Source organism: Pseudomonas sp. NPDC088368 (assembly GCF_044753445.1).
GTDB lineage: Bacteria > Pseudomonadota > Gammaproteobacteria > Pseudomonadales > Pseudomonadaceae > Aquipseudomonas > Aquipseudomonas bambusae.
The window spans coordinates 30,459-86,678 of sequence record NZ_JBIVNG010000008.1 but is presented as its reverse complement, the minus strand read 5'-3'; the positions used below and the strand labels follow the sequence as shown (position 1 = coordinate 86,678).

At 62.3% G+C, this 56,220-nt stretch carries 52 protein-coding genes and 1 pseudogene; 23 read left to right on the top strand and 30 right to left on the bottom strand.

Annotation, left to right across the window (positions count from 1 at the left end):
- The first annotated feature begins 72 nt into the window (after positions 1 to 72).
- Entirely contained in the window at positions 73 to 1,059 is a 987-nt protein-coding gene (gene tauA / locus ACIQAL_RS18510; protein WP_401148042.1) for a taurine ABC transporter substrate-binding protein, read from the top strand.
- Between the two features lie 156 nt (positions 1,060 to 1,215).
- On the opposite strand, the gene ACIQAL_RS18505 is transcribed toward tauA, so the two are convergent.
- The 15 genes from ACIQAL_RS18505 to ACIQAL_RS18435 all read right to left on the bottom strand — a co-directional run bounded on the left by ACIQAL_RS18505 (position 1,216) and on the right by ACIQAL_RS18435 (position 15,425).
- Complete coding sequence (locus ACIQAL_RS18505; RefSeq protein ID WP_401148039.1) at positions 1,216 to 1,521, bottom strand: DUF1883 domain-containing protein; 306 nt, start codon at positions 1,519 to 1,521, stop codon at positions 1,216 to 1,218.
- Positions 1,522 to 1,584: 63 nt separating this feature from the next.
- Complete coding sequence (locus ACIQAL_RS18500) at positions 1,585 to 2,355, bottom strand: ABC transporter ATP-binding protein (protein WP_401148036.1); 771 nt, start codon at positions 2,353 to 2,355, stop codon at positions 1,585 to 1,587.
- Positions 2,352 to 3,134 (bottom strand): ABC transporter ATP-binding protein, encoded by a 783-nt coding sequence (locus ACIQAL_RS18495; RefSeq protein ID WP_166594365.1) that lies wholly within the window; start codon positions 3,132 to 3,134, stop codon positions 2,352 to 2,354. Before ACIQAL_RS18495 ends, ACIQAL_RS18500 begins: the two co-directional genes overlap by 4 nt.
- Positions 3,131 to 5,077, bottom strand: a complete 1,947-nt coding sequence (locus ACIQAL_RS18490; protein WP_401148033.1) for an ABC transporter permease — start codon at positions 5,075 to 5,077, stop codon at positions 3,131 to 3,133. Before ACIQAL_RS18490 ends, ACIQAL_RS18495 begins: the two co-directional genes overlap by 4 nt.
- A 144-nt stretch (positions 5,078 to 5,221) precedes the next feature.
- Entirely contained in the window at positions 5,222 to 6,442 is a 1,221-nt protein-coding gene (locus ACIQAL_RS18485; RefSeq protein ID WP_401148030.1) for an ABC transporter substrate-binding protein, read from the bottom strand.
- A 126-nt stretch (positions 6,443 to 6,568) separates the two neighbouring features.
- A complete protein-coding gene (locus ACIQAL_RS18480; RefSeq protein WP_401148028.1) occupies positions 6,569 to 7,192 on the bottom strand; it encodes an isochorismatase family protein in 624 nt (207 codons plus the stop codon).
- Positions 7,192 to 8,235 carry a 2,5-dihydroxypyridine 5,6-dioxygenase gene (locus tag ACIQAL_RS18475; protein ID WP_401148026.1) on the bottom strand — a complete coding sequence of 348 codons (1,044 nt, stop codon included), beginning with the start codon at positions 8,233 to 8,235 and terminating at the stop codon, positions 7,192 to 7,194. Before ACIQAL_RS18475 ends, ACIQAL_RS18480 begins: the two co-directional genes overlap by 1 nt.
- A complete protein-coding gene (locus ACIQAL_RS18470; RefSeq protein ID WP_401148023.1) occupies positions 8,222 to 9,073 on the bottom strand; it encodes an alpha/beta fold hydrolase in 852 nt (283 codons plus the stop codon). The genes ACIQAL_RS18475 and ACIQAL_RS18470 overlap by 14 nt, the downstream gene beginning before the upstream one ends.
- Positions 9,074 to 9,133: 60 nt before the next feature.
- Positions 9,134 to 10,369: an FAD-dependent monooxygenase gene (locus ACIQAL_RS18465; RefSeq protein ID WP_401148020.1), complete on the bottom strand. Its 1,236-nt coding sequence runs from the start codon at positions 10,367 to 10,369 to the stop codon at positions 9,134 to 9,136.
- 101 nt (positions 10,370 to 10,470) lie between these two features.
- Positions 10,471 to 11,430, bottom strand: coding sequence for a PDR/VanB family oxidoreductase (locus ACIQAL_RS18460; RefSeq protein ID WP_401148018.1), 960 nt, complete (start codon positions 11,428 to 11,430; stop codon positions 10,471 to 10,473).
- A complete protein-coding gene (locus ACIQAL_RS18455) occupies positions 11,417 to 12,475 on the bottom strand; it encodes a Rieske 2Fe-2S domain-containing protein (protein ID WP_401148016.1) in 1,059 nt (352 codons plus the stop codon). Before ACIQAL_RS18455 ends, ACIQAL_RS18460 begins: the two co-directional genes overlap by 14 nt.
- A 225-nt stretch (positions 12,476 to 12,700) precedes the next feature.
- Positions 12,701 to 13,402, bottom strand: coding sequence for a TetR/AcrR family transcriptional regulator (locus ACIQAL_RS18450; RefSeq protein WP_341957699.1), 702 nt, complete (start codon positions 13,400 to 13,402; stop codon positions 12,701 to 12,703).
- A 128-nt stretch (positions 13,403 to 13,530) separates the two neighbouring features.
- Positions 13,531 to 14,223, bottom strand: coding sequence for an RES family NAD+ phosphorylase (locus ACIQAL_RS18445; RefSeq protein ID WP_401148013.1), 693 nt, complete (start codon positions 14,221 to 14,223; stop codon positions 13,531 to 13,533).
- Entirely contained in the window at positions 14,217 to 14,621 is a 405-nt protein-coding gene (locus tag ACIQAL_RS18440; protein WP_401148011.1) for an antitoxin Xre-like helix-turn-helix domain-containing protein, read from the bottom strand. The genes ACIQAL_RS18445 and ACIQAL_RS18440 overlap by 7 nt, the downstream gene beginning before the upstream one ends.
- Positions 14,622 to 14,723: 102 nt before the next feature.
- A complete protein-coding gene (locus ACIQAL_RS18435) occupies positions 14,724 to 15,425 on the bottom strand; it encodes a CerR family C-terminal domain-containing protein (RefSeq protein ID WP_401148008.1) in 702 nt (233 codons plus the stop codon).
- 98 nt (positions 15,426 to 15,523) lie between these two features.
- Between ACIQAL_RS18435 and ACIQAL_RS18430 the strand changes: the two genes are divergently transcribed.
- Genes ACIQAL_RS18430 through ACIQAL_RS18420 form a run of 3 tightly spaced genes read left to right on the top strand, consistent with a single transcriptional unit; the run spans position 15,524 to position 19,630 of the window.
- Entirely contained in the window at positions 15,524 to 16,633 is a 1,110-nt protein-coding gene (locus ACIQAL_RS18430; protein ID WP_401148006.1) for an HlyD family secretion protein, read from the top strand.
- Positions 16,626 to 18,203, top strand: a complete 1,578-nt coding sequence (locus ACIQAL_RS18425; protein ID WP_401148004.1) for an MDR family MFS transporter — start codon at positions 16,626 to 16,628, stop codon at positions 18,201 to 18,203. Before ACIQAL_RS18430 ends, ACIQAL_RS18425 begins: the two co-directional genes overlap by 8 nt.
- Entirely contained in the window at positions 18,203 to 19,630 is a 1,428-nt protein-coding gene (locus ACIQAL_RS18420; RefSeq protein WP_401148001.1) for an efflux transporter outer membrane subunit, read from the top strand. The genes ACIQAL_RS18425 and ACIQAL_RS18420 overlap by 1 nt, the downstream gene beginning before the upstream one ends.
- 16 nt (positions 19,631 to 19,646) lie before the next feature.
- On the opposite strand, the gene ACIQAL_RS18415 is transcribed toward ACIQAL_RS18420, so the two are convergent.
- Positions 19,647 to 19,973 carry a hypothetical protein gene (locus ACIQAL_RS18415; protein WP_166594349.1) on the bottom strand — a complete coding sequence of 109 codons (327 nt, stop codon included), beginning with the start codon at positions 19,971 to 19,973 and terminating at the stop codon, positions 19,647 to 19,649.
- Positions 19,974 to 20,147: 174 nt separating this feature from the next.
- The gene (locus tag ACIQAL_RS18410; RefSeq protein ID WP_401147999.1) at positions 20,148 to 21,497 is read right to left on the bottom strand and encodes a 2-hydroxycarboxylate transporter family protein; all 1,350 of its coding nucleotides are present in this window, start codon (positions 21,495 to 21,497) and stop codon (positions 20,148 to 20,150) included.
- 351 nt (positions 21,498 to 21,848) lie between these two features.
- Between ACIQAL_RS18410 and ACIQAL_RS18405 the strand changes: the two genes are divergently transcribed.
- Positions 21,849 to 23,078, top strand: coding sequence for an MFS transporter (locus ACIQAL_RS18405; RefSeq protein ID WP_401148583.1), 1,230 nt, complete (start codon positions 21,849 to 21,851; stop codon positions 23,076 to 23,078).
- A 97-nt stretch (positions 23,079 to 23,175) separates the two neighbouring features.
- Here the strand turns inward: ACIQAL_RS18405 and ACIQAL_RS18400 are convergent, their stop codons facing one another.
- Together ACIQAL_RS18400 and ACIQAL_RS18395 are read right to left on the bottom strand one after the other, a co-directional pair.
- Positions 23,176 to 24,102, bottom strand: coding sequence for a carbon-nitrogen hydrolase family protein (locus tag ACIQAL_RS18400; RefSeq protein WP_401147996.1), 927 nt, complete (start codon positions 24,100 to 24,102; stop codon positions 23,176 to 23,178).
- Between the two features lie 9 nt (positions 24,103 to 24,111).
- Complete coding sequence (locus ACIQAL_RS18395; RefSeq protein WP_401147994.1) at positions 24,112 to 25,434, bottom strand: MFS transporter; 1,323 nt, start codon at positions 25,432 to 25,434, stop codon at positions 24,112 to 24,114.
- 93 nt (positions 25,435 to 25,527) lie between these two features.
- On the opposite strand from ACIQAL_RS18395, the gene ACIQAL_RS18390 reads away from it, so the two are divergent.
- The 3 genes from ACIQAL_RS18390 (at position 25,528) to ACIQAL_RS18380 (ending at position 28,598) form a co-directional block, all read left to right on the top strand.
- A complete protein-coding gene (locus tag ACIQAL_RS18390; RefSeq protein ID WP_166594346.1) occupies positions 25,528 to 26,451 on the top strand; it encodes a LysR family transcriptional regulator in 924 nt (307 codons plus the stop codon).
- A gap of 139 nt (positions 26,452 to 26,590) precedes the next feature.
- Complete coding sequence (locus ACIQAL_RS18385) at positions 26,591 to 27,652, top strand: NAD(P)H-dependent flavin oxidoreductase (RefSeq protein WP_401147991.1); 1,062 nt, start codon at positions 26,591 to 26,593, stop codon at positions 27,650 to 27,652.
- Between the two features lie 31 nt (positions 27,653 to 27,683).
- Positions 27,684 to 28,598, top strand: coding sequence for a LysR family transcriptional regulator (locus ACIQAL_RS18380; protein ID WP_401147988.1), 915 nt, complete (start codon positions 27,684 to 27,686; stop codon positions 28,596 to 28,598).
- Between the two features lie 212 nt (positions 28,599 to 28,810).
- On the opposite strand, the gene ACIQAL_RS18375 is transcribed toward ACIQAL_RS18380, so the two are convergent.
- From ACIQAL_RS18375 to ACIQAL_RS18365, 3 genes are all read right to left on the bottom strand, one after another.
- A complete protein-coding gene (locus tag ACIQAL_RS18375) occupies positions 28,811 to 29,797 on the bottom strand; it encodes an alpha/beta fold hydrolase (protein WP_401147985.1) in 987 nt (328 codons plus the stop codon).
- 256 nt (positions 29,798 to 30,053) lie between these two features.
- The gene (locus tag ACIQAL_RS18370) at positions 30,054 to 30,287 is read right to left on the bottom strand and encodes a 4-oxalocrotonate tautomerase family protein (protein WP_341957677.1); all 234 of its coding nucleotides are present in this window, start codon (positions 30,285 to 30,287) and stop codon (positions 30,054 to 30,056) included.
- A gap of 24 nt (positions 30,288 to 30,311) precedes the next feature.
- Positions 30,312 to 30,728, bottom strand: a complete 417-nt coding sequence (locus ACIQAL_RS18365) for a VOC family protein (RefSeq protein WP_401147982.1) — start codon at positions 30,726 to 30,728, stop codon at positions 30,312 to 30,314.
- 254 nt (positions 30,729 to 30,982) lie between these two features.
- On the opposite strand from ACIQAL_RS18365, the gene ACIQAL_RS18360 reads away from it, so the two are divergent.
- Together ACIQAL_RS18360 and ACIQAL_RS18355 are read left to right on the top strand one after the other, a co-directional pair.
- Entirely contained in the window at positions 30,983 to 31,894 is a 912-nt protein-coding gene (locus ACIQAL_RS18360) for a LysR family transcriptional regulator (protein WP_401147979.1), read from the top strand.
- 105 nt (positions 31,895 to 31,999) lie between these two features.
- On the top strand, positions 32,000 to 32,626 hold the full coding sequence (locus ACIQAL_RS18355) for a CGNR zinc finger domain-containing protein (RefSeq protein ID WP_401147976.1): 627 nt from the start codon (positions 32,000 to 32,002) through the stop codon (positions 32,624 to 32,626).
- A 324-nt stretch (positions 32,627 to 32,950) separates the two neighbouring features.
- Here ACIQAL_RS18355 and ACIQAL_RS18350 read toward each other — a convergent pair whose 3' ends face one another.
- A complete protein-coding gene (locus ACIQAL_RS18350; RefSeq protein ID WP_341957669.1) occupies positions 32,951 to 34,342 on the bottom strand; it encodes an aldehyde dehydrogenase family protein in 1,392 nt (463 codons plus the stop codon).
- A gap of 160 nt (positions 34,343 to 34,502) precedes the next feature.
- Here ACIQAL_RS18350 and ACIQAL_RS18345 point away from each other — a divergent pair, with 160 nt between their 5' ends.
- On the top strand, positions 34,503 to 35,393 hold the full coding sequence (locus ACIQAL_RS18345) for a LysR substrate-binding domain-containing protein (RefSeq protein WP_401147973.1): 891 nt from the start codon (positions 34,503 to 34,505) through the stop codon (positions 35,391 to 35,393).
- A gap of 5 nt (positions 35,394 to 35,398) precedes the next feature.
- On the opposite strand, the gene ACIQAL_RS18340 is transcribed toward ACIQAL_RS18345, so the two are convergent.
- From ACIQAL_RS18340 to ACIQAL_RS18310, 7 genes and pseudogenes are all read right to left on the bottom strand, one after another.
- Positions 35,399 to 36,085, bottom strand: a complete 687-nt coding sequence (locus ACIQAL_RS18340; RefSeq protein ID WP_401147971.1) for a RibD family protein — start codon at positions 36,083 to 36,085, stop codon at positions 35,399 to 35,401.
- A 103-nt stretch (positions 36,086 to 36,188) separates the two neighbouring features.
- Positions 36,189 to 36,587: a RidA family protein gene (locus ACIQAL_RS18335; protein ID WP_401147968.1), complete on the bottom strand. Its 399-nt coding sequence runs from the start codon at positions 36,585 to 36,587 to the stop codon at positions 36,189 to 36,191.
- A 312-nt stretch (positions 36,588 to 36,899) separates the two neighbouring features.
- Positions 36,900 to 37,268: pseudogene (locus ACIQAL_RS18330) on the bottom strand (phage infection protein); the annotation flags it as partial.
- A gap of 1,153 nt (positions 37,269 to 38,421) precedes the next feature.
- Entirely contained in the window at positions 38,422 to 39,897 is a 1,476-nt protein-coding gene (locus ACIQAL_RS18325) for a type III effector (RefSeq protein WP_401147967.1), read from the bottom strand.
- Between the two features lie 85 nt (positions 39,898 to 39,982).
- Complete coding sequence (locus tag ACIQAL_RS18320; RefSeq protein ID WP_401148581.1) at positions 39,983 to 40,822, bottom strand: transglycosylase SLT domain-containing protein; 840 nt, start codon at positions 40,820 to 40,822, stop codon at positions 39,983 to 39,985.
- 173 nt (positions 40,823 to 40,995) lie between these two features.
- Positions 40,996 to 43,350, bottom strand: coding sequence for a type III effector HrpK domain-containing protein (locus tag ACIQAL_RS18315; RefSeq protein ID WP_401147964.1), 2,355 nt, complete (start codon positions 43,348 to 43,350; stop codon positions 40,996 to 40,998).
- Positions 43,351 to 44,049: 699 nt separating this feature from the next.
- Positions 44,050 to 44,604 (bottom strand): RNA polymerase sigma factor, encoded by a 555-nt coding sequence (locus tag ACIQAL_RS18310; RefSeq protein ID WP_401147962.1) that lies wholly within the window; start codon positions 44,602 to 44,604, stop codon positions 44,050 to 44,052.
- 244 nt (positions 44,605 to 44,848) lie between these two features.
- Between ACIQAL_RS18310 and sctW the strand changes: the two genes are divergently transcribed.
- The 12 genes from sctW (at position 44,849) to sctU (ending at position 55,794) form a co-directional block, all read left to right on the top strand.
- Positions 44,849 to 45,961, top strand: coding sequence for a type III secretion system gatekeeper subunit SctW (sctW, locus tag ACIQAL_RS18305; RefSeq protein WP_401147959.1), 1,113 nt, complete (start codon positions 44,849 to 44,851; stop codon positions 45,959 to 45,961).
- Positions 45,961 to 48,054 (top strand): type III secretion system export apparatus subunit SctV, encoded by a 2,094-nt coding sequence (gene sctV / locus ACIQAL_RS18300; RefSeq protein WP_401147957.1) that lies wholly within the window; start codon positions 45,961 to 45,963, stop codon positions 48,052 to 48,054. Before sctW ends, sctV begins: the two co-directional genes overlap by 1 nt.
- Before the next feature lie 18 nt (positions 48,055 to 48,072).
- A complete protein-coding gene (gene sctD, locus ACIQAL_RS18295) occupies positions 48,073 to 49,083 on the top strand; it encodes a type III secretion system inner membrane ring subunit SctD (protein WP_401147954.1) in 1,011 nt (336 codons plus the stop codon).
- On the top strand, positions 49,080 to 50,429 hold the full coding sequence (locus tag ACIQAL_RS18290; protein WP_401147952.1) for a FliI/YscN family ATPase: 1,350 nt from the start codon (positions 49,080 to 49,082) through the stop codon (positions 50,427 to 50,429). The genes sctD and ACIQAL_RS18290 overlap by 4 nt, the downstream gene beginning before the upstream one ends.
- A gap of 374 nt (positions 50,430 to 50,803) precedes the next feature.
- Entirely contained in the window at positions 50,804 to 51,250 is a 447-nt protein-coding gene (locus ACIQAL_RS18285; RefSeq protein ID WP_401147950.1) for a type III secretion protein, read from the top strand.
- A 24-nt stretch (positions 51,251 to 51,274) separates the two neighbouring features.
- A complete protein-coding gene (locus ACIQAL_RS18280) occupies positions 51,275 to 51,823 on the top strand; it encodes a type III secretion system HrpP C-terminal domain-containing protein (protein WP_401147947.1) in 549 nt (182 codons plus the stop codon).
- Positions 51,820 to 52,542, top strand: a complete 723-nt coding sequence (locus tag ACIQAL_RS18275) for a type III secretion system protein (RefSeq protein ID WP_401147944.1) — start codon at positions 51,820 to 51,822, stop codon at positions 52,540 to 52,542. The genes ACIQAL_RS18280 and ACIQAL_RS18275 overlap by 4 nt, the downstream gene beginning before the upstream one ends.
- Entirely contained in the window at positions 52,532 to 52,969 is a 438-nt protein-coding gene (locus tag ACIQAL_RS18270) for a FliM/FliN family flagellar motor switch protein (protein WP_401147942.1), read from the top strand. The genes ACIQAL_RS18275 and ACIQAL_RS18270 overlap by 11 nt, the downstream gene beginning before the upstream one ends.
- Positions 52,966 to 53,619 carry a type III secretion system export apparatus subunit SctR gene (gene sctR / locus ACIQAL_RS18265; RefSeq protein ID WP_401147940.1) on the top strand — a complete coding sequence of 218 codons (654 nt, stop codon included), beginning with the start codon at positions 52,966 to 52,968 and terminating at the stop codon, positions 53,617 to 53,619. Before ACIQAL_RS18270 ends, sctR begins: the two co-directional genes overlap by 4 nt.
- An 8-nt stretch (positions 53,620 to 53,627) precedes the next feature.
- Entirely contained in the window at positions 53,628 to 53,894 is a 267-nt protein-coding gene (sctS, locus tag ACIQAL_RS18260; RefSeq protein ID WP_166594323.1) for a type III secretion system export apparatus subunit SctS, read from the top strand.
- A complete protein-coding gene (gene sctT / locus ACIQAL_RS18255) occupies positions 53,895 to 54,689 on the top strand; it encodes a type III secretion system export apparatus subunit SctT (RefSeq protein WP_166594322.1) in 795 nt (264 codons plus the stop codon). It begins immediately after the preceding gene.
- A 28-nt stretch (positions 54,690 to 54,717) separates the two neighbouring features.
- Entirely contained in the window at positions 54,718 to 55,794 is a 1,077-nt protein-coding gene (sctU, locus tag ACIQAL_RS18250) for a type III secretion system export apparatus subunit SctU (RefSeq protein ID WP_401147936.1), read from the top strand.
- Positions 55,795 to 56,220: the final 426 nt, after the last annotated feature.

Genomic DNA, 56,220 nt, shown 5'->3' with positions numbered 1-56,220 from the left:
GAACCTTATGCTCCATGCCTGACCGCCGTTCGCTGTGACCGGCGCCGACTTTCAACCAAGGCATCGACCCCCATGATCAAGACACATTGGACGGCCCCTCTCTCTTTGGCATTGAGCGTGTTTGCGTTCTCAATGGCCGCCCAGGCCGCTGACCTCACGTTCGGCTACATCACCGGCATCGACCCGGTGAAGCGCGCCATCGCCGACGGTGAGTACGAAAAAGCCATCGGCCAGAAAATCGACTGGCGCCAGTTCGACGCGGGCCCTGCGGTGATCGCGGCGATGGCCTCGGGTGACGTGCAAATCGGCAATTTGGGGTCGAGTCCGCTGGCAGCGGCGGCGTCAAGGAAAGTGCCGCTGGTGGCGTTCATCGTCACCTCGCAGATTCAGAGTTCCGAAGCGCTGGTGGTGCGTAATGGCAGCGGCATCGACAAACCGGAAGACCTGATCGGCAAGAAAATCGCCGTGCCGTTCGTGTCCACCTCGCACTACAGCCTCCTTGGCGCATTGAAGCACTGGAACATCGATCCGAAGAAAGTCACCATCCTCAACCTGACCCCGTTGCAGATCACGGCAGCGTGGAAACGTGGCGACATTGATGGCGCGTTCACGTGGTCGCCTGCGTTGGGCGAAATCCGCAAGTCCGGCAAGATTCTGACCGACGCCGGGCAGGTGTCGCAGTGGGGTTCACCGACGTTTGAAGTCTGGGTGGCACGCAAGGATTTTGCCGAGAAACACCCGGACGTCGTCGCCAGTTTTGCCAAGGTCAGTCTGGCCGCCATTGCGGATTACACAGCCCATCGTAGCGAGTGGACGGCCGACTCCACGCCGGTCAAGACCATTGCGCGGTTCACCGGTGCCAATGCAGCGGACGTTCCGGAGTTGCTGGACGGCTCGCACTTCCCCACGGCGGCAGAACAGAAATCGCCTGAATTGTTGGGTGGCGGAACCGTGACGGCGATTGCCAAGACGGCGGAGTTTTTGAAGGATCAGGGGAAGATTGAAAGCGTACTGCCGGATTATTCGGCGTATGTGAGTGAGCAGTTCATTGCCAAATAGGTGACCGCTTCCACAATCGAGGAATGCCGGCGACGGTGATTCCTGGAGGAGCGAATTTATTCGCGAGAGGCCCGTTTGGTCGATGGATCGGCATTGCCTGACCCACCTTCGCGAATGAATTCGCTCCCACAGCTCTGTTGTAGGGCGCCCACAAGGTTATCGAGGCATTCCACCCGAGGACCGCCTGACGATCTTGATCGAATGCTTGATGTTGGGCTTGCGCGTCACGCTGATGGCCCGTTTGGTCACGGTGTCCAGCGTGATGTTCCAGAACCCGCTGCTCGGCACGACGATTTTCGCGGGGAACCGGTCGAACGCGCCGCCGTGGTAGGTGTGCCGGCCGCCGTTCTTGAAGCTGCGAAAGTTGGCGTCGCTCATGAGCCGGATGTTGCACACGCCCGACGACTCGATGACCACGATGTCACCTTCATTGAGGTGCTCGCGCTGATGGATGTATTTCATGGGGAACCACAGACAGGACAGACAAGCCGCGAGAATATCACGGCGGCCTGCCCCGCTCCCCGGCTACATCGTCAGGTACGCCTTGCGCACCGCCTCGTTCGCCGCCAGTTCCGCCATGCTGCCCTCATAGCGCACCAGCCCCTTCTCCAGCACGTAGGCCCGGTCCGACACCAGCCCGGCAAAGTGCAAATTTTGCTCGGACAGCAGAATGCTCGCGCCCTTGGCTTTCAACGCCAGGATCATGTGCGCCATCTGCTCGACGATCACTGGCGCGACCCCTTCTGACGGCTCATCCAGCAGGATCAGAAACGGATTGCCCATCAGCGTGCGCGCCACGGTCAGCATCTGCTGCTCGCCGCCACTCATCTGCCCGCCCGGCCGGTCCTGCATGGCGCCGAGGTTGGGAAAGAACTCGAACAGTTGTTGCGGCGTCCAGTTCAGTGCCTCGGTGCCGTCCGGCCAATGCCGGTTGGCCTGACGCCCCACTTCCAGGTTCTCGGTCACGGTCAGGTGAGTGAACACGCGCCGGTCTTCAGGGACGAACCCCAGCCCCAGCCGCGCCCGCTCAAAGGGCGCCAGCGCCGAGATGTCCTGCCCCATGAAGTGAATGCCACCCTGACGCCGCGCCAGCATGCCCATCAACGCCTTGAACGTGGTGGACTTGCCCGCGCCGTTGCGCCCCATCAAGGCCACGACTTCGCCGCGTTTCACGTTGAGATTCAGGTCGTACAGCACCTGGGCCGCGCCGTACCAAGCGTTGAGGCCGGTGACTTCCAGGAGCGATTCACCGACTGAAGCGGCCTCCGGGCGTTGCGTGGACAGCACTGCGTTCATACCTGCACCTGCGACTGAGCGATTTCGTTTTCGAACGTCTTGCCGGTACCGAAATACACTTCCTGCACCTTCGGGTGATTGCGGATGTACTGCGCGTCGCCCTCGGCAATCAAACGCCCACGGGCCAGGACGATCATCCGGTCGGCGTAGGCAAAGACCACGTCCATGCTGTGCTCAGTGAAGAGCACGGCCATCTTGCGCTCCACCACCAGCCGCTTGGTCAGTGCCATCAGGTCGTTGCGTTCTTCCGGCCCCATCCCCGCCGTGGGTTCGTCCATCAGCAGCAGTTTCGGGTCGTTGGCCAGGCCCATTGCCAGTTCCACCCGCTTGACGTCGCCGTACGCGAGTTCGCTGCACGGACGTTCGGCGTGCCGCTGCATGCCGACTTGGGCGAGCAAGTCCATGGCCTCTTCGCGGTACTGTTTGCGCGCCGAGGTGAACAACGAAAAGCCTTTGCCGTGATGGGAAAGCAACGCCATCTGCACGTTTTCCACCACGGTCAGCGAGGCGAAGGTTTCGGCGATCTGGAAGGTGCGGCCCACCTGCATGCGACAGATGTCTCGCGGGCGTTTGCCCACCAGTTCCTGACCCAGCAGACGGATCGAACCGCCCGAGGCCTTGAGCTGCCCGCCGACCATGTTGAAGGTGGTCGACTTGCCTGCGCCGTTGGGGCCGATCAAGGCCAATAGCTCGCCTTCGTGCAGGTCGAAGTTGATGCCGTCAACGGCCCGGACGCCGCCGAAGGACTTGTTCAAGTCACGTACTTGCAGAAGCGTCATGCCTGTTTCTCCATCACCGTTGCGGCGCTCGACTCATGCGTCGGCGACCGGGATCGCCACGCGTGCCACCACCCGCCCACTTGTTGAAAGAACCCGGCGATGCCCTGCGGAAAGACCAGTACCAGCAGCAGGATCACGCCGCCAAACACCGCCCGCCAATAGTCGGTGGCGCGCATGATCGAGTCCTGCAAGACGCTGAAAACACTGGCGCCGACCACCGGACCCAGCAGGTTCTGAATGCCGCCGAGCAGGACCATCACCAGCCCGTCCACCGACTTGCCGACCGCCATGGCGTCCGGCGAGATGCTGCCCTTGGAGAAGATGTACAGAGTGCCCGCCAGTCCGGCGAACACCCCGGCGATGACGAACGCCAGCCATTGCACGCGTTTGACGTCGATGCCGATGGCGTCGGCGCGCAAGGCTGAATCCCGCGCCGCCCGCAGGCTGTAGCCAAACGGCGCGAACAGGATGCGTCTGACCAGAAAAATACTCACCGCCACTAAAATCAGCGTCAGGTAGTAATAGCGCGTGCCGTCGAGCCAGGCCGACGGCCAGATGCCGGTGATGCCGTTGGAGCCGCCGGTGACGTCCTCCCACTGGAATACCACCGACCAGACGATCTGCGAGAACGCCAGCGTCAGCATTGCCAGGTACACCCCCGACAAGCGCACGCAGAACCAGCCGAAGACGAACGCGCCCAACCCCGCCACCAGCGGCGCGAAAGCAAAGGCCATCGGCATGGGCATCGTCAGCACCTTGAACAGAATCGCTGCGCCGTACGCTCCCAGCCCAAAGTACGCGGCATGGCCGAACGAGTGCATGCCACCGGGGCCCATGATGAAGTGCAGGCTCACCGCGAACAGCACGGTCACCAACACGTCTTGAGTCAGCACGCTGGCATAGGGCAGCCAGGTCGAGAGCAGTGGCAGCACGGCCAATACCAGCAACACCACACCGACCAGCCATTTGAACGAGGTCGAACCCGGTCGCATCGGGGCTTCTACCGGCGCCGAGTTGCGGCTGGTGGCTTGCGGTTTGCCCATCAGGCCCCACGGCCGGATCACCAGCACCACGGCCATGACCAGGAACTCGATCACCAGCGTGAGTTTGGAGAACGACACGCTGATGCCGAACAGGGTGACCGACCCCAAGCCGATGCACAGCGCCTTGATTTCGGCGATCAGCAGGGCCGCGACATAAGCCCCCGGCAACGAACCCATGCCGCCCACCACCACGATGACGAAGGCCTCGCCGATGGTGCGCAAATCGAGGGAAAGGCTGGCCGGTTCGCGGGGCAACTGCACCGCGCCCCCGAGCCCCGCCAGCATCGCGCCCAACGCGAAGACGCTGGTGAACAACCACGCCTGATTGACGCCGAGGGCGCCGAGCATTTCCCGGTCCTGAGTCGCCGCGCGGACCAGCACGCCCCAGCGGGTGCGCACCAGCAACAGCCACACCAGACCGAGCACGAGCGGCCCGATGGCAATCAGGAAAAAGTTATAGGTGGGGAACTGACGCCCCAGAATATCGATGGAGCCGGACAACCCCGGTGCACGACGACCGAGCAGTTCTTCCGCGCCCCAATAGCCGAGCACCGCGTCGTTGATGACCAGCACCAGGGCGAATGTGGCCAATAACTGGAACAGTTCCGGCGCCTTGTAGATGCGGCGCAGCAGAACGATTTCCACCACAGCGCCAATCAGGCCCACGGAAATCGCCGCCAGCGCCAACCCGAGCCAGAACCCGGCCGCGCCCATCGACCCCATGAGGTGTTCGACGATGGAATAGGCGATGTACAGCCCGAGCATGTAGAACGAGCCATGGGCGAAGTTGACGATGCGGGTCACGCCGAAGATCAGCGACAACCCCGCCGCCACCAGAAACAGCGACGACGCTTCGGCCAAGCCGTTGAGTAACTGTGAAAATAACGCTGAAAAGTCCATGACGCCCTCGATCTGGAGGTGGAACGGTGTAGCTGTTGCGTCGATCGCTGTAGCAACACGGCTTGACGGCAGTAGCGTCCGTAAGATCACCACCGCCAGCAAGACGTGTTGCTACGCCCTTCGGGCAGAATCACCCACCACGAATCACTCGGCCGGACGCAACTTGCGCACGTCATCATCGGAAGGCAGCAGGGTGTCGCCCGGCTTGAAGGTGTAATCCACCATCACGCCCGCACCGTCCTTGACCGCCAGCTTGCCGACGTACAGACCCCAGGTCGCCTGGTGGTCGATCTTGCGGTATTCCAGCGGGCCGTCCGGGGTGTTGACCTTCAGGCCGCTGAACGCATCGACCAAAGACTCGGAGTCCGTCTTGCCGCCCGCCGCCTTGATCCCGGCCGCGATGGACTGGATCGCCGAATAGCCGATGTCCGAGCCGAAGCGCAGGTTCTCGGTGCCGTATTTGGCGTGATACGCCGCAACGAAGGCTTTGTGCGCCGGGGTGTCGATGCTGTACCAGGGGTAGCCGGTGACGGTCCAGTTCGGCGGAATCTCGTCCTTCAGCGGCTCCAGGTATTCCGGTTGACCGGTGATGATGCTCAGCACCGGCAGTTGCTCGCCAAAGAAGCTGCGGGTGGTGCCTTCGCGAATGAACTTCGCCAGGTCAGCCCCGAACAATGCGTTGAACAGCGCATCCGGTTTCGAGTCCACCAGCGCCTGCACCACGCTGCCCGCATCGACCTTGCCGAACGGTGGCGCTTGCTCGGTCACGAATTCCACATCGGGTTGACGGGCCTTGAGCAAGGTCTTGAAGGCACTGGCCGCCGCGGTCCCGAACTCATAGTTGGGGTACACCAGCGCCCAGCGTTTCTTGTGCAGCTTGACGGCTTCGTCCACCAGCGCCGAGGTCAGCATGTAGGTCGAGGCATCGAGGCGATACGTGTAGCGGTTGCCCGCGCTCCAGACGATGTTGTCGCTGAGGGCTTCGGTGATCAGCACGAAACGTTTTTTCTGCTTGGCGTAGTCCGACAGCGCGGTGCCGATATGGGCGTAGAACGCACCGGCCAGCACATCGACGTGCTCGCGGTTGATCAGGTCTTCGGCCTGACGGATCGCGTCGCCCGGGTTGGCATTGTCGTCACGGGTGATCAGCTCCAGTTGCTTGCCGTTGACACCCCCTGCCGCATTGATCTGTTCAACGGCCAGTTCCATGCCCTTCTTGTAGCCGTCGGTGAACACCGGCTGGGATTTGTAGCTGTTGATGTCGCCAATCTTGATGGTGTCCGCCGACCAGGCGGCGCCGCTGACGATCAAGGCGATCACGCCCGCCAACAGGTTCGATTTCGTGAAACGTGCACGCATGTTCATGGTGTTCTCCAAGCTGATCAGGTGAAAGGCTTGCACAGCATTAGGGCGTTCCAGGCTCGGACCACCGTTATTAAACGGGCAGTTAATTAAATAGCAACGCGTGTGCCAGATTGGCTTGTTGTAGGGTCAGGCGTTGTCCAGCAACGTCAGCGCTTCGGTCATCGGCTTGACCACCGCGTACTTCTGCGCCAGGTCGAACAGGTTGGCGTCATGGGGGCCGATGGCTCGATCTCCGACACAGTCGCTGACCACCAAGGGCCGGAATCCGTGGTTCAGCGCGTCGAGCACACTCGCCCGCACGCACCCACTGGTGACCGCGCCCGCCACCAGCAGCGTGCGCACGCCCCTGAACGTCAGCCATGCGGCGAGATCGGTGCCGAAGAATGCAGACGGCAAGGTTTTGCGCACCACCAACTCGCCTGCCACGGGGGTCAGCTGCGCCACAATGGCGCTGCGGGGTGCGTGTTCGGTCAGGGTGAGCATTGACGGCACTTTAAGAGAAAACACGTTGGCGTCCGCCCCGTCGTCGGCAAAAACGATCCGCGAATGGGCAACCGGCCAGCCCTGTGCCCGTGCGTGGGCCAGCAACAGTTCGGTCTGCGCGATGGCCTGGGGAATGTTGCCGCCGCCGAAGATCTCCGGGTCGGCAAAGCCTTCCACCAGATCGACGATCAGCAGCGCGTAAGGCGCGGGCAGCGCCATGTCGGCACCGAAGCCCTGACGTTGGTAGCTTTCAAGATCGTTGCTCATCAGACCTGCTCCTCGTTGATCACCTTGCCTGCCTCGACCACCACCCGGTCATCCAGTGAAACCGTGCAGCCGCGCAGGGGAATGTCGATGTGACACGCCGTCGTCCGCGACCCGCCCGCCTCGTTGTTCGGCCCCAGTGAAAACAGGAAATTGCCCTCGTACGCCCGCGCATCCATGCCGATGTGTGCTTCGCGATCCAGCAGCCCCAGCGTTGACCAGCGCGCCCGGGGTTGCAGCCCCCAGCCGATGTGAGAAATGGCGTAGGCCTCCGGGTCGGCGAAGCTTTCCATGTAATCGCGCAGCAATGCCGCGTCGACGCCGCCTTCGATGCGCGTGGCGTAGCCAGCCTCGACGGTCAGCACGATGGGGTCCTGCACATAACTTTTGTGCGGCAAGAGGATGTCGCCCCGGTCGATGACGATGGTGCCGCTGGCCTGCAATTCATTGGGCCAGGTCAGCACGAAGCCGCTCGGCCAGTGATCCCAGCGCCCCGGCGTATCGACGAAGCCGTATTCACTGATCGCCGGGAATTCGCCCAGCGGACAGGACAGTGACGTTCCGGCAGGCGACGTGACGGTCATCCGGCTGGCCTCCTCTATCTTCGCCGCAGCGGCCATGACCCGCGTGCGATCTGCCTCGGTCGGCACCATGCGCGCAAGAATTTCCGGCGGCTCGACCGCCAGCAGAATTTTCGTGCCCCCGGCGAGAATGTCGTGCTGCTCGGGAGAGAACAGCAACGTCATCAGGTCCAGCACCAGGTCGCTGGCTTTCAGGGCGGCCATCGCAGGCTTGTTGCCGGTCAACGGCGTGGTGCCCAGATAGGCCAACGGGTCGCGGCTCAGGGAGCGCTCGCCATTGACCGGGGCCAGGTCGAGGCGGCTGATCACCGCGCCCAGCGACTGACAGGCAATCTGCGCGGTGCGCAAGGTTTGCGGATGGGTGTCGGCGCCCGTGAGGATCGTCACGGCTTGCCCCGCTTGCAACTTCGAGAGGCGCAACACCTGGGTCCAGGCCTCGATCATCGTGAAATCACTGACGGCCATGACGTGCACCCTCCTCGCTCAATGACGCGCCGAGAAAATCCCCCAGCGCGGTGTAGAAACCTTCCTCGTTGTCCCACGGAATCATGTGCCCGGCATCCGCGACTCGCACATGGGCCAGCGTGGGTAACAGCGCCTGGCATTCGGCGACGTCCTCGTCCTTGACCACCTCGCCCCTGGCGGCCGTGACCAGCAACGCCGGGCAATCGATGGCGGCGATATTTTCCACCACCGCGTCTTCGTGAAAGCCATTGAAACTCGCGAGGATTGCCCGCTCGTCACAGGTGTGCAGCCACTCGGCACGCAAGGCCAGTTGGGCCTCGGTCCAGGTGGGGCAAAAAGCGCGCATGTCGGCGACGCTCATGCCGACCTTGGCCTGGCGAATCGAATCGATGTACCACGGCAGGTGCGCCGGATAAGGCCGACGCCCCGGCCCGGAAACAGGCGGGTCCACCAACACCATCCGCGCCATGCTTTGGGCGCCGGTCGCCTTGGCCCGCAACGCGATGCGGGCACCCATCGAGTGACCGACCACGCTGTAACGCTCGAAGCCCAGCGCGTCGGCGAACGCGACCAGATCCGCTGCCTGAGCGTCGAGGCTGTAATCCAGCGCGTCACCGGATTCCGAAAGCCCACGCCCGCGCACGTCCAGCACATACGTGTCGAAGCGGCTGGCGAAGCGTTCGGCGACAAAGCCCCAGGTGACCGCCGGGCTGGTGATGCCCGGCACGATGATCACTGGGTCCAGCCCCTCGGCTGCACCCTCCGGCGGCCCGTAACGCAAATAATGCTGGCGAATCCCGTTGGCGTGCACGTGGCCGCCGTAGCGAAGATGACTCATGGCATGACCCCTTCCGTTATCGTTCTGTCCGATCTGCAATCGTTGGCTGCGCGATTGCAATCAGGCGGGGATTTTCTGCGCCAGTGGGAAACGGGTTTCGCAGTCCCGGGCGTCGTATTCGTAGACCCAGTTGGCCTGAATCCCCACGGCATTCGGGTTAAGCAACTGACGCCAGCGGTAGGCCATGTCGCGCTTGAGCTGCGACCACGCCGACGGCAGGTGATAGGTGCGCCCGCGCTCCCGTGCTTCCAGTTGAACCCGACTGGTGCGTGGCAGGCGTTCCAGTTCATAGGCGCGCAGGGCCTGCTGCAATTGGCGCGGGCCGTGATACGCCAGGGACTGGGCCAGCACGTAACCGTCTTCGATGGCCATCGCCGCGCCTTGGGACAGAAACGGCAGCATCGGGTGCGCGGCGTCACCCAACAGCGTGGCGTTGCCTTTGGACCAGGTCTTCATCGGGTCGCGGTCGAACAGCCCCCATTTGAAAATCGCGTCGGGGTCGGTGCGCTTGAACAGCTCGATCAGGTTCGGGTGCCAGCCTTCGAACCCCGCCAGCAATTCCTGCTGCGTGCTCTTGGCGTTCCAGGACTCCTCGACCCACGATGGGTTTTCGTTCACGGCGACGATGTTCACCATCGACCCGCCCTTCACGTAATACGTCACGACATGGCCTTTGGGCCCCATCCAGAAACTCGAGTCCGGGCTGACAAACGGCAGCGGGTGTTTATCGACGTTGACCAGCGCACGCCAGCACATGTGGCCGGTGTAGTTCGCCGCCTCTTCACCCCACAGTTGCTCGCGAATCACCGAACGCACGCCATCGGCGCCAACGATCAAGTCCGCCTCGAACTCCGAGCCGTCGGCGAATTTCGCCACGGCGGTGCTGCCCAGTTGTTGAAGGCCTACGCAATGAGCGCCAAAGGTGGCTTGCCCCGGCTTGATGTCGCTCGCCAGCGCGGCGTGCAGATCGGCGCGGTGTACGTGATAGAACGGCGCGCCGTACAGCGCCGGGCAGGATTCTTTAAGCGGCGTGCGAAACAGTTCGCGGGCGGTTTTCCAGTTGCGGCCGACCATCGCGTCGGGCAGAAAACCGATCGTTTTCAGTTGATTGTCCAGCCCCAGTTCACTCAGCACCTTGACCGCGTTGGGGGTCATCTGCACGCCCGCGCCGACTTCGCCGAACATCGGCGCGCGCTCGAAAATCCGCGCTTCGATGCCACGCTGTTCGAGGGCTCGGGCCAAGGTGACGCCGCCGATACCGGCGCCGATGATGCCGACTCGCAATGCTCTGTCCACGGGTGTTCCTCCTGCCGCGCGAGGGTGTTACGCGCCGGCCTCTTGTAATAATTGATCAACCAATTAATTAAATGGCAAAAAAAACGCCGGGCATTCCAGCGCTACAGGTCGAGTACCAGGCTGTCGCCCACGCCACGCGAGCAGCAGATCATCATGCTTTCGCTGCGCTCCCGCTGTTTGGGCGTCAGCACCGTGTCGCGGTGTTCCACTTGCCCGCTGAGCACCTTGACTTCACAGGCGCCGCATACCCCTTCTTCGCAGGAATACGCCACATCGACACCCGCCGATTCACAGACTTGCAACAGGCTCAGTTCGGCGGGCACGGTCAGCGTCAGCCCAGAGCGTTGCAGGCGTACCTGGAAGCTGTCGCCGGGTTGCAGCGCATCCGTCGTCGCGCTGAAACGCTCGCGATGGGTGTTGGCTTCCGGTCGGTCCAGCGTCAGTCGGTCAAACTCATCGACCATGCCTTGCGGCCCGCAGCAATAAAGCTGGGCGCTATGGGGCAGTTTTGCGATCACGTCCTTCAGGCGAGGTGGCGCAATTCCGCCGCAACGGGTGTGGAAGAGCTGCACGCCTTCGGTTTCCTGACACAGCGCTTCATGGAACAGCATGTGTTGCGCGCTCGCCGCCCAGTAGTACAGAAACACCGTGCGCCCGCTGGCCTTCAACTGCTGGTACATCGAGATGATCGGCGTGATGCCGATGCCGCCCGCAAACAGGTGAAACGCTTCGTCGCTGGGCATCAGCGGGAAGTGATTGCGCGGCGCCGACACCTCGTACGTCGCGCCCACCACCGATTCGAAATGCAGCTTGCGCGAACCGCCCTTCCCCACTTCAGCCAGTTGCACCGCGATCCGGTACTGGCTTGGCTCGGTTGCCGGCCACAGCAAGGAATACTGACGCAGCAGGTCCGGGGCCATCGCCACGTCCACGTGAGCACCCGGCTCGTAAGGCGGCAGCGGTTGCCCGTCGAGGGATTCGAAGGTGTAAAGGTTGATGCCCGGCGCGCCGTATTCGATGGCGCGCAGACGCACGCTCAACAAGCCGTCAGATAACGCCATATTGGATGCCCTTGTTGCGCAACCAGGTGCGGTAGCGCTGGCCCATGAGGTCGGTGCGGTGGTGCAGTTCGTAACGCAGCTCGGTGGGAATGCGCTCTGGACGCTGGGTTTCGACGATGTCGCGGTCCTGGCCAAACACCACGTCGGCGCGAGCGCGCACGGCGTCGGCATCCGGTCGCGGGTTGACGTCCATGGCAGCGCAGACCCGCACGATGCAATTCACCGCATCCAGCGGCTGCACGGTGAACAGCGTCGCGAAGGTGTCGGACTTGTCGCTGATGACATTGCCTTCGGCGTCGGAATCCTGGGTGCGTTTGGAGAAGTAACCCACCAGCGGACGGAACGCGTGGTAGGTGTAGAACGCCACCAGCGGCTTGCCCCGCGCATCGCCCCACGGCTGGAACACACGCACTTCGGAAGAACGCAGGCCGGTGTCGACCTCCTCCACAGTGTACGGCTCCAGACGATCCGGCTTGTCCATCACGCCATTAAGGCCGGCGTGCACGAACGGAAAGTGCGACGCGTCGATGAAGTTCTCTACCGCACGGAAACCGTTGGCGGCGTAAGGGTACGGGCCGCTGTGCACCTTCATGAACACGTCGTTGTCCCACTCCGGGAACACCGGAATGTCAGAGGCGGGTTCGCCCAGGCAGGTCCAGACAAAGCCGTAACGTTCCACCGCCGGGTACGGAAATGCGCGGGCTTTCTTCATCGGTTTTTCGTCCGGCGCAGCAGGCATCAACGTGCAAGCGCCGCTGCCGTTGTATTCCCAGCCGTGGTACGGGCACACCACCGAGTCGTTCTTGATCCAGCCTTTGGACAGACGCGCGCCACGGTGAATGCACAGGTCTTCCCAGACGTGAATCTGGTTGTCGGCGCTGCGCCAGACAATCAGCTCGCGCTCCAGCAGGCGCACGGGATAAATCGTGCCTTCGACAAAATCGGTGCTGTAGCCCACGACGTGCCAGTCATTGAGCAGCACCGGGTCTTGGCATCCGTCTGCGGCGGTGACCGGTTGATAAGAGGAAACGGCAATCAGGTTCATCACGACTCCTTTGCTTTTTCTGGGTGTAACCACTCAAAAGCTGTAATTAATTAATCAACCTTTTAATTAATGGATAGCAGAAGCTGTGCCAAATGCAAAAAAATGTGACAACCGCCTGATTCTTATGGATTTTCTATTTAAGCCGTCGATTCGTCGCCGTTACGCTTCGCACCCGTTTGGGGAGCCGCTCCCCAATCTGGTGCCGTTTTACCCACGTGTTACCCGTTACGCCGACATCCCGCCCACCACGAAACTGGTGACCTGCTGAATCAGCGATTGCCAGTCTTCGGGGTTGTATTGCCCGTCCGGCAGGCGCTCTTCCATGCGATGGCTGTCCGAGAACGCATATAAGTAGGTGCCCACCATCAAGGTGATGCGCCAGTTGGCGTCCAGATCGCTCAACCCCGGCACGGCATCTTTCAAGGCATCGACGTAACGTTGCGTGGACGTGCCATAGGCTTTGTCCCGCAGCGCGTAGGAAATATTAGGCGGCTCAGTGTGAAGTCGCGCCTGTAAACGAAGGAAATGTCTCCCCTGCACGGAAGTCCTCAACACTACTGTCGGCAACAAGAACGCCTCGACAATCGCCCGCGCCCCCGGCACTTGGCCCTGGGCTTGTAGCGTGTCGAGGTTTTTCAGGCGCTCATCGGAGATCGCGCTGCCGCGTCGCAGGAACACTTCTTCGAACAGGCCGTATTTGGAACCGAAGTAATAGCTGATCAACGCCTGGGTGACGTTGGCGTGTTGGGACACTTCGCGCATGGTGGTGCCGGCGTAGCCCAGGTTGGCGAACAGCTCCTCGGCGGCATCCAGAATCACATCGCGCAGATTGCTAGCGCCTTCGGGGCGTCCTGGCCCTTTTCTGCTGGTCTTGACCTTCCCTTCGGGAGAAGCGGCTTTGCCACGACGGCCAATGATTGTCTGCATGGGTACGGGTTACCTTGAGCGGCCGAATTTGATGTCGGGAGAGGCCCATTGAAGCCTCTGAAAACCTGAGCCCACAAATTAATTGATTAGCTCTTTAATTCCTAGCAGCGATCATGCCAGTGGCTCGTTCACGCCCCGGACAAGCGACTCACGCTGGTAATCCGACCGTTCCAGATCATTTCGTAATGCGCGCTCTGGTGGATCGAGGCCACATGCCGAGGCGTGAGCAGCCCCCAACACACATTACCCGGCGAGCGCACCGAGTGATAACGCAGCCCTGCCACGCCCTTGTGTTTGAGGGCCGCACCCAACGCACGGGACGCGCTGTAATCGTCGGTGGCGTAAATGGGATGTGACGACGCAAGCACGGTGGCATCGACGCTGCCGACTTCCCGAAAACGGCAAGACAGGCTGCGGAATACGAAACGCTCGTAGTTGAGCTGGCTGACTCGGGACCAATACTGCTGCTGGTGATGCCGTACTTCTGCGACGGCGGTTTCGACAGTGTCTGCCAGATACAACACCCCAAACTCACCCGCGCTGAAGCGCGAACCGTCGGCATTGACGTGGGTGAACGGGGCGGTGGCGTAGGAGCATCCGGGAATGCCGAAGGGGATGTCCTGACGAGGAATCAGCTCCAGCCTGCCGACCTCATTCAACAGGCGTGGGTTAGTCATGGCCTGGAACTGAAACAGGGTATCGAACTCCTCCGCATCGGCCACGTCGTTGAACAGGTCGATGGGCGGGTATTTGGAGTTGACCAGTCGATGGGCGAGCCGTTTTTCATCCGGCAGAACAGGCAAGTCGTCCGGATTCACCATTGGGCGCCCCGCAGGGCGTCGATCCGGCGGAAGGTTTCGTAGAGGGAAATCATGTCGCCCTGGGCCATCACGTCCAGCGGCTTGCGGCCGTTGAAGAACGGGTTGTGGTTGTCCATGGACGGAAAGCCGTAGACGTTGTCCGGGTTGTCGAACAAGGTGCGCAGCGCGGCGTGAATGTTCAGCACGAAACTGATGCGTTGCATCTGGTCGAGGTCCAGCGCCACGGACCAATCAGCGTCGTCCTGCCGAGCCCGGGTGTAGGTGCTGCGAGAAATGCGCAGCATGCGACAGGCCTGATCGCCGGAGGCCTTCCATTTGTCGAGAATCCGCAAGGCCGTGCGCAAGCCCACCACGCCTTGGGATCGGGAGAGTTGCGGTTGTTGCAGCGCCACAGTCATCACAGTGCCCTCTTGATCTATAGACGCTAATTTAGATCCATTGCGCCTACAGATGCAAATTCTGGCGAAGCTGTCCGACGAGCGTTCGAGGTTTCAAGGCCGCTACGCGCCCCGCTGCCTGACGAGTCCTTCAAGGGTAAAACGGGCCTGAGTCAGCACCACGTCTCGCACCAACTCCATTTCTTGCTGATCAATGGCGGTCCAGTTCAGCGCTTCCAGCAGCTTGGGTTTCTGCACCCGGAACGCCAGCCCCTGGGTAAACAGCGCCATGGAATGAATGATCGTGCGCTCATCGTCAACGGCCAGCCCGGACAGGCGGGCGATCAGTTGCCGGATGACCACGCCGATGCGTTTTTTGAAGCGGTCTTCGAATGCGTTCGTGGCCCCTTCCGGGCACAGCCCGGCCTGATGCCGGTCGAGAAACGCACGCCAGGCTGTGGTTTGCGGGCTGTCCTGGATCGTCGAAACCACCGCACTCAGAATCCCCAGCGACACCTCGATCAGCGCCGGGTCACCCGACGTTTCGTCGGCCAGCACCGTTTCGGCTGCCTCGACCGGAGCGCCCATCTTGCCCCACAGCAGCGTGATCAAATGCTCGACGCAGGCGAGGTACACGCCCTCCTTGCCGTCGAAGTAATACTGCAAGGCCGGGGAATTCAGGCCTGCTGCGGTGGCGATGTCACGGGTCGAGGCGCCGTCGTAACCACGCTCGCCAAACACTGCGACAGCGGCTTCGATCAGGCGGGCGCGGGTCTCTTCACCCCGTTGATAGCCCCCTTCGGCGGCAGGTTTGTGTCGTGCCATGTGCTGCTCCTTTTCAGTGACCGCCAAAATATACCGATTGACAAAAAATGGCGAAGAAACGAATTTATATCACCTGATACAAATTCGGAGTTGACCTGATGTCCGCTGCACAACCCACCCCTCAGGTCGCCCCTGAAGAAACCGCCACCGGCCAACGTGGCAAAGCCCGACGCATTCTCCTGACCCTGGGCACCGTCGCCCTGCTGCTCGCCGTGGGCTGGGGCGTGTGGTGGTGGCTGCATGGACGGTTCATCGAAACCACCGACGACGCTTATTTGCAGGCCGACAGCATCAGCGTCGCGCCGAAGATCAGCGGCTACGTCGGTGAAGTGCTGGTGGCCGACAACCAGACCGTCAAGCGCGGCGACATTCTGGTTCGGCTCGACGCGCGCAAATACCAGGCGGTGAGCGACGAAGCCTCGGCCACTATCGCGGCGCGCACAGCAGACCTGGCCAAGGCCGAAGCCGATCTGGTGCAACAGGACTCGACCATCGCCGAGGCCCAGGCCCAATTGCAAGGCGCGCAAGCCGATGCCAGACACGCACAAACCGAGGCCGCCCGTTATGCGCCGCTCGCCCGATCCGGAGCCGAGCCGGAAGAACGCCTCGCACAACTGAACAATGAACTGGCCCAAGCCCGCAGCAACGTCGCCGCCAAACAGGCCGCATTGCGCTCCAGCCAGACCCGCTACGGCACGCTGCAAGCCCAACTCAAACAGGCCCAGGCGCAATTGGGCGTGGCCAAGGCCAGCGAGGCGCAAAGTCAGTTGGACGTGGACGACGCCGTGATCCGCAGCCCGCTGGACGGCCGCGTCGCCGACCGGGGCGTGCGGGTGGGTCAGTACGTTCAGCCCGGTACGCGGTTGCTGACCGTGGTGCCGGTGAACGCGGTGTACCTGACCGCCAATTACAAGGAAACCCAGATTGGCGAGATGCGCGCCGGTCAGAACGTGGTCGTGCACGTCGATGCCTTGCCGGGTCGCGACCTGCAAGGCCACATCGACAGCCTCGCCCCCGGCACCGGCGCCCAGTTCGCGCTATTGCCGCCGTCCAACGCCACCGGCAATTTCACCAAGATCGTGCAACGGGTGCCGGTGCGGATCGCGCTGGACGTGACCGATGACGTGCGCCCTGCTCTCGTGCCCGGCCTGTCCGCGACGGTGGACGTGGACATTCGCACCACCAAGGCAGACGCGCATCATGGCTGATGCCGCATCCCTCCCGGCCAACGTCGAGACACCCCGCAACGCCTCGCTGACCGACTGGATCGCCGTGGCGGCCGGTTCGTTGGGGGCGTTGCTGGCGACGCTGGACATCTCGATCACCAACTCGGCGCTGCCGCAGATTCAAGGGCAGATCGGCGCCACCGGCACGGAAGGCACCTGGATCGCCACCGGTTACCTGATGTCGGAAATCGTCATGATCCCCCTCGCCGCCTGGCTGACCCGCGTGTTCGGCCTGCGGCGTTTTCTGATCGGCACGGCGCTGATGTTCACCTTCTTCTCGCTGTTCTGCGGCCTGTCATCGAGCCTCGGCGCGATGATCGCCGGACGCATCGGCCAGGGTTTCGCGGGAGGCGCGATGATTCCCACGGCGCAGACCATCGTCCGTACGCGCCTGCCACCGCATCAATTGGCGATAGGCACCACGTTGTTCGGCATGACCGCGATTCTCGGGCCATTAATGGGGCCAGTAGTGGGCGGCTGGCTCACGGAAAACATCAACTGGCGCTGGTGCTTCTTTCTTAATCTGCCCATCAGCATCGCACTGATCACCCTGCTGCTGACCGGCCTGCCCAGCGAACGCATGAACCTGGAACGCTTCATCAAGGCCGACTGGCTGGGCATCATCGGCCTGGCGATGGGACTGAGTTCGCTGACCGTGGTGCTGGAGGAAGGCCAGCGGGAACACTGGTTCGACTCGCTGCTGATCGTCTGGCTGAGCCTTGCCACGGTGCTGGGTTTCTTTCTGATCGCGGTGGGCCAGGTCCGCTCCAGTACGCCGATCCTGCGTCTGCAACTGGTGCTCAACAGCAGCTTTGGCAGTGTCTTGCTGATCGCTACGGCGGTGGGCGCCGGGCTGTACGGCACGGCGTATCTGGTGCCGCAATTCCTCGGCATCCTCTCGGGCTACAACGCCGAGCAGTCGGGGTCGATCATGCTGCTGTCGGGCATTCCGGCGTTCTTCCTGATGCCCATCCTGCCGAAAATGCTAGGGCGTTACGATTTGCGGTTGATGGTAGGCGCGGGGCTGCTGCTGTATTGGGCCAGCTGTTTTCTCGACACCGAACTGACGGTGCAGAGCGTGGGCCACGACTTCACCCTGTCGCAGTTGCTCCGAGGGTTCGGCCAGATTCTGGTGATGCTGCCGTTGAGCCAACTGTCGATGCGCTCGGTCGAGGCCAAGGACGCGGGCGACGCCGCCGGGCTGTACAACATGTCGCGCAACCTCGGCGGCACCCTCGGACTGGCGCTGCTCGGTGTGTTGATGGACCGACGCAGCCACTACCACGACGACGTGCTGCGCGAAGGCATTCTCGCCAACAGCCAACTGGCGCAGGACCACATGGCCAGTGACACCGCCCGTTTTCTGGCCCAGACCGGCGACCCGTCCACCGCGCAACTCCAGGCCTTCGCGCAACTGGGCAGCGACATTGCGCAGCAGGCGTCGGTGCTGGCCTACAACGATGCTTTTTATGTGCTGGGGATGGCCATGCTGGCGTGCTTCCCCCTGATCTTCATCCTGAAAAAGCGCGCCGCGCAGGCAGGTCCACGATAATGATTTCCCGTTCATTCCCCCTCCTGCTGCTGTCCACCGCGCTGTTGTCGGCCTGCACCGTCGGCCCGGATTACCACGGCGCACCGAACGTGGCGCCGAAAACCCTGGCAGCCGGTCAACTCCCCCACGCGGACACCCACGGCCCCCGGGAACCCGCTGTCGCCCAGTGGTGGCAGTCGCTTGGGGATACGCAGCTCAATGCGCTGATCAGTCAGGCGATGCAACACAGCCCCGACATCGCCACGGCTCAGGCACGGCTGCGACAATCTCGCGCCAGCCTCAAAGGCGCCGACGCCGAGTTGCTGCCCAAAATCAGCGGCGATGCCGCAATGCTGAAACTGCGCTCTCCTGACACCTCAGTATTGGGGGGTGACAGTGGCGGAGGTGGTCGCGGGCCGCTGACGCTGTACCTCGCCGGGTTCGACGCCAGTTGGGAGGCCGACGTGTTCGGCGGCTCACGTCGCGCCATCGAAGCCGCGCAAGCCGAAGCCGAATCGTCACAAGCCCGGCTGGCGGATGCACAGGTGCAACTGGCGGCAGAGATCGTGCAAACCTATGCCGACCTTCGCGACCAACAGGCGCGTCTGGCGCTGGTCGAGGCCAGCGTGGCGATCGAGGATCAGGCGCTGGACCTCACGCGGCAACGCCGCAGCCGGGGCGTGGCGTCACAATTGCAACTGGAGCAAGTGTTGACTCAAGCCGATAACACCCGCGCCCAGCGCATGCCGCTGCAAGCCTCGATTGTCGAATCGGTGGACCAGTTGGGTTTGTTGTGCGGGCTGGAGCCCGGCGAACTCGACGACAAGCTGAACACCGCGCAACCCATGCCGTCGATCCCCAGCCAAGTGCCGCTTGCCGACCCGGCGGCGATTCTCAAGGCTCGCCCTGACATCCGCGTGGCCGAACGCGCCCTCGCTTCCAGCAACGCACAGATCGGCGAAAAGAAAGCCGACTGGTTCCCGAAGCTCAGCCTGACCGGCGACCTGTCGTTCTCCGCCGCCGACCCTGGCCACCTCGCGCGCAAGGAAAACGGCACGTGGCTGTTATTGCCGCGCCTGACCTGGAACATTCTGGATTTCGGGCGCGTGGCCGCCAGCGTCGAAGGCGCCGAAGCCGGGCACGACGAAGCGCTCGCGCAGTATAAAAGTGTGGTGTTGAGTGCCTTGCGGGATGCGGACGTGTCACTGGCGCGCTACGGCCATCAGCGGGAAAACGTCGTACTGTTGCGCAATGTCGAAGCCTCTGCCGTGCGCGCCGCCGACCTGACCCAGCAACGCTATCGCGCTGGCACCGCCAGCACGCTGGACTGGCTCGACGCCGAGCGCACCCGCTATCAGGCGCAGGAAAGCCGCATTTCCGGTGATGCAGCGCTGCTCAAGGATTTCGCCGCGCTGCACAAATCACTGGGACTCGGTTGGGTGCTGTAGACCGTAGCGGGTTGAATCACACGCAGTCTTTGGCGGCCTGGCCCACGCCCGACGACAGCAGGCTGCGTTCATAGATGAACACCTTGCCACCGCTGCCAGCCTTATAGGCTTCGATCACGTTGTCGGCCGCCAGCGAACTGGACATCGTGATCCGGTAGTGGCGCTGGGTCTGGGACAGCAACGGGCTCAGCGAATGACTTTGCAGCTTGGGCACCACACAGGCCGCGAACTGCTCCGGCGACTTGCTGGTTTCCAGGGTCAAGGTGGGTTCGTTGGGCGCAGAAGCACAACCAGTCAACACGGCGAAAGCCGTCAGGGCCATCGAAGCAAGGGTCAGACGCATGGGGGATTCCTGTCATTCGTGCTGCCCATCGGGCAACTTTTCTAATGCAGGCCATTGTCCAGATCGGGCGTCATAACTGAACTTGTAATCTTTGATGCTGACTATCACCGTTAACGATAAACACGTTGCCACGACGAAAAGGGGGCGCCACGCTTAAACGCGCCCCGCAGGGCATTAGTGGGTCAAATAGCGCAACAGCAAGGTAGCCAGAATGACCGTCGAGGCACCGCCGATGCGGGTCGATATCTGCGCGAACGGCATCAACGACATGCGGTTGGCCGCCGACAGGATTGCCACGTCCCCGGTCCCGCCCAACCCGCTGTGGCAGCAGGTGACGATGGCCGATTCAATGGGGAACATCTTCATCAGGTTGCCGATGTAGAACCCGGCCAGCGCCATCGACACCACCACCGAGGTGCAGACCACGACGTAGCCCACAGAGAACACTTTGACCACGCTGTCGAGGGGCACGTAAAGCATGCCCAGCCCGATCATGACTGGCCAGATGAAGGCCGTGGAGACGAGCTTGTAAAAGGTGTTGGCACCTTTTTCCAGCCGGTCGGGCAGCACGCGCAGGTATTTCAGCGCCACGGCCGCAAGAATCATCATCACCGGGCCAGGAATGCCGGACACTTTCTCCAGCAGCCCGCCGAACACGAAGAACGTGCAGATCAGCAGTACGCCAGCCCCCATGTAGCGGAAATCCACCGTGGGCGACGTGTCGGCGGGCGTGGTGAAGGCGTCGTTCGCGGATTTGTCGCGGATCAGGTAACCCTCGCCGTTCAGCCTTGGACGTTTCACGGCAAGACGCGCCAGATAACCCGAACAGATGATCGCCACGATGTTGCCGACGACAGCTGCCGGGGCCAGTTGCGCGACATACAGGTCCGGCGCACCGCCGAGGATGGCGGAATATGCCAGCGACAACGGAAGAATGCCTTCACCAATGCCGCCGCCGATGATCGGGACGATGATGTAAAAAAAGGTGTGATAGAACTCGTAACCGAACGCCTTGCCCACCAGCAATCCGCTGACCAGCGCCGCCAGCGTGCCCACCAGCAGCGGCACGAACATGCGCATCATGCCTTGCACCAACACCAGTCGGCTCATGCCGAGAATGCTGCCGACCACCAGACTGGCAATGACGAAATAGAGAAAATTGGCCTCTTTCATCAGCATCCGGGTCGCGTCGAGGGTCGGCGCACCGAAAAAGCCGAGGAACACCAGCACGGACGGCAGCATCAGGCAGAGAATCGCGCCGCCGCCAATGTCTTTCAGCAGCGGGATGCGCTGCCCGACCTGACCGAAGAACACGCCCATGGTCATGATGATCGCCAGCCCGCCGATCATGTTTTTCGGCATCAGCGCGAGGTGCGCTGCCAGGGTGACGATGACGGCGATGCCAAGAAAGATCGGCAACGGAATCACGCCGATCTCGTAGGTCAGCGCAGCGTCGAGGAAACGACGAGCACCCGAAGGCTTGCGCTCGCGGGGCTTGATAGTGTGTTCAATGGAACCGGTCACGGTGACAGCCTCATGTTGTTTTTATCGAGGACGTAGATGAGGCAGGCCTTCGTGGGCTGCCTCGTATCGGCGGATGGTATGCCCGAGGCAATCATCGATACATCCGCGAGTCATGAGCAGTCCGAACACGATTCGTGAACGACGAACTCGGCGTGAGCCATCTCCCCAGGAGATAACCCCCCATCGCTTTATTTCGCTACTGCCTTGCCACCCGTGCCGGGTAGCCTGACGCGACAACCTTGCACTCGCTCACGCCCATCAGCCCACGACGTGCTGCCCCTGACGTCGTCATCCGCGATCAGACTTATGACCGAAACCGCCCGTCCTTCCTCAGCGCCCCACTCCGCGCCCTTGTCCTACCCGTTGCGCAACGCGCTGTTCTGGCGGCGCAATCTGATGGTCTGCGTGTTCGGCTCGTTTACCACGCTGGTCAGCCTGTCGATGTTGTTGCCCTTTCTGCCGCTGTACGTGCAGCAGCTGGGGGAAACGACCCAGGCCGGCATCGTGCAGTGGTCAGGCATCGCGTTCGGCGCGACGTTTTTCGGCACGGCGATCACGGCGCCGATCTGGGGCCGGCTGGCCGACCGCTTCGGGCGCAAGACCATGCTGGTGCGTGCGGCCATCGGTATGGCGATTACCATGTCGTTGATCGGGCTGGCGCGTAATGTCACCGACCTGGTGATCCTGCGGCTCGCGGCCGGCCTCATCGGCGGCTACGCCTCGGCGTCCATCGTGATGATCGGCTCCCAGGTGCCTCGGGAGCGTTCCGGCTGGGCCTTGGGCATTCTCTCCACCGGGGCGCTGTCGGGCAGTCTGGTCGGGCCATTGGTGGGCGGTTTTCTGCCGGACCTCGTCGGGATTCGCGGCACGTTTTTCGTCGGTGGCGCGATGATCGCCGTCGCGGCGTTAGCCACGATCTTTCTGATTCGCGAGGATTTCGACCGTCAGCTCGATGGCAAGCACCGTTCCGCCCACGCCGAGCCGTTGCAGGCTACGAACTGGCCGGTCATTGGCACCCTGCTGCTCACGGCGATGATGGTGTTGCTGGCCAACATGTCCATCGAGCCGATCATCACCGTGTACATCGGTTCGCTGGGCGTGCCGGTGGATCATCAGGCGCGGATGGCGGGGATCGTCATGGCCGCCTCGGCGTTCGGCAGCATTATTACGGCACCGAGACTGGGCGCATTGGCGGACCGGATCGGCGCGTGGAAAGTGATCATCGGCTGCCTGCTGGTGACCGCGTTGGTCATGCTGCCGCAGGCTTTCGTGACTGAATGGTGGGAACTGGCGATCCTGCGCGGCGTGATGGGCATGAGCCTCGCCGGTTTGCTGCCGTCGATTGCCAAACTCATCCGCCACTCGGTGGACGAGCGCCACACGGGCCGCACCCTGGGCTACCTGCAATCGGCGCAATTCTCCGGACAGGTCACCGGGCCGTTGCTCGGCGGGCAGATCGGCGCGCATGTCGGGCTGTCGCAGGTGTTCTTCGTCACCGGCGCCCTGCTGTTGCTGTGCGCGGGCCTCACGTCCTGGGTCAGCGCCCGTTATGCGGATGTCCGCCATGCGCTCAAGTCTTGATGAGGCGATGGCGGTGATGAGACCTGACGCGAAAAGGCGCCTGAAGACGATGTGTCAACCTCGTCTCAAGCGCCTCCGGGTATCAGGTCGCCGCCGCTTACTTGAAGCTCACCGGCCTCATTGCCTTGGTGTTGACTTGCAACTCGAACACGTCGGGCCGCGAGTAATGGCCGCAGACATCGAAGTCCAGGTTGGATTTGTTGAGCGTAGCCAGGTCGACGTCGGCGTACAGCTCGGTTTCGGTGTCGAACACCGGGCCCGCGAGCACTTCACCCATGGGGCTGACGATCATGCTGCCACCGCGCATGATGTATTCGTCGGCGTTGAATTCCAGACCGAACGCCTCCTGATAGCTGTGCGGGTACTCGTTCAGCTTGATCGCCTGGCAGGCCGACAGCACGAACGCCCGCCCTTCCAGCGCGATGTGCACCATCGAACTGCTCCAGCCCTTGCGGTCATCGGCGGTCGGTGCGCAATAGAACTGAGTGCCTTGGGCGTACATCGCCTGCCGCAGCGCCGGCATGTAGTTTTCCCAGCAAATCACGTTGCCAATGATGCCAATCTCGGTGGGCACCGCCTCGATGGTCGAGCCGTCACCAAACCCCCAGATGATGCGTTCCTGGCCAGTGGGCATCAATTTTCGGTGATAGCTGGCAATGCCTTTGCCGGGCACGAACGTCACGGCGGTGCAGTAGAGGGTCCGCCCGAAACGCTCGATGATGCCCATGACGACGATCACGTTCACCTCAGTCGCGCACTCGGCGATGATGGCCAGCTCGGGCCCGTCCAGCGCAACGGCGCCTTCGAAGTATTCGTTGTAGAGGTCCCGGCCATCGATGGTCCGGTTACCGACGACGCTGCCGAAACTCTGGCCCTTGGGATATCCGCCGATAAAGGCTTCCGGGAAGACCGCCAGCCGCGCGCCCTGGCTGGCGACGCGGTGCAAAATCTCACAGGCCTTTTCGGCGCTGGCCACGGGGGCGAACGGAACGGAAGAGGCTTGTACAACGGCGATACGGGTCATGCTGTTCTCCTAGTACGCAGAAATGTTGTTGTCTTTGGTTTCTGGAAGGGTCACCAGCAGCACGGCAAAACACAGGGCCGACACTGCGGTGAGGTAAAGCGCGGGCATGTTGACGTCGCCGGTGGCCTTGATCAGCGCAGCGGCAATGAATGGTCCGGGGCCTGCCAGCGTCGCCAACGCCAGGTTGTGGCCCAATGCGGCGCCGGTGGAACGAATGGAGGCCGGGAAGACTTCCACCAGCAACACCACGTCCATGACCGCCGTGATCGCCACCAGAATCGCGAATACCAAAAGGGCCGCGACGATCAGCGCCGTGTTGCCGCTGTTGAGCATCCAGAAGATCGGATACGCCATGAGGGTCAGGCCCGCGGCGGAAAACAGCACCAATTTGCGGCGGCCGATGGCGTCGCTGATGCGGCCAATGATCGGGTTGACGATGCAGTACACCACCAGCGCGGCGCTGCACAGCCACAACGCGGTGCTTTTCGGCAGGCCGACGGCGGTGACCAGATGGTTGTTGGCGTAGGTGATGAAGTAATACAGCGACACCCCGAACAGCGCCGAAAACGCGTACGTGGTGATGAACGCCTTGCGCTTGGCGGCGCGGGACGGCAGCGACACATGGGCAGACTGGCGTTGCTTGACCAGTTCTTCGTAGACCGGGGTGTCGCCCAACTTGCGGCGGATGAACACGGCGATGCCGGTCATGACGATCGAGACCACGAACGGCACACGCCAGCCCCAGGCCATCAGTTGCGCGTCCGTCAGGTTCGAAGACAGCATCGCTGCGGTGAATGTACCCGCCAGAAACGCCAGCCCGGCGGTGCCGGTGATCACACTGGCGGCCGTGGCCCGGCGGTGGCTCGGCGCGCTTTCGACGATGTAGATCCCGGCGCTCGACCACTCCCCGCCGACCATCATCCCTTGAATGAAGCGCAACGCGATCAACAGGATCGGCGCCGCGATGCCAATGGCCTCGTACGAGGGCAACAGGCCGATGATCGTGGTGCAAATGCCCATGCCGAACACCGTCACAATCAACACGGCGCGACGACCCAGCCGGTCACCCAACGGCCCCAGCACCAGTGCGCCCAAGGGGCGGGACAAAAAGCCTACGGCGAACACCGCCAGGGACGACAGCAGCGAAACCCCCGCTGCGGTGGAGGGAAAGAACAGCGCGCCGATGATCCCGGCGAAATACCCGTAGATCGCGAAGTCGAACCATTCCATGAAATTGCCGATGCCGACGGCGATCGCCCGCTTGTTGATGTCGACCCGTTCCGTGTCGGAAGCCGACGCTTCCCTTTGTGCCGAATGTTGTGCCACGCTCATTGGACTGCCCCTTTGGTTGGTCATTTCTGGTTATGTGTGTCGTGCGGGGGCATCGTGAAATGGCCAGGGAACGGTGACAAACGATTAGGAAATATGAGCCGGATTAACGTACGTAATATCGCGCGCATGGACCTGAACCTGCTGCTGACGTTTCACTGTCTGATGACGGAACGCAGCGCCACGCGGGCGTCCGCCGTCTTGCACGTGACTCAGGGCGCGGTGAGTTCGGCGCTGCGGCGTCTGCGCGAACACTTTGGCGATGAGCTGTTCGTGCGCACCAGTGCCGGGATGCAGCCCACACGCAAGGCACTGGAGATCGCGCCGATGATCACTGAGGCGCTGTCCACCGTGTCTGCGCTGCTGGGGTCGGACACCTCGTTTTCACCCGAGGAATCCCATTACGTCTTCAACCTCGCGATGTCGGACGACCTCGAAGCGTTTCTCGCACCCCGGCTCGTCGGTGCCGTGTCCCAGGAACGGCTCGGCATTCGCTTCGCCTTTCACCAGACCAACAGTTCGCTTTGGAAGAACGCGCTGCATGATCCGGCGATGGACCTGGTGATCTGCAGCGAGCCGAAGGATTTCAGTACGCAATACTCGTCACAGGTGCTGTTTTCGTCGTCTTATTCCTGCCTGTACCGGCCAGGAGCAGGTGAATCGGAGCCGCTGGAACTCGACGATTATTTTGCCGCGGAACACGTGCGAATCTGCTTCGACGGACGACGGGGGTTCATCGATGACCTGTTCGAGGCGGCGGGTCACACGCGCAAGGTGACGGCGTCGTTCACCCACTTCGCCGGGGCGCTGACGACGCTGTTGAGCACCGACGTGGTGGCGACGATTCCGACCTTTGCGGCGCGCAGTTTCGCCCAATACATGCCGCTGACGACCTGCCCGGTGCCGCTGGCCGTGCCGTCGTTTCGCTGCTTCATGGTCTGGGACATCGCCAAGCAGGACAAACCCCAGCATGAGTGGATTCGCAGCTTCATCTCCCAGGTCACGAGGGAGCTGAAATAGCGGGCGAGAAGACCTCTGCAACGCGCGACCCGCTGTGCTTTTTTGCACACCCGCTGCGCACCGACGACACGTGTCCGGGCCCCTGTTCCGATCAGGCCTGGACGTCTGAACCCTTGATTCGAACCACCAGGAGTCACCCATGAGCCACCGCATCCTCGACCTTTTCGGTATTGATCTGCCCATCATCCAGGCCCCCATGGCGGGCGCTACCACCGCGAAAATGGTCATCGAAGCCAGCAATGCGGGCGGCCTGGGTTCCCTGCCGGGGGCGATGCTCTCCATCGAGCAAATGACCGTCGCACTGGACGAGATCCGTGGGCAGACCCGCAAGCCGATCAACCTGAACTTCTTCTCCCACGTCGCGCCCGCCGCTGATCCGGTGAAGCAGATGGCCTGGCGATCCAAACTGGCGCCCTATTATGTCGAGCTGGGACTGGACCCTGCCGAACCGATTCCCTCCTCGGCGCGGGCACCCTTCGATGACGCCTATTGCCGCGTGGTCGAGCAGTACCGGCCCGAGGTCGTCAGTTTCCATTTCGGTCTGCCGGACGAGGCCCTGTTGAAACGCGTGCGTGCCACCGGGGCGAAAATCATCGCGTCGGCCACCACGGTCAAAGAAGCGCAATGGCTGGCCGAGCGTGGTGTCGACGCGGTGATTGCCATGGGCTACGAAGCGGGCGGGCACCGGGGCAACTTCCTGACCCACGACATGGCCGCGCAGGTCGGGCTGTTCTCGCTGGTGCCGCAGATCGTTGATGCTGTGTCGATCCCGGTGATTGCCGCTGGCGGCATTGCCGAGGCGCGGGGTGCGCGGGCGGCCTTCGCGCTCGGTGCCGAAGCCATTCAGGTAGGCACCGCGTACCTGTTGACGCCGGAAGCGAAGATCAGCGATTTCCACCGTCAGGCACTGCTGAATGCCGACGACGACAGCACGGTGCTGACCAACCTGTTCACAGGCCGTCCGGCGCGGGGCATTCTCAACCGCCTGATGCGCGAAATCGGCCCGCTGTCCGAACACGCCCCGGCCTTCCCCACCGCTGGCGGTGCGCTGATGCCGTTACGCGCAGTGACCGACAAGGCTGGCGTGTCGGACTTCACCAACATGTGGGCGGGCCAGTCGTTCCGGCTGTCTCCACAAATGAGCACCGCGGAACTGACCCGTCATCTGGGTGGTGTGGTGTTGAAGCTGTCCGGAGCCTAAGCGGTGGATTGAGGGCGCCGGGATTCAACCCTTGTTACAAATCCGCTACCCTCTCGCGATGGCTGATAAAAAACGCACAGAGATCGATTGGCAGGACGTTCGGGTTTTCCTTGCGCTGGGTCGTCACGGCAGCTTGTCTGCGGCGGCCCGGGCGTTGTCGGTGAACCACGCGACCATTTCCCGGCGCATTCAGTCGCTGGAACTGACCTTGAACGAGAAGCTGGTGGAGCGTCGGCCCGAAGGCTACGTGCTCACGCCAGCGGGCATGCGCACGATGGACGTCGCCAGCGCCATGGAGGCGTCGGTGCAGACCCTCGGGCGCGGCGATGTCGATGATTTGCCGCGAGGGCTGGTGCGCATCAACGCACCCCCTGCCCTGTCCCACGGTTTTCTCATCGAGCGGCTGGCCAGGCTGCCGGTGATGTACCCGGGCCTCGACATTGATCTGGCCACCGACCTGCGCTCGGTCAGCCTGGAGCGACATCAGGCGGACATCGCCGTGCGCATTGGCAAGCCACTGGACGGCAATTTCATCGCCAAACCCTTGGGTCGGCTGGCCTTCGGGTATTACGGCACGGACGACGTCTGCTGCGCCGTCGAAGCCGGCGGCGATCCAAAATTCATCAGCTTCGATGAAGAAAACTCGGACATGCCGGAAGCGTTGTGGCTCGCCCGCCACTTCCCGTCCGCACGGGTGCCGTTTCGCGCCAACAACCACATTGCCCAGGCCACCGCAGCGCGATTCGGATCGGGGCTGGCACTCCTGCCCCATTACATCGGGCGCCAGGAACCGACGCTACGGCTTTGCCAGTTGAAGAATGTCCCGCCGCCCAGGGAAGCATGGCTGTTGATACGCCCGCAGGATCGCAAGGACTTGCCCATTCGGGCGGTCGCGGATTATCTGATGGCGACCTTCGAGCAGGAACAGGGGTTGTTTCTGGATTAGGCACGGCGGCTTCTTGCCGCCTATTGCCGCGTCGCCATGAAGGCTCGGGCCTGACACAGGACTGCGGAAGCGGCCTGAAGAACCTCATTAAAACCTTTAGACCAGTTACGGTTTATTTGAAGAAACCCAACCGACGCCCATAAAAAATGGCGACCACAATGGCCGCCATTTTTTATCTTGAAGCGTGTCGCTTGACCCTCGAAGCTGCTGTCTTACTTGCGCTTGACGTTATGGTCGAGGAACTGAACGATCGCCGCGCCGATTTCGTCGACATGGGTTTCCAGCGCGAAGTGGCCGGTGTCGTAGAAACGGACATCAGCATTTTTCAGGTCACGCTTGAATGCTTCGGCACCCGGTGGCAGGAAGAACGGATCGTTTTTGCCCCATACAGCCAACAGGGGTGGCTGGTGGTCACGGAAATACTTCTGGAACTCGGGGTACATCTCAACGTTATTGCGGTAATCGCGGAACAGGTCCAGTTGAATTTCCGCGTTGTCACCCCGGGCGATATGCGCCGCATCCATCAAGTAAGTTTCTGGCGCGACAACACTCGGGTCTTTCGTGCCGTAGGTGTATTGGTCCTTGATGGCGCCGACTTCAAAGAACGGACGCAGTGCGTCGCGGTTCTGTTGTGACGCGTCTTTCCAGTACTTCTGAATCGGTGCCCAACCATCGCTCAGACCCTCGACGTAGGCGTTACCGTTCTGGGAAATGATCGCAGTGATGCGCTCAGGGTGGGCTTTCGCCAGACGCCAGCCCACCGGTGCACCGTAGTCGAATACTTCCATTGCGTAGTGCTTCAGGCCGAGCTGCTCGGTGAACTGGTCGATGGTGTTGGCGATGTTCTCGAACGAATACTCGTATTTGTCACGGGCTGGACTTTCGGTCAGGCCGAAGCCCGGAAAGTCCGGCGCGATGACGTGATAACGCTTGGACAGAATCGGAATCAGATTGCGGTACATGAACGACGAAGTCGGGAAACCGTGCAGCAGCAAAACAGTGGGGTTGGTCGGGTTGCCTGCCTCACGGTAGAACACTTTGACGTCATTGACTTGCGCGTAGCGGTAATGCACTTGTTGGAAAGTTTGAACACTGGACGTCATGGTTTTCTCCGTGGCCGCCTGGGCGGTTGTGATGCCTGAACCGACAGCGATCGCTGCACATGCGCACAATGCCGCCAGCAATTTGTTGAGAGTCATTTGTTGCGATCCTTCGTGGGTGATCAACGTGATGAGCACGGGCGTTCCCATGCAACCCTTGGCTAAGGTGGATTTATCCTTACACGCCAAAAGTAACCTGTCAAAAATATTTATAGAGGTTACTTTTTTAGGAGTCGCAGAAAACGCAGGCAACAACAGACAGGACTGCGGGGCGCAGACAGACGAGCGTGGGGGCATCGGGAGAAGATTGAAGTGCTGTGGCAAAACATCCGTGTTTTGCCGGCATGCAGCGCAGTCAGGACTTGTTCTTAAGGCCGTTCCGGTACTCAGTAACGGTCACACCTCCCACGCCCCAACTGTCGAGGTCAACCTCGTCAATGACGACGAACGTGGAATCGAGCGGTTTGCCCAACACGTCAAGCAGCAACTGGCTCACCCCCTGAATCAGGGCTTTTTTCTGTTCCGGCGTGGTGGCGCTGGCACCAGGTGAGGTGCCTTCCCGGGTGATTTTGATATTGACGTAAGGCATCGGCTCATCTCCTGCTGTTGGAAGTCACTTGGCCGTGGCGGCCGGTGCGCGAGTGGCGAATTCAACACGAATCCCGCCTGGGATTGCGCAAATGAAATGGGAGCGTGGAGAGTCGGGGCCGGTTGGCTGAGGTGCAAACTCCACGACCACGCCGGGGTACGCCCGGACTTTCTCGAACACGCCCGGCAAGTCGGTAACGGCCAGGGCAAGGTGGTGCAGGCCAATGTTTTTTCGGCGGTCGAAGCGTGTGGCTGTCTGCGGGTCTGCCACCTGCCAGAGCGTGACGGTCACGGTGCCGTCGTTGACGAATGCCGAAGGATAGGCCGGGTTGCGCCCGACTTCTTTCCAGCCCAGGCATGTGCAGAAAAAATCGACGGTCTGGTCGAGGTTTTCCACCGCCAGCCCTACGTGGTGAACACCTTGGGTCAGTGCTTCACTCATGACAAATCCTCTTGGATGCCGTGTTGATTTTGAAGGGACAGTCCCAGGCTGCGGCATCACCCTGGGTCGCGTGTACAGTCATAGCCCAGCCTCGGCGTCGGCGCCGGGTTCGCGCGCGACAAAACTCCGCCGCGTGGAGTGACACAGACGGTTCTTGCGCTGCCCAAAGGGCTGGACCAGACTATGAACCCTCCTCGGAAACTTGATAATCCAACGTTTTCGGGAAAGACCTTCACTGTTTTCGGGAAGATGAAGTGGACCGTATCGAAGCGATGAACCTGTTGCTGAGCACCATCGAAACCGGGAGTTTTTCCGCTGCCGCCCGTGCCTTGCGGATCCCGGTCCAGACGGTCAGCCGTAACATCGGGGACCTCGAAAAGCACTTGGGAACGCAGTTACTGACGCGCACGACGCGCAAACTTGGCCTGACCGATGCGGGGGTGATTTACGCCGCCGCCGCAAAGAAAATCCTCGAACAGGTCGCCGAAGCGGAACGTACGGCTGCGGGGGAGTTCGTAGCGCCTCGGGGGGAACTGGTCATCTCTGCCCCGCTGCTGTTTGGCCGGATTCACGTGCTGCCAGTGGTGGCGGATTTCCTGGGGCTGTTTCCCGAAATCAACGTCAAACTTGACCTTCGGGACCGTAATGTCGATTTGCTCGACGACCAGATCGATATGGCCGTGCGCATCGGTCATCTGCCCGACAGCGGCATGATTGCGACCCGCGTCGGCGCGGTGCGCGGAGTGATCTGTGCCAGCCCCAAGTTGCTCGCCGAACATGGCGCACCGCAGACGCCCCTCGACCTGAAGCACATGCCGTGCATCGCCACAGACGGCCCGACGTTGACGGCCGGCTGGCGCTTTCAGGCGCCGGACACCGGCGCGTCCATTGAGGTGGCCTTTGCGCCGCGCTTGCTCACGGGGGCCAACGCGCTGGTGGACGCCGCAGTGCGAGGTGTGGGGTTCGCCCGACTGCTGCATTACCAGGCCCATGAAGCCATCCAGGCCGGAACCCTGCGCATCGTCCTCGAAGAATACGAATTGCCGCCCTTCCCCATTCATATCCTGCACGCGCCTCACCGTCACATGCCGTTGAAAATTCGTCGTTTTCTGGATTTTGCCAGTCCGCGCCTGCGCGATGCGCTGGCGCCCCTGTCCTCGCCATGAGCAGCGTCGGTCATTCGTCAGTGCGCGGTGTCACCCACGAAACCGTAACTTGGCCAAGTTCATTATAGGGGTTACCATTGGCCGATTCTTCGTTGGGGAACCTTCATGACCTCCAAGCTTCGCGGCCCCGCCATTTTCGTCGCAGACGCCCCTGCACTGGACTTTCTGAATTCCATCGCCACACCGATGACCGAACCTGTCGACTGGATCGATGACGGTGACGGCTGGCTGGACTGGTTGCGCCAATCGGGTTGGGTCGACGAATCCGTTCTCAACACCCTGCGTGAAAACGCGCTGCCGGGCGAGCTGGACAACGCCGCCGCGCAAGCAAGATCGCTCCGCGAGTGGTTTCGGGCATTCGTGCTCAAACACCGAGGGCAGCCCCTTGATCCGTCGGCCGCTTCGGAACTCGGATCGCTGAATCGTTTGCTGGAACGGGATGAGAAGTACGCGGAAATCACGGCCGGTGATGGTCTCGACGGAAAACTGTCCCTTGGCCTGAAACGGCGCTGGCGCACGCCGGAATCCTTGTTGTTGCCCGTAGGAGAGGCGATTGCCGAGTTCCTGTGCACCGAGGATTTTTCAGACGTCAAAAGCTGCGAAGGACCGACCTGCACCCTGATGTTCGTTGACCACACCCGAGGCAAGAAACGCCGCTGGTGCAGCATGGCCGCCTGCGGCAACCGCGCCAAAGCAGCGGCGCATCGGGAACGGCAGAAGAAGACGATTTAGCGGTCGGCGATTGCGGCAGCGCAAATTACCGGAACACGACACGATCCTGTGGGAGCGAATTCATTCGCGAAAGAGCGTTCGGGCGATGGAGATGCTGTGAATGTACCGGCCTTTCGCGAATGAATTCGCTCCCACAGTTGAAACTGCGCCAGTCGCTTCGCTGCCGTCGTAACCTCCGGAGTCTCCCACGAGGTCTGCGGCGTGCAGGGAGGTTGCGGATCACATGGCTCTTTGTAGCAACACGGCGTGCCATCACAGAACACAAAAGAAAAACCCCGCGCAGTCATCGATTGCGCGGGGTTCGGTGCTACCGGCTGACGCCGATCAACGACGATCCAGCCAGACGGTCTGCGCGTTGCAGAATTCGCGGATGCCGAAGTGCGACAGCTCCCGGCCGAACCCACTCTTCTTCACGCCACCAATCGGCACGCGGGCGTCGGAGGCGGTGTAGCCATTGATGAACACGCCGCCGGTTTCCAGTCGCGCCGCGATGTCGCGGGCTTTTTCGACGTCCGCCGTCCAGACGCTGCCCGCCAGACCGAACTCGCTGTCGTTGGCCAGTTCGACGGCATGCTCGGCATCACGGGCGACGATCAAGGACGCTACGGGGCCGAACAGTTCTTCCGTAAACGACGTCATGCCTGGCCGCACGTTGGACAGGATCGTCGGCGCATAGTAATTGCCCTCGCCCGCGACCTTTTCACCGCCGAACAACAGCGTCGCGCCTTCGCTCAGGGTTTTCTGCACTTGGGCATGCAGCTCGTCGCGTAGATCGTAACGGGCCATTGGACCGACGTAATTCGCTTCATCCAGCGGATCACCGACTTTCAGCGCTTTCACCGCCGCGACGAACTTCTCGGTGAACGCGGGCAGCACGCTTTCCTCGACGATGATGCGCTTGGCCGCCACGCAAATCTGGCCACTGTTCTGATAACGGCCGATGGTCGCGGCCTTCACGGCCTCGTCCAGGTCCGCATCCGCCAGCACGATGAACGGGTCCGAACCGCCCAGCTCCAGCACGCACTTCTTCAACGCTGCACCGGCCTGAGCGGCAATGGCAGCACCGGCGCGCACGCTGCCCGTCACGGCAACAGCGGCAATGCGTGGATCGGCAATGGCTTTCGAAACCCCTTCGTTGCCGACGTTGATCACTTCGAACACACCTTCCGGCAGACCGGCTTCGGCCCAGGCATCACGCAACAGGTACGCGCTGCCCATCACATTGGGTGCGTGTTTGAGGACGTAGGTATTGCCCGAAAGAATCATCGGGATCGCGCCGCGCATCACCTGCCAGATCGGGAAGTTCCACGGCATCACCGCCAGGATCGGGCCCAGCGGCAGGTAATCGATGTACGCCTTGTCGTTTTCGACCGGGGTCTTTTCCGGGGCCAGCATCGCGGGACCGTTCTCGGCGTACCACTCGCAGGTGGCAGCGGTTTTTTCCACCTCGCCACGGGACTGGGCGATGGGCTTGCCCATTTCGGCGGTCATCATCTGCGCCAGTGCTTCGGCGTTCTTGCGCAAGACCTTGGCGATTTTGCGCAACTGCTCGGCGCGCACGCTGATCGGCTCCTTGCGCCAGGCTTTGAAGCCAGCGGCAGCGCGGCTCAGGGACTGCTCAAGCTCGGCAGCCTGTTCGAACGGATACTCGGCAAACACCTTGCCAGTGGCAGGGTTCAACGAAATGGCGTGAGACGAAGATGCGTGTTGCGACATGAGTAAATGCCTCCTGTGGTGGTGTGACCTTCACACTGAATGCCGTCCGACGGCCACCCATTGCTGAAGTCCTGGGACCACGATAGGCTCTCCGAAACATTTCCGATAATGAATAATTATCAAAAATACATTCTCAAAACGTGAAAGGCTGATAGCACGCATGGACCTGACCCAACTCGAACTGTTCAAGGCCATTGCCGAAGAAGGCAGCATCACCGCGGCGGCCCAGCGCCTGCACCGTGTGCCGTCCAATCTGACCACTCGCATCAAGCAACTGGAACAGGAATTGGGCGTCGATCTGTTCATTCGCGAAAAACTGCGCCTGCGTCTGTCCCCCACCGGCTGGACGTTTCTCGACTACACGCGGCGCATTCTCGATCTGGTTGAGGAGGCGCGTCAGGCCACCTCAGGGTCCGAGCCTCAGGGCGCGTTTTCCCTGGGGTCCATGGAAAGTACGGCGGCCGTGCGCATCCCCTCCTTACTGGCCGCGTTTCACCAGCGCTACCCAAAGGTCGAGCTGGACCTCTCTACCGGGCCTTCCGGAGACATGATCGACGGTGTCTTGTCAGGACGGCTGAGTGCTGCTTTCGTCGATGGGCCACTGCGTCACCCCGAGCTGGAAGGCGTCGAGTTGTTCGAAGAGGAAATGCTGCTGATCACCGCTGCCAGCCAAGATCCTGTGACCCGGGCGCTGGATGTGAATGGGAAGACGGTCTATGGCTTTCGCCAGAACTGCTCCTATCGCCGCCACTTCGAAGCCTGGTTCAAGGCCGACATGGCCACCCCCGGCAAGATTCTCGAAATGGAGTCCTACCACGGCATGCTGGCCTGTGTGACCGCGGGTGCGGGCGTGGCAATGGTGCCGCGCAGCATGCTCGAAAGCATGCCAGGCAGTCCCAACGTCCGGGCTTATCCGCTGAGCGAAGACTTCCGTTACTTGAACATCTGGCTGATCTGGCGACGGGGCGTGCGCTCGCCTGCGCTCAACGCCTTCATCGACCTGGTGCAGACCGCCGTCCAGCATGCCGACGAGCCGCGCCTCGCCGGTTGATTCCATCAGGCCCTGGTGTAACGCAGCCACACAGCGCCGCCCTCTTGGACCTCGGCAGACGACAGCTTTAGGTGCGCGGGCTGTTTCCAGGCGTCGGGCGACACCTCGAATGACGCGGGGTGTTCGCCACGACCGTCCACCAGCGGCAGAATCAGCACGCTCACTTCGTCCACCAGACCGGCGTTGACGAACGAGCCGCTGACGTGAGGGCCGCCCTCGACGATCAGCCGTTTGCAGCCCAGTTCTCTGCTTAACACGTCCACCACGTGCTGGAGATCGATTTCGGTTTTTCCCGCAAACAGGTACGAAACACCCACGGATTGCAGGTACGCGAGGTAATCGTCCGAGACGCCTTCGGTGAGCACTTCGACCACGTGAGAACCCAGCGCCTCATTTTTCTTCCAGCCCACTTTGCCGTGGGGGTCGATGGAAATGGCATAGGTGTCGGCTTGTCGCTCGACGAAGTGATCGGTGCGGGGAATCGTGCCCTTCGCCAAGCCTTTCGGATAACCGTCATCGTGGGCGATTTCCTGCATGGTCACGCGCCCGCAGATCCAGGCATCGAATTCGAAGGTCTGGGCCAGCGTTTCGTAGAGGTCGCCCGCGGACTTCTTGAAAGCGCGGTCCCAGCCGTCGGTGAGCGCGCGGCCGTCGAGGGACGACATCATGTGGCAAATGACATAGGGCTGCATGGCAGACTCCAGCAATGGATGAGCGATGTAAAACCGACCCGGAAGGCGTAGCGTTAGTTCAGCCCATCCTCCACGAGCGGCCCGCTGTCATACCGCCCATTGATCAAGCCCGACGCCGCACCGCCACGCATTTGATTTCCACGAGGATGCCGGGGTGCGCCAGTTCGCTCACGCCGATGCAGGTCCAGGCGCACAGGCCCCGAGGAAAGAGCCGGTTTTTCACGTCACGAAACACCGGCATGTGCTGCGACATGTTCACGTGGTAGGTGGTCATGTCGACGATGTCCTCGAACGTGCAGCCTCCCGCTTCGAGCACCTGGCGCAGGTTGTCCCAGGCAGCGATGAACTGTTGTTCCGGGTCGTCGATCACCTTGAGATCGGCGGTTCTGCCGACTTGTCCGGCACAGTACAACGTGTCGCCAACGCTCACAGCGGGCGCATAACCGGCACGTTCAACGATGGATGTCATGGTGTCGGGAACAATCAGCGTACGGTCAGTCATCGGGCGGTTTCCTCTTTGAAAGAACGCGCGATTATGCCGTCGAGTAAGAACGCGTGTGCAGCGCAGGCAAAAAAAAACCGCCACCGGCGAGCCGGGGCGGTCTTCCCTTTTACGTGACCCTTACCGGGTAAGTTTGTCGTAATCCATCTCACCGGCCACTTCGCGGAAGTTCATGTGGTCCAGTTTCTTCTCATCCTGAGCCGCCACGCGGGAGGCGCCGACCTTGTCCGCGCCATCGGATGCGAGACCGCGTTCAGGCTGGCCGTTCGCAGCGACAGCGTTGGCGCCGACGTGATCGGCGCCGTCGGCAGCGACCCGATTCGCGCCTACACGATCCGCGCCGTCGGCGGCTACTCGGTTGGCACCCACACGATCAGCGCCGTCAGCGGCCACTGAATTCGCACCCACATGATCCGCACCGTCAGCCGCTACGCGATTCGCACCTACACGATCCGCACCGTCAGCCGCTACTCGGTTGGCACCCACACGATCAGCGCCATCAGCCGCTACGCGATTTGCACCCACACGATCAGCACCATCAGCAGCAACGGAATTTGCGCCCACATGATCAGCACCGTCAGCCGCTACGCGATTGGCCCCGACACGATCAGCACCGTCAGCCGCTACGCGATTCGCACCCACACGATCGGCGCCATCAGCCGCTACGCGATTTGCACCCACACGATCAGCGCCATCAGCAGCAACGGAATTTGCGCCCACATGATCGGCGCCATCAGCCGCTACGCGATTGGCACCGACACGATCAGCACCGTCAGCCGCTACGCGGTTTGCACCGACGCGATCAGAACCGTCGGAAGCGGTGGCATTGGCGCCCACGTGATCCGCGCCATCTGAAGCCGTTGCATTCGCCCCGACATGGTCGCTGCCATCGGACGCCGTTCGGTTCGGGCCGACTTTCTCGGAGCCGTATTCCGCCACGGCCTTGCCAGTGGTTACATCGGACGCCGCATACGCGGTGGACACACCCAAAGCCAGCACGGAAACCGTCAGGCCCCAAACCCATTGCTTATTCATCGCCGATTGCTCCAAGTGTCATGTCTGTCGAGGCGGGCGAAGCGCCCGGCCAGTGAATGTCTTCGACAATAAAAACGGTGTCCCCAAATAAGGACGGTCTACATTTCCTGACTTGCATGGATGGCCTGTGCAGCCAGCGAGCGGCGTTTGACTGGACAGTCGGTATCAACGGCGAACGCCCGCGTCTGCTCAGGTTAGTCCTGATTTCGGGCGTGTGCCTCAACCACGAAGCTTCATCCGCCCGATGGCAAACTATCTGCCATTAAACGCTTCGAGTGGGCGGTGTGCTATTAGTTCTGTGGGCTTAAATAAAAGCACGATTGTGCAAGTCTTAAGGGGTATTAACAGTCTTTCGAGTTATGAAGGCCTTAAGTTGATGCGCCAAACAAGTGCAGGCGGAAAAGAACTAACGGCTCAACGATTAACGATAAGACGCGCGCTTTTGAGTCTGGCCGGAAGCCGTAGGCGTTAGTCCAAAATCAAAAGCGTTGCCCGCGCCGCGATTTGCTTCTGCCGAAGGCGTAGGAGCGTTGCTTGCTCGCGATCTGGCGCGAAGCGGCAGTAAACCCGGACAACACTGTTTGCCTGACACAACCCGTGCAGGTTTTGCTACTGCTGCGGTCGAGCGCGACCCCGGACCGATCGTAGGCAAGCCGACTCCCACGCCTTCGGCAGAGGCGGGTTGCGCAAGCCCGACTGTCAGCGCATACATCGCGCGCTTCCGGGCAGAATCAAAAGCCCATGAAGTGCGTCAATCCTGCTCTTTCTTGCAGCTCGCAGCTCAAAACTCGAAGCCTCCTCAGGTCATCTCCATCCCCCCTTCCCCCTCAACATCCCGCTCCCGTTCACGACGCCGCACATGATTCTCGTACTGCGCCCGCAAGGCCGCGCCGGTTGTGGACACGGTTTCGGAGGCACCGCGGCCCACGGCTTTGGCGCCGGCCACGCTCTTGTCGCCCACAAACGACGCCGAGGTGGAAGTCGCACCTTTAACGGTGTTTTGCAGGAAGGCCTCGGCGCCTTGGGTGGCCGGATCGGTCATCACACCTGCGGTGGTCCAGCCAGCAAACACGGCGGCCGATGCAGCCGTGTTGGTCAACTGGCTGACAACGGTCTTCGCATAAGGATTACTGAGGTTTTTAGTCGCCAGCTCCTGCAACTTGCCTACCCCCGCGAACCCGCCCGCCAACGCCAGCCCGTTCTGGGTCAGGCTCGTCGCCGAGACCAGGCTGCGCACGGCTTTGCTGCTGTCGGTCAGGATGTCGATAGGCATGCCCGCGAGGCGTTTGCCCGCATTGACCGCCGCGCCCGAATAGCTGGCGTTCTTGATGCCCTTATAGGCGTCGAGCCATTCGGTTTCTTCGTCCAACGGCTTGGCCTCGGCGTCTTTACGGCCGAACACATAGGCCCCACCGCGCTGATGGTCACGGTGTTCCGTGGCTTGCAACCGGTTGCCGAATACAGCATTCGCCCCGAGTCCGCCGACCGTGGAGATCGCGGTGTCCATCGCGCCTTGTGCCTTGGGATGCCCCGCCAGCGCGGTGGCCATGACCGTACGCGCTGCGTTGCGGGCGGTGTAACCTTGAATCGCCACGCCCATGTCGACGCTCTGCCTGACCAGCCCCGGTGCGTGCAGCCGCTGGGAGGTCGCCATTGCATCATGCAGCTTGTCAGGCGTGGTCTTGAGGAATTGATTGTCGCCGGTGACCCGGTTCATCACCCCGGTGCCCACCTGATCCATGACCCCGGACAGCGCTCCGGAAATCAGCGGCGTCAGAGGTTTGAGTGGCGTCGGCAGCCAGTCGCCCTTGTTGATCTCGGGGCGGGCGTACTGCAACGCCGTCGCAGCCGCAAACGGAATCGCACGGAACGCGCTGGATGTGTGGGTCGCCAGCCGGTCGAACTTCTCGCCCTTGGCCAGGGTGTCGGCGATGTCGCTCAGGGTTTCGCCCTCCTGCTGCAACACGCGGGCACGGCTGGTGGCGATGTCGTTGAGCTGCGCGTTATGCCGGGTCACGCCTTCGTTATGTTGGTTGATGTCATCCAGCGCCTCTTGGCTGGCGCCGGGAGGGGCCGTTTTCAAATTCTGGTAATGGGCAGAAAAAACGTGCTGTTTCAGGTAATCGGCGATCAGCGTGACTTCCGCTTGCACCAGCGCCGGAGACAACGCGGCAACCCGCCCCGCGCCATGCCCTGCGTCGGTGTCGTTGACGGTGTTCGCCGACGTGCTGGCGACCGGCTGAGCGCCTTGGGGGGTTCTCTGGATTCCATTCATGGTTAACACCTCTTGTTGATGGGCGAGCCAGACGGCGCGACGGGCACACACCCGCCCGTCACCCGGCCCTTGAGCGAGTCACCGATCAGCCGGGCAATTGCCCCTGACCGCTTTCGATGATCTTCGCGAAGTTCATGACGTTGTTGACGTAGTCGGGATCGCCCACGCCGCCTGCGTTGGCCAGGTCACCCTTGCTGACCTTGTCCGGGCCGGAGTTGTAGGCCCGCAGCGCGGAACCCCAGTCGCCGAACGCCTCTTTCTGATCGCGCATGTACAGCGCGCCCGCCATGATGTTGTCGTGGGCGTTGTTCACGTCGGCGTTGCCCAGCAGGTCGGGGTTTTCCTTTTTCAGACCGGCGAAGGTATCGGCGTTGACCTGCATCAGGCCCGCATCGGTCTTGCCGTTGACGTTGGTGGTGTCCTGGCCCAACTGGCCACGGGACTCCGCCCAGATCTGCCCGGCCAGCACGCTTGGCGGAACGCCCGTGGCGTTCGAGGCGTCCATGATGTCGTTGCGGTACGGTTCGAGCTGCTTGGGCAGGTGCAGATCGCCTGAACCGGTGAGCGACGTATCGCCCGGCACCGCGCTGGCGGCGTTGCTCGTTGGAGCCCCAGCGCCCTCTGCACCCGACGCGCCCTCGCCCGAACCTGCGCCCGAACCCGCCCCGTCCACTGCGCCGCTGCCGGCACCGCTTCCGCTGCCACTGGCCGGGTTCTGCGCCGCGAGGTTTTGCGCGTTGGACGGGCTGTTGGGGTTGTTCTGCATGAGCATCTGCATCAATTGCATCAGCAGGCTCATGATCTGCTGGACCACCCCGGCCTGTTGGTCGGTGCTGGAGGCCGGGTTGCTGGCGTCCACCTGCGGGTCCTGGCTGTTGGGCGGCGCGAAATTGACCTGGGACTGCGTCGGGCTGGCGAACAGCAACGCGCTGGGGTCGATGGCCTGGTTGCCGCTGCCACTGCTGCCAAGGCCGTTGTGCTGGCCGGATTTGCCGCTCAGTGAGGAAAAATCCGTGGGCGTGTTCAGGTCCTGCAGGGGGCGATGCGACGAAACACTCATGTTCATGATCGTTTACCTCGTTTCAGGTCAGGGAAGAATCAATGGGCCTTCGGAATGCCGAACTGGTCCAGGACCGGGTCGACGTTGTGGTCGAAGGCTTTCTGCGCCTTGTGCTTCTTCACGGCTTCGATGATCGCGGAGATCCCGAAACCCAGGCTCATGGCGGCGTCGGCGATCCAGCCGACCACCGGAATCGAGGCGCCAATGGCGGCCCCGGCGGCCATCCCGGCGGCTTCACCGACGACCATGCCAGCGACGCGCCCGCCGACTTTCGCCGCCACTTCACCCAACCCCGCGCGCCCGGCGGATTTCGCCACCGCGTCGTAGCCTTGCTTGGCGGCTGACAGGCCTGATTTGGTGCTGTCGTAAATCGTCTTGGCGGCATCGGTCTTGTCGCCACGGGCCAGCATGTCGGAGACGGAGGCGAAGCCTGCGATGGACTGGAAGGCAGCCGGGCCCATGTGGGAGGCCATTTTCGCGACCTGGGACGGCGCATGGTCCTTGTCACCCTTGCTCGCTTCGTCAAGCATCTTGCGGCCGGGTTTGGAGTCCTGAAGCTGGGCGAAGGTGGACTGCACGTAGTTCTGTTGCTGGCCCTGCACGAAATCCTGCGGCAACACGCTGTCGTAGGCGGCTTTCTGCGCGTCGGCGCTGTTGAGGGCTTGTTCGCCGTCGGCTTTCTTCTGGTTCAGCAGCTGCTTGACCGCGCCGCCTTCGCTGAAATTACTGACGTACGAGTCCTGAACTTTGCCTTGCAGGTCCGGGCGTTGGCCCAGCACCTGTTGCGCGGTGGGCACGTTAGCGTTCGGCCCCAGCAAGTCCTGTTGCATTTGCAGCTGCGCGGACAATCCGCCGAGGGCACTGCTGTAATCGGCGTTGGGTTTGTCCTTGCTGGTGGCCTTGTCGGCGGTGTTCAAATCAGTCTGCAAGGCCTCACCGCTGTTGACCTTCTGCATCTGCTCGTGGACGGCCTTTTGCAGGCTCGGCGTGCTGTTGACCAGGTTGCGCGACTGTTGCGGGATCTGCTGATCGAGGAAGGCTTGCACGTCGGGGTCGGCCTGCAACTGGCCGATTTTCTCGTTCAGCGCGTCTTCGGTCTTACCGGTCTTGCGCAGGTCTTCCCCCGCCACGACGCTTTGCCGGGTCTGTTGCAGCTTGACCATCACCGCAGCCTTTTGCTCGCCGGTGTAGGCCGAAGGGTTGTCGAAGACGTCCTTGCCCAGCTTGCTGATGTCGGTGTTGGCGACCGAATTGAGGGTCGCGGCGTCGCTCAAAACGCTGGCGAATTCACCGCCGTTGGTGGGCGCCTGTTTCTTGATCCAGTCGCTGATGTTGCTGGCGCTGAACAGCTTGTCGGGGCTGTGGGCCGCCAGCGACCGCCCTTCCAGACCGCCCTGGTCGATCTGGGTCAGGAAGCCCGGCTGCGACCAGGTCTTGGCCGCCTGTTTGAGCGGTCCGGCCAGACCGGGGTTGTCGCTCTGCAGGGCTTTCAAACCGTCGGCGCTGGTCAGCCCGTCGACTTTGGTTTCGCCGTCCGTGCCCGCCGCGTGCTTGGGGTCGGCGGCCTTGGTCAGCGGTTCGTTGGCGCGCATCAGGGCGGCGCTGCGCACCAGCTCCATCGATTGCGGATCGGCGTCCGGGTGGTCTTTCTGGTAATTCGAAATGTCTTTGTCGGCGCTGTCGGCGGCCTTTTGCATGTTCTTCGCGAAGGCCTTGAGATCGCCGTCCGTGATCTTGCCGTCGGCCTTGCCGCCGTGTTTGCCGGTGTCCACGGCGGTTTTCAGCGCCGGGTTGGCGTTGATGAAGTCCATGGCCTTGGCTGCATCGGGGCCTTTTTCAGCGGCCATGCGCGCGGCCGCGATGGGCCGGTTCAGCTCCTTGGCGGCCTGCTCGCGCTGGTCCGGCGGCAAGTTGGCGACCATCGGCGCCCAACGCTCCAGCTCCTTGGGCGACGAGTATTTCGAGTCGTCGAGGAAGCTGGCTTCGGTGGATTTGGGCTGGTCGGCGGATGTACTGGCATCAACGGGCGTCGAGGTGCTGACGTCGGTGACGGCGTTGGGTTTGTTGGCGCTGGCCGGCGCTTGTGTGGGCGTGTTGGCCGAGGATGAGGCTGACGATGACGTGTTGGCCGGCGTGCCTTGGGGCGAGGTTTGCGGTGTCTGCGGGGCTTGGGCACTGCCCTTGAACAGCTGCAACAGCAGGGTCAGCAATTGCTTTTCAGTGGCCGCGATGTCGCCGGAAGGCTGCGCCGTTGCCGCGCCGAACTGGACGTTGGGGTTCGCGCCCTGACTCAGCAACGTGCTGGCTGATTTTGCCAGTGGCAGGGATTGAGCCGACTCGCCGCTGTCGGACTGAGGTGCGATACCGCTGTAGGGGCTGTTCGAAATACGCATGGGAGTCGCCATCCGGGAATGAAGGATGGCAACTGTGTGGTCCCGAATGCAGGTCGGTTCCGGGAAATGTTTCAGGTTGTTTCATTTTCCCGTCAGCCTTGGTTTACGCCGATCCTGTTTCTGGCGGGATTCCATCGGGCAACGTGCTCGGTTCTGGCCGTAGGCCGTGGGAGTTGGCTTGCCTACGATCGGCTGCGCAGCAGTCGGAAATTCAGCGCATGCGGTCTGTCTGACAGAACCGAGGCGATTGGTTTTACTGCCGCTGCGCGGCAGATCGTAGGCAAGCCAACTCCCACGGCCTTTGGCCAGAAGCGGATTGCGCCAAGCCCATCCCACATAGCCAGAATCTAAATCAACACCGGCCCAGCCCCTTGAAACACAAGCGCTAGAGCCTCCCGCCGCCCTTATCAATCCCATTGATGTCCACCATGAAAGCGATTGTCTTCAGGTTTTTCGGGCCTCGCGTAACATCGCCTCCATCGCTTACCTCCCTTACGATCTTCTCTACAGGATTCACGACCATGACTATCCACTTGATCAATGCCGTTGCCCTCACCGCCGTCACCGTTTTCCTGGTTAACCGCGCCTTCGCCCTGTACGACCTGGTCAACGCTGCCACCGTTTCCGAGCACATCTGAAACGGTCTGGCCGTTTCGGCTGCGCTCGGCCAACGCTGAGCCTGGCTGAAGAAGATCGGCCTCAACTGAACGGGTCCATCTGACGCTTCAACTGCTCCCTGGCACGGGACAGGCGCGAACGCACCGTGCCAATCGGCACCCCCAGCGAACTCGCGGTTTCCTGATAATTGCCGTCCATTTCCAGTGACACCTCGATCACTCGCTGCATGTTCGACGGCAAGGTCCCGATGGCCTTGATCACGCGAACCAGTTGGCGGTGGCCGTCCACCTGATGCCCGATGTCACCCTGGCTGTCGAGCTCGGTGTGGGTCTGGTCCTCCCAGCTCTCCTGATACGGCTGACGATACATTTTGCGAAAGTGATTACGGATCAGGTTCAGCGCGATCCCGCACAACCACGTCTGCGGTTTGCTCGCGTTCTGGAACTTGTGTTCGCTGCGCAGCGCCTCCAGAAAGGTGCATTGCAAGATGTCGTCAACGTCATCCGGGTTCATCACGCGCTTCTGAATGAATGCACGAATCATCTTGATCTGATCGCTCGTCAATTGGCGGATGCCGGAGATCGGCTGGTGGCGGTTTTTAGGTTCGATGTCGAGCAGTGCGAGGCTTGGGAACATCAGGGCTCTTCCTTGTTTGAAGTGTGTTAGCCCTATAGCGATAGCCGTGCCAGCCTCAAAAATACGCTATCTATCTGATTTCAAACGACAATAAATTCAGGACAAAAACCATCCGTGCAAAAACTTGCGCGAAGGCACTGAATCCCGAACGGTTTTTGGCACAGATGCCGATTGTGCGGAATCGATGGAACCGTAATCCCCGGACGTCCCACTCAGAGCGCATGACCACGCTCAGAATCGTCCTATGAAGATCTCCGCTCCCGCTGCTCCTCAAGCGTTGCACACCCCTGAGCCCGCCCTCGCGAAGACTGCGGCGACGGTCACGATGCCCCCGCGCACCAACCTGCCGAACCTCGGCGGCACCTCGCCGCAACAGGTGGCCCGTTTCGCGTCGGCGCTGGTGCAACAGAGCCGCAGCCTGGGTCAGCGCGAGCTGTTGGCGAGCGGCAATGCCTTGCAGTCTCGGGCGGCGAAGCTGGGGGAGTTGTATCAACTGTTGATGGGCAATCAGGATTCCGGGCTCGACGACGCGGCCCGCAAGATGCGCAAACAGTTGCAAAAGGAGCGAGCCGCCAGCCTTGAGCAGATTCTCGATTTTTCCGAAGGCGATCCTGCCAAGGCGCACGTGGTGCTTCAGGCGGCAAGAAAGCAGGCGCAAGCGGACGGCGCCACGGGCGAACACGTGGTCCTGACCCAACAATTGAAGCTGCTGCGCCGCCAATACGGTCAGCGGACGCGTGCGGGAATCAACACCGCCAAGGCCTTCGCCCGCTCGGGCATCGACAGCAAACGTCGCGGTGCTCTGCGCAACCTGTACGGCGTGGCGGTCTCCGGTCAACCCAATATCACCGGCCTGATCGATGCCCTCCTCAATGAACAGGAGCAGGCCGGCGAGTTCGAACTCAACCTGCGGGACATGCGCAGCGCCCTCGCCGACGACCTCTCCGCCCTCACCCCCTCCACATCGCCCCAGCAATTGCGCACGCTGATGCACGGCCTCAACACCGCGCGCCACGTCGCGACCCTGCTGCAAAGCTGCGAACACCTGCTGGGGCGGATGCGCAACAAAAACCCCGGCGTCCAGGTGGATTCCGCCGCGTTCCTCAAACACCTGCTCGCGCTGTCCGCCAAAGGCATGAGCCTCAATGAAACCCTGCAACTGACCCAGCACATCGGCGGCAAACAGCTCAAGCATCAGCTCGCGTTCCTCAACGGTCTGCGGCCGATGTTGCAGCAATTGCCGATTCTCCTGTGGCGCGACATGAAAAGCCGCCAGAACGCCTTGGGCAACCTGCTCATCCTCATGGCCGAGCTGACTCGGCTGGAACAGAACCCGCAGCAAGGGGGCCTCGCCTGATGGATCGTGTCATCAACCTGCTCAACCAACTCGCCCTCGCGGCCATGCGCCGCTCGGAAATCGTCGGCGCCTTCGTGGTGATCGCCATCGTCTTCATGATGATCACGCCGCTGCCCACGGGCCTGGTGGACGTGCTGATCGCCATCAACATCTGTATTTCCTGCCTGCTGATCATGCTCGCCATGCACCTGCCCCGGCCGCTGGCGTTCTCGACCTTCCCTGCCGTGCTGCTGCTGACGACGATGTTCCGCCTGGCGCTGTCGATTTCCACCACGCGGCTGATTCTCCTCAATCAGGACGCCGGGCACATCGTCGAAGCCTTCGGCCAGTTCGTGGTCGGTGGCAACCTGGCGGTGGGCATGGTGATCTTCCTGATCCTCACCGTGGTCAACTTTCTGGTGATCACCAAGGGTTCCGAGCGGGTGGCGGAGGTCGGCGCGCGGTTCACGCTGGACGCCATGCCCGGCAAGCAGATGTCCATCGACAGCGATTTGCGCGCCAACCTGATCAGCGTCCATGAAGCCCGCCGACGTCGCTCTGAGCTGGGCAAGGAAAGCCAGTTGTTCGGCGCCATGGACGGGGCGATGAAGTTCGTCAACGGCGACGCCATCGCCAGCCTGATCATCGTCGCGATCAACATGATCGGCGGCATCGCCATCGGCGTGGTCCAGCACAACATGACGGCGGGCGATGCCTTGCAGGTCTACACCGTGCTGACCATTGGCGACGGCCTCATTGCGCAGATCCCGGCGCTGCTGATTTCCGTGACCTGCGGCATGATCATCACCCGCGTGCCGGACGAGGACCGCGCCGAGGCCAATATCGGTCGGCAGATCGCCGAGCAGATCACCAGCCAACCCAAGGCGTGGATCATCGCCGCCGTGGCCATGCTCGGGTTCGCCGCGCTGCCGGGCATGCCGACTGCGGTGTTCATCGTCATTTCGATCGTCTGTGGCACGGGCGGCCTGCTGCAACTGCACCGCGCCAAACCCCAGGCGGAACAGGTGCAGGCGGTGGCCGTGGCACCGGAGATGAACGGCCGTGAAGACTTGCGGACCTTTTCGCCGAGCCGGCAGTTCGTCCTGCAATTCCACCCTAGCCAGAACCCGGCGCAGGTCGAGGCGCTGGTCAGCGAGATCCGCCAGCGCCGCAACCGGCTGGTGGTGCAATACGGCCTGACCCTGCCCTCCTTCATCATCGAACAGGCCGAACACCTGCCTGCGGATGAATTCCGTTTTTCGGTCTACGAGGTGCCGCTGCTCAAGGCGACGTTCACCCAAAGCCACGTGGCGGTGGATGCGCGGATGGTCGAAGACTCGCCGGACGCCGGGGTGTACGGCAGCGTCGAGCGGCAGGAAGGCCAATGGCTGTGGCTGCCTTATGACGATCCGCAACTGCAAAACCATGACGTCGAGCGCGTGGACGCGATGACCCTGATCATCGAGCGCATGGAGCGCGCGCTGCAGTCCTGCGGCCCGCAATTCATCGGTTTGCAGGAAACCAAGGCGATCCTCGGCTGGCTGGAAAGCGAACAGCCGGAACTCGCTCAGGAAATGCAACGGGTGCTGCCACTGGCGCGGTTCTCCGCCGTGTTGCAACGTCTGGCGTCGGAGTGCGTGCCGCTGCGGGCCATCCGGGTGATCGCCGAAACCCTCATCGAACACGGCCAGCACGAACGGGAAGTGACGGTGCTGGCCGACTACGTGCGCATCGCCCTGAAGTCGCAGATCTACCACCAATACTGCGGCGCCGAAGGGTTGCTGGTGTGGGTCCTGACCCCGGAAAGCGAAGGCATCCTGCGCGACGGCCTGCGCCAGACCCAGACCGAGACCTTTTTCGCGCTGGACAACGAGACCAGCCAGTTGCTGGTGCAGCAGCTGCACATTGCCTTCCCGGTCCGCACCGCCGAACGGGCTGTGCTGCTCGTGGCTCAGGACCTGCGCAGCCCGCTGCGAACGCTGTTGCAGGAAGAGTTCTATCACGTGCCGGTGCTGTCGTTCGCCGAAATCAATAACGCTGCGCAGGTCAAGGTGCTGGGCCGCTTCGACCTCGAAGAAGACCTGGAAGCGCTGGACAACGAGTACGCCGCGTAAGTGGCTGGAGAGCGTCGCATGTTTGAATTACGGGTGTTGACCGGCCTGCATCAAGGCGCTGCCCTGCCCCTGGTGGGTGAGCAATGGGTGATCGGCTCGGACGAGGAGCAGGACCTGGCGCTGCACGATCCGGGTGTCGAACAGGTGCATTGCCGCTTGAAGCGCCAGGGCGAAGGGTTCGTGCTGAACGCGGCCGAGGGCCAGATCGGCGATCAGGAAGGCCATCGCCACGCGACCGCCGAGCTGATTCCCAACACCGCGTTCGTGCTGGGTTCGGTGTGGCTGTGCGTGTCGGCGGCCGAGGATGCGTGGCCATCGGTGCCGGTTGTCATCCCGCAACCCAGGGTCGAAGCCGCGCAGGAAACGCCCGTGACCGAGCCGCCCGACCCTGCACCAGACGCCCGTAGCAGCGCCCCCCCGCTGGAAAAAGTCGAGTCGCGTTCAAGGCTGTTGAACCGCACCACCGGGGTCATCGTCGGCGTGTTGTTGGGCGTTGCTGGCAGCGCCTGGAGCCTGACCCGTAGCAGCGGCAGTCCGGACACGGTGGCCGCCGTCGCCATGGTCCAACCGTCGAAGCCTTCCGCAGCAACCACAAAACCCGCCTTGAAACCCGTCGCGGAACCTGCTTCAAAACGTATTCACCTGGCCAATGTCGACGACACCCGGCGCCAGCTCACCACCATGCTCAGCGACCGCCTGCTCAGTGGCGTCGATGTGCAGCAGACGCCCGAAGGTCTGGTGTTGAGCGGCAACCTGAAAGCCGAGTCGCAGGTGGTGTATCAGCGCATGCTGCAACGCTTCAAGGACCGTTATGACGCGCCGATCGGCGTGATCGACAACGTCACCACGTCCAGCAACGGCCTGCCGTTCACCATCGTGCAGATCATGTCCGGGCCGCACGCGCATCTGGTCACGGCGGACGGGCATCGGCTGTACGTCGGCGACGAACTGGCCGGGTTGCGCCTGACCCGCATCGACGACAATCGCATTCAGTTCGACGGCGAACGGCATTACGAGGTGAACTGGTGAACGCCGCCCTCGATCACTGGAAAACCGGCCACGCCCGACGTCTGAGCGGGTTTTCCGCCGTGCGGGTCAGCGGCCGCGTGAGTGCGGTGAGCGGGATTTTGCTGGAGTGCCAGATTCCGGCGGCCAAGGTCGGTGACCTGTGCGAAGTCAGCAAGGCCGACGGCAGCACCATGCTGGCGGAAATCGTCGGTTTCACCCGCGACTGCACGTTGCTCAGCGCTTTAGGCACGCCGGACGGGATTCAGGTCGGCGCGCACATTCGCCCCCTCGGCATGGCCCACCGTATCGGCGTCGATGACAGCCTGCTCGGCAGCGTGCTGGACGGATTTGGCCGGCCGTTGCTGGAGGACTCGTTGGGCGCTTTTGCCGGTCCCGGTGATCGTCGGGTGACGCTGCCGGTGATCGCCGACGCCCTGCCACCCACCCAGCGCCCACGGATCACCAACGCGTTGCCCACCGGCGTACGGGCGATCGACAGCGCGATTCTGCTGGGCGAAGGTCAGCGCGTCGGGCTGTTCGCCGGGGCCGGGTGCGGCAAGACCACGCTGATGGCCGAACTGGCGCGCAACATGGATTGCGACGTGATCGTCTTCGGCCTGATCGGTGAACGGGGTCGGGAATTGCGCGAATTTCTGGATCACGAACTGGACGCTACGTTGCGCAGCCGCTCGGTGCTGGTGTGCGCTACATCCGACCGTTCCAGCATGGAGCGGGCCCGTGCGGCGTTCACCGCGACCGCCATCGCCGAGGCCTACCGCGAGCGCGGCATGAAGGTGCTGTTGCTGTTGGACTCTCTGACGCGTTTCGCCCGGGCCCAACGGGAAATCGGCATCGCGGCGGGCGAACCGTTGGGCCGGGGTGGCTTGCCGCCGTCGGTGTACACGCTGTTGCCGCGTCTGGTGGAACGGGCCGGGATGAGCGAACGGGGATCGATTACTGCGCTGTACACGGTGCTGATCGAACAGGATTCGATGAACGACCCGGTGGCCGATGAAGTGCGCTCGCTGCTGGACGGCCACATCGTGCTGTCGCGCAAACTGGCCGAACGCGGCCACTACCCCGCGATTGACGTGCAAGCCAGCATCAGCCGGATTCTCAGCAACGTGACTGGCCGCGAACACCAGCAGGCGAACAACCGGCTGCGGCGGCTCATGGCGGCGTACAAACAGGTGGAAATGCTCCTGCGCCTCGGCGAATACCAGCCTGGCGGCGACCCCGTGACCGATTGCGCGGTGCAGCTGAACGAACCGATCAACGCCTTCCTGCGCCAGGATTTGCGCGAGCCGGTGCCGTTGCAGGAGACGCTTGACGCGTTGATGCAGCTGACGTCGCAGTTGCCGGAGTGAGGTGAACGTGCCGTTGCAACTGACTGCACACAACACCTGTGGGAGCGAATTCATTCGCGAATGGGCAGGCACAGACGACAGTGCTTCATCGCCTGAAACACCGCTTCGCGAATGAATTCGCTCCCACAGGGAACCGTGTTTTAACCCGTCGGCCCGGGCATGACTGCTGGAGTCTGATTGATCGAAAAAGCACCCGAAATCGACACGTTTCAACTGGCTGCACACAACACCTGTGGGAGCGAATTCATTCGCGAATGGGCAGGCACAGACGACAGTGCTTCGTCGCCTGAAACACCGCTTCGCGAATGAATTCGCTCCCACTGGGAATCGCGTTTCAACTGATTGGTCCGGGCCTGACTGCTGGAGTATCGCCAATGGAAGAAGAACTCGAAACTGACCCGCAACGCCTGGCGATGGAACAGGTGATCGGCGTGCTGACGCCGTTGCGGCAGCACCGTCAGGCGACTGCCGAGCGGGCGCAGCGTCAGGCGCAGCAGGCGTTGGAGGCGATGCAGGTGCAATTGCAGGAAACCCGCGAGGTGTTGAGCCAGGAGCGGGTCAATCAGCGGGAGCGGCGTCAGGTGTTGAGCGAGGTCAACCTGAACAAAGCCATGCCCTTGAACGACCTCGACCGCTGGCACGAAAAGGAACACCGCATGCTCGACCGCCTGGCCTATATCCGTCAGGACGTGGAGCGGCAAAAACTGGGCATCGACGACCAGCGCCAACGGATCACCGAGGCGATGGCCGCGGCGAAGGCCGCCCAAAGGGCCGTGGAAAAACTGGCCTGCCTCGCCGAAGCCGTCAACGAACAGAGCTGATTTTCAACGATAAGGTTGAGCCCGATGAACGCACCGATCAAAGCGCCCCCTCGCCCAGCTGCACAACCTGCGCAGCGTCCGGCGTCACCTGAACCGTCCACGCTGGCCGACCGCCTCACGCTGAATGGCGCCCGCCGATCCGATGTCAGTCGCCCCACCACGGCATGGCCTCAGTCCAACTCCAACGACGCGCTGAACGCCGACGGCCTGTTTTTCTCGCAACTGCTGGTCCCGCCCGTGAGCGAAGAACCCGATCATTCAGGCTTCGGTGGCAGCGGTTTCAGCGTGTTGCCCCCGAGCGAAGGCGTGCCCACCCAATTGATCCACGAACTCGCCGAGCGCCTGCCCGCCCAACCCGACGGCCCGTTCAGCGTGACGCTGCTGATGCCGACGCTGGGCAAGGTCCAGGTCAACGCCAACAAACGCGACAACCACTGGAACGTCGAACTGGGCTTTGCCCGAAAAGGCGTGCTCAAGCGCGTCCAGCCCCACCAACGGGCCTGTGAAACTGCACTGGCCGACGCACTGGGTCATGACGTCGACCTGTCTTTTCACGAGGAACTGCCTGCATGAACGCCCTGACTTTCCGCCAGATCGATCCTCACGCCGCGCACTTCAGTCGCCAACTTGGCGCCGGGGCCACGCTGGCCTTCAGCGCTCAAGGCCTGCCGGGCGAACTGACCCTGCGCCCGATGACGTCCGATATCACCGAGCCTCACTCACTGGCCTGGTTCGACAGTGCCCTCGGTACGCTGGGCCTGAGCGACGCCGATGCCCTGCTCAGCCTGCTCGGCGAGTTGCCGGTCACCCTCTCTGGCGACCCTCAGCCGTGGTACTGGCAGGTATTGAATCAGCGATTCAGTCCGGTCATCGCGGAACTGCTTTCGCCCCTTGTGCCACTCAGCACTGACACTGCACTGCCAACCGCCGCCGTGACTTGTCGAATTCAGCTGCAATTGGGCGATCAATCCCTGCACGGGGTGATGCGCGCCACTGCCGACGTCTTGCTCCGCGTGCTGCAACGCGCTGACTGGCACCGGCATCGGCAAGCGCTGGACGAGCAATGGCCGATTCGACAGCCGCTGGAATTGGGCGAGCTGTCGCTGAGCCTGTCGCAGCTCGCGTCACTGCAGCCCGGTGACGTGCTGCTGCCCACGCTGAGCCATTTCGACAGCAACGGCCAAGGCCGCCTGAACCTCGGCGGACGGCAATGGGCAGTGCACACCGACAGCGACCAACGCCAGCTGTATGTACGGCTCAGCCACGAGGAAACCCTGGAACATGGCCAATGAAGCGCTCTACGACGAAGAGCTGGACACCCTGACCGACGAGGATCAGGGCGTTTCCCCCGTGGCTGACGACGGCTACGAAGACCACGGGCAACCCCTCCACGAAGACCCCGCTGAAACGGATTGGGCGCACCCCGCCGACGCCCCGTTCGACGACCCGCTTAGCGCCCAGGCCGCCGAATCCCAGCCGCAACACACACTCGATCCGCTCGATCACCTGCCCATGGCCTTGACCCTGCGCTGCGGCCACCTCGACCTCACACTCGGCGACCTGCGCCGGATCGCGGCAGGCACGGTGCTGGAAGTCAGCGGCATCGCCCCCGGCTACGCGACGTTGTGCCACGGCGACCGCGTGGTGGCCGAAGGTGAATTGGTGGACGTCGACGGCCGCCTCGGCCTGCACATCACCCGCATGGCGTCGCCCGCATGATCATGGACGGGATGAACCCGGTCATGCTGGCGCTGTTTCTCGGCGCCCTGTCGCTGATTCCGTTCCTGCTGATCGTCTGCACGGCCTTTCTGAAAATCGCCATGACCCTGCTGATCACCCGTAACGCCATTGGCGTGCAGCAGGTGCCACCGAACATGGCGATGTACGGCATCGCCCTGGCCGCCACGATGTTTGTCATGGCCCCGGTGGCCCACGAGATTCAGCAGCGGATTCATGAGCACCCGCTGGAAATGGGCAGCACCGACAAGCTGCAGGCCAGCGCCAGCACGGTGATCGAGCCGCTGCAACGCTTCATGACCCGCAACACCGACCCCGACGTCAGCGCCCACCTGCTGGACAACACCCAACGCATGTGGCCCAAGGAAATGGCTGATCAGGCGACTAAAAATGACCTGCTGCTGGCAGTCCCGGCGTTCGTGCTGTCGGAATTGCAGGCCGGGTTTCAGATCGGCTTTCTGATCTACATCCCCTTCATCGTCATCGACCTGATCGTCTCCAACCTGCTGCTCGCGCTGGGCATGCAGATGGTCTCGCCGATGACCATTTCCCTGCCGCTGAAACTGTTGCTCTTCGTGCTGGTGCAAGGCTGGACACGCCTGCTCGACAGTCTCTTTTATTCGTACATGTGAGGCGGCCCATGGAAGCGTTGGCGTTGTTCAAGCAGGGCATGTTTCTGGTGGTGATCCTCACCGCGCCGCCGCTGGGCGTGGCTGTACTGGTGGGGGTGATGACGTCGCTGGTACAGGCCCTGATGCAGATTCAGGACCAGACCCTGCCCTTCGGCATCAAACTGGCGGCGGTCGGCCTGACCCTGGCCATGACCGGGCGCTGGATCGGTGTCGAACTGATTCAGTTCATTAACATGTCATTCGACCTGATCGCCCGTTCCGGGGGCATGCACTAGATGCCCTTCGACGCGCAAGGGCTGTTTGAATTGATGCTGGGCATGGGCCTGGCAGCGGCGCGCCTGTTGCCGTGCATGATTCTGGTCCCGGCGTTCTGCTTCAAATACCTCAAGGGCCCGCTGCGCTATGCCGTGGTGCTGGTGGTGTCGATGGTCCCGGCGCCCGCCATCAGCCGCGCGCTGTCGTCCTTTGAAAACGACTGGTTTTCCATCGGCGCGCTGCTGCTCAAGGAAGCGGTGCTGGGCACCCTGCTCGGCCTGCTGCTGTACGCGCCCTTCTGGATGTTCGCCTCGGTCGGCGCCTTACTCGACAGCCAGCGCGGCGCCTTGAGTGGCGGGCAGTTGAACCCGGCCCTCGGGCCTGACGCAACCCCCTTGGGCGAGCTGTTTCAGGAAACCCTGATCATGCTGGTGATCCTGTCGGGCGGCCTGTCGCTGATCACCCAGGTGATCTGGGACAGCTACCAGGTCTGGCCGCCCACCGCGTGGCTGCCGGGCATGACGGTCGAAGGGCTGGACGTGTTTCTCGAACAGCTCAACCAGACGCTGCAACACATGATGCTCTACGCCGCGCCGTTCATTGGCCTGTTGCTGCTGATCGAAGCGGCGCTGGCGATCATCGGCCTGTACGCGCAGCAGCTGAACGTGTCGATTCTGGCCATGCCGGCGAAGAGCATGGCGGGCATCGCGTTTCTGCTGATCTACCTGCCGACCCTGTTGGAACTGGGCAACGGCCAGATTCTGCAACTGGCCGATCTCAAGCATTTGCTGACGCAATTGGTGCCGGTGCCGTGAGCGCGCAGCCGATAAACAGGGGCAGTCGATGAGCGAAAAAACCGAAAAAGCCACGCCCAAACAGCTGCGCGACGCCCGGGAGAAAGGCCAGGTCGGGCAGAGTCAGGACCTGAGCAAACTGCTGGTGCTGCTGGTGGTCAGCGAGGTCACGCTGGGGTTGGCCGATGAAAGCGTGGCGCGGCTGCTGCATTTGCTGTCGCTGTCGTTTCAGGGGATCGGCAAACCCTACCTGCACACCCTCGAACAGGTGGCCAGCGAAGGCGCCTCGGTGCTGGTCGGCTTCATCCTCAGCAGCGTCGGCATCGCGGTGCTGATGCGGCTGGTGGGGAGCTGGATGCAGATCGGCTTTCTGTTCGCGCCCAAGGCCTTGAAGATCGACCTCAACAAGCTCAACCCGTTTGCCCACGCCAAGCAGATGTTCTCGGCCCAGAGCCTGACGACACTGCTACTCAGCATTCTCAAGGCGGTGGCGATTGCCGCGACGCTGTACGCAGTGGTCAAGCCGTCGTTGGGGGCGTTGATCCTGCTGTCCAACACTGACCTGACGACCTACTGGCATTCGCTGTTGCAGCTGTTCCGCCACATCCTCCGCGCCACCTTGGGGCTGCTGGTGGTGATCGGCATCGTGGACTTCGCGTTGCAGAAGTATTTCCACGCGAAAAAGCTGCGCATGAGCCATGAGGACATCAAGAAGGAATACAAACAGTCCGAGGGCGATCCCCACGTCAAAGGCCATCGTCGGCAACTGGCCCACGAACTGCTGAACCAGGCCCCGACCACGCCGCCGAAACCCGTGGAAGATGCCGACATGCTCGTGGTCAACCCGACCCACTACGCCGTCGCGCTGTACTACCGGCCGGGAAAAACGCCGTTACCGCTGATTCATTGCAAAGGCGAAGACGACGACGCCCTGGCCCTCATCGCCCGAGCGAAGAAAGCCGGGATTCCGGTGGTGCAAAGCATCTGGCTGGCGCGAACGCTGTACAAGGTCAAACCCGGCAAACACATCCCCCGCCCGACGCTCCTGGCCGTGGCGCACATTTATCAGGTCGTGCGGCAACTGGAAGAAGTGACGGACGAGGTGATTCGGATTGAGGAGGATTGATCCTTCGGCCAGCATCAAAAGCCTAACCGCGCCGCGATCTGCTTCTGCCGGAGGCGTGGGAGTGCCGGGGTGACGTTCCACCTTGCCTACGATCCATTGCGCAGCGATGGCAAATCCGGTGCATGCGGCGGGTCAGGCAGATCGCGGGCGTAAGGGTTTACTGCCGCTGCGCGGCAGATCGTAGGCAAGGTGGAGCGCCACCCCGGCACTCCCACGGCCTGCGGCCAGCATCAAAAGCTTGAACCGTGTCACAGCCCGCTTCTGCCAAAGGCGTGGGAGTTGGCTTGCCTACGATCCATTGCGCAGCGATGGCAAATCCGGTGCATGCGCTGGGTCAGGCAGATCGCGGGCGTAAGGGTTTACTGCCGCTGCGCGGCAGATCGTAGGCAAGGTGGAGCGCCACCCCGGCACTCCCACGGCCTGCGG

What these genes read in the sequence shown, in the direction of transcription:
- ACIQAL_RS18440 (WP_401148011.1), bottom strand. Translation starts at nt 14,621, where the DNA reads ATGACTGTGGCGCTGCAACAACCGCAACTCTCCCGATCCCAAGGCGTG.
- sctR (WP_401147940.1), top strand. Translation starts at nt 52,966, where the DNA reads ATGATCATGGACGGGATGAACCCGGTCATGCTGGCGCTGTTTCTCGGC.
- ACIQAL_RS18455 (WP_401148016.1), bottom strand. Translation starts at nt 12,475, where the DNA reads ATGAACCTGATTGCCGTTTCCTCTTATCAACCGGTCACCGCCGCAGAC.
- ACIQAL_RS18435 (WP_401148008.1), bottom strand. Translation starts at nt 15,425, where the DNA reads ATGGCACGACACAAACCTGCCGCCGAAGGGGGCTATCAACGGGGTGAA.
- ACIQAL_RS18350 (WP_341957669.1), bottom strand. Translation starts at nt 34,342, where the DNA reads ATGTCGCAACACGCATCTTCGTCTCACGCCATTTCGTTGAACCCTGCC.
- ACIQAL_RS18345 (WP_401147973.1), top strand. Translation starts at nt 34,503, where the DNA reads ATGGACCTGACCCAACTCGAACTGTTCAAGGCCATTGCCGAAGAAGGC.
- ACIQAL_RS18315 (WP_401147964.1), bottom strand. Translation starts at nt 43,350, where the DNA reads ATGCGTATTTCGAACAGCCCCTACAGCGGTATCGCACCTCAGTCCGAC.
- ACIQAL_RS18425 (WP_401148004.1), top strand. Translation starts at nt 16,626, where the DNA reads ATGGCTGATGCCGCATCCCTCCCGGCCAACGTCGAGACACCCCGCAAC.
- ACIQAL_RS18285 (WP_401147950.1), top strand. Translation starts at nt 50,804, where the DNA reads ATGGAAGAAGAACTCGAAACTGACCCGCAACGCCTGGCGATGGAACAG.
- ACIQAL_RS18385 (WP_401147991.1), top strand. Translation starts at nt 26,591, where the DNA reads ATGAGCCACCGCATCCTCGACCTTTTCGGTATTGATCTGCCCATCATC.
- ACIQAL_RS18460 (WP_401148018.1), bottom strand. Translation starts at nt 11,430, where the DNA reads ATGGCGTTATCTGACGGCTTGTTGAGCGTGCGTCTGCGCGCCATCGAA.
- ACIQAL_RS18400 (WP_401147996.1), bottom strand. Translation starts at nt 24,102, where the DNA reads ATGACCCGTATCGCCGTTGTACAAGCCTCTTCCGTTCCGTTCGCCCCC.
- ACIQAL_RS18390 (WP_166594346.1), top strand. Translation starts at nt 25,528, where the DNA reads ATGAGCCGGATTAACGTACGTAATATCGCGCGCATGGACCTGAACCTG.
- ACIQAL_RS18355 (WP_401147976.1), top strand. Translation starts at nt 32,000, where the DNA reads ATGACCTCCAAGCTTCGCGGCCCCGCCATTTTCGTCGCAGACGCCCCT.
- sctT (WP_166594322.1), top strand. Translation starts at nt 53,895, where the DNA reads ATGCCCTTCGACGCGCAAGGGCTGTTTGAATTGATGCTGGGCATGGGC.
- sctS (WP_166594323.1), top strand. Translation starts at nt 53,628, where the DNA reads ATGGAAGCGTTGGCGTTGTTCAAGCAGGGCATGTTTCTGGTGGTGATC.
- ACIQAL_RS18280 (WP_401147947.1), top strand. Translation starts at nt 51,275, where the DNA reads ATGAACGCACCGATCAAAGCGCCCCCTCGCCCAGCTGCACAACCTGCG.
- ACIQAL_RS18335 (WP_401147968.1), bottom strand. Translation starts at nt 36,587, where the DNA reads ATGACTGACCGTACGCTGATTGTTCCCGACACCATGACATCCATCGTT.
- ACIQAL_RS18325 (WP_401147967.1), bottom strand. Translation starts at nt 39,897, where the DNA reads ATGAATGGAATCCAGAGAACCCCCCAAGGCGCTCAGCCGGTCGCCAGC.
- ACIQAL_RS18495 (WP_166594365.1), bottom strand. Translation starts at nt 3,134, where the DNA reads ATGACGCTTCTGCAAGTACGTGACTTGAACAAGTCCTTCGGCGGCGTC.
- ACIQAL_RS18505 (WP_401148039.1), bottom strand. Translation starts at nt 1,521, where the DNA reads ATGAAATACATCCATCAGCGCGAGCACCTCAATGAAGGTGACATCGTG.
- ACIQAL_RS18275 (WP_401147944.1), top strand. Translation starts at nt 51,820, where the DNA reads ATGAACGCCCTGACTTTCCGCCAGATCGATCCTCACGCCGCGCACTTC.
- tauA (WP_401148042.1), top strand. Translation starts at nt 73, where the DNA reads ATGATCAAGACACATTGGACGGCCCCTCTCTCTTTGGCATTGAGCGTG.
- ACIQAL_RS18490 (WP_401148033.1), bottom strand. Translation starts at nt 5,077, where the DNA reads ATGGACTTTTCAGCGTTATTTTCACAGTTACTCAACGGCTTGGCCGAA.
- sctD (WP_401147954.1), top strand. Translation starts at nt 48,073, where the DNA reads ATGTTTGAATTACGGGTGTTGACCGGCCTGCATCAAGGCGCTGCCCTG.
- ACIQAL_RS18375 (WP_401147985.1), bottom strand. Translation starts at nt 29,797, where the DNA reads ATGACTCTCAACAAATTGCTGGCGGCATTGTGCGCATGTGCAGCGATC.
- sctV (WP_401147957.1), top strand. Translation starts at nt 45,961, where the DNA reads ATGGATCGTGTCATCAACCTGCTCAACCAACTCGCCCTCGCGGCCATG.
- ACIQAL_RS18475 (WP_401148026.1), bottom strand. Translation starts at nt 8,235, where the DNA reads ATGGCCGTCAGTGATTTCACGATGATCGAGGCCTGGACCCAGGTGTTG.
- ACIQAL_RS18445 (WP_401148013.1), bottom strand. Translation starts at nt 14,223, where the DNA reads ATGGTGAATCCGGACGACTTGCCTGTTCTGCCGGATGAAAAACGGCTC.
- sctU (WP_401147936.1), top strand. Translation starts at nt 54,718, where the DNA reads ATGAGCGAAAAAACCGAAAAAGCCACGCCCAAACAGCTGCGCGACGCC.
- ACIQAL_RS18500 (WP_401148036.1), bottom strand. Translation starts at nt 2,355, where the DNA reads ATGAACGCAGTGCTGTCCACGCAACGCCCGGAGGCCGCTTCAGTCGGT.
- ACIQAL_RS18310 (WP_401147962.1), bottom strand. Translation starts at nt 44,604, where the DNA reads ATGTTCCCAAGCCTCGCACTGCTCGACATCGAACCTAAAAACCGCCAC.
- ACIQAL_RS18340 (WP_401147971.1), bottom strand. Translation starts at nt 36,085, where the DNA reads ATGCAGCCCTATGTCATTTGCCACATGATGTCGTCCCTCGACGGCCGC.
- ACIQAL_RS18470 (WP_401148023.1), bottom strand. Translation starts at nt 9,073, where the DNA reads ATGAGTCATCTTCGCTACGGCGGCCACGTGCACGCCAACGGGATTCGC.
- ACIQAL_RS18480 (WP_401148028.1), bottom strand. Translation starts at nt 7,192, where the DNA reads ATGAGCAACGATCTTGAAAGCTACCAACGTCAGGGCTTCGGTGCCGAC.
- ACIQAL_RS18395 (WP_401147994.1), bottom strand. Translation starts at nt 25,434, where the DNA reads ATGAGCGTGGCACAACATTCGGCACAAAGGGAAGCGTCGGCTTCCGAC.
- ACIQAL_RS18415 (WP_166594349.1), bottom strand. Translation starts at nt 19,973, where the DNA reads ATGCGTCTGACCCTTGCTTCGATGGCCCTGACGGCTTTCGCCGTGTTG.
- ACIQAL_RS18450 (WP_341957699.1), bottom strand. Translation starts at nt 13,402, where the DNA reads ATGCAGACAATCATTGGCCGTCGTGGCAAAGCCGCTTCTCCCGAAGGG.
- ACIQAL_RS18420 (WP_401148001.1), top strand. Translation starts at nt 18,203, where the DNA reads ATGATTTCCCGTTCATTCCCCCTCCTGCTGCTGTCCACCGCGCTGTTG.
- ACIQAL_RS18370 (WP_341957677.1), bottom strand. Translation starts at nt 30,287, where the DNA reads ATGCCTTACGTCAATATCAAAATCACCCGGGAAGGCACCTCACCTGGT.
- ACIQAL_RS18270 (WP_401147942.1), top strand. Translation starts at nt 52,532, where the DNA reads ATGGCCAATGAAGCGCTCTACGACGAAGAGCTGGACACCCTGACCGAC.
- sctW (WP_401147959.1), top strand. Translation starts at nt 44,849, where the DNA reads ATGAAGATCTCCGCTCCCGCTGCTCCTCAAGCGTTGCACACCCCTGAG.
- ACIQAL_RS18365 (WP_401147982.1), bottom strand. Translation starts at nt 30,728, where the DNA reads ATGAGTGAAGCACTGACCCAAGGTGTTCACCACGTAGGGCTGGCGGTG.
- ACIQAL_RS18485 (WP_401148030.1), bottom strand. Translation starts at nt 6,442, where the DNA reads ATGAACATGCGTGCACGTTTCACGAAATCGAACCTGTTGGCGGGCGTG.
- ACIQAL_RS18430 (WP_401148006.1), top strand. Translation starts at nt 15,524, where the DNA reads ATGTCCGCTGCACAACCCACCCCTCAGGTCGCCCCTGAAGAAACCGCC.